Genomic DNA, 57,671 nt, shown 5'->3' on the forward strand with positions numbered 1-57,671 from the left:
CAAAGACAAAAGCCTTGTATCATATGAAACTTTAGAGTGGTCCGAAAATCAACAGTTAAGGTTAAATAATGCAGTAATAAAGAAGTTACAGTCAGAGAAAAGAAGTTTTGAAGATGAGGTTAAGAACTATTTTATAAATAAACTGATTGATGTAACGGTTGGTGCGAAGCTAAATGAAAAGATTGACGAGATATTAAAAAAATCTCCGGCAGGTGTGAGAATAGCCTATGAAGCTGCTACCATGGTTGTGGATATATCAAAACTTTATAATGAGATAGAGGCCCATAACAAGGGATTATCATTAAAGCAGGAAGAATTGAAAATAGGCTTTGCACTAGAAGCTCTTGGGATACGTTCCAGTATGATAGTTTCGAATTCTGGCGAAGTAACCATTACAAAGGCAGATATGAATCCGGTGGAGACTAGAGCTAGGATTGCTTGGGCGAAGAAGATATTTAAAAAGTATAATACAAATAAAAAGTTGACATTTAATTTTACCACCTATTTGAATATTTATTATTATGGTATAGGTGATTATAACAGAGGGTGGAATAAATTATCTGATAAAGAACAAAATGAAATAAGAGAGAAGTTTAGAGATAGTGAAGATATAGATAATTTTAATGAGTTGTTTGGAGGTGAAGAATAGTGATAAAAAGAAAAGGAATTATGGGTTTTATAGTAGTACTGTTAATAATAGGGATTGGTATAGGGATTGGCTTATCAATTAAACCAGAAAAAGAACCACCTTTAGAGCCGGTAGATAAAAAGCGAACAGAAATAGAGCCGTATCAAAACATAGTAGCAGTAGGTGCGTTACATATATTAGGGGTTAAGCCTGATGGGACTGTATACAGCTGGGGAGAAAATGAAGATGGTCAGTGCAATACTCAAAACTGGACTGACATAGTAGCGGTTAGTGCAAGTTGGCATGTTTCAGCAGGTTTAAAATCAGATGGAACTGTGGTAGCAACAGGTCTTAACGATTTAGGTCAGTGTGAAACAAGTGATTGGAGAGATATAATAGAAATTTCAGCAAGTGACACCCATATAATGGGTTTGAAGTCAGATGGAACTGTAGTAGCAACAGGGCGTGTTGACCCCGAAGAAGGAGGGGGAGAAGAAACTATTCAAACAAGAAATGAAATGGTAAAGGTCTGGAAAGATATAAAACATGTGGTAGCTTCAAAAAGTGTTGCAATTGGAATTAAGAAGGAGGGTACTACTATTTGGTCAGATTATGCTGCAGGTATGCCATATAAAAATAAGTTAGAAACAGGGGTCTATGAAGGCTGGAATGATATAATAGAATTAAAAAGAGTAACTATGTATTGGATGGGATTAACTGCAGATGGAATAGTAAAATTACCAGATAAAATTGGAAATAAAACCGCAGAAGAATGGAAAAATATTGTAGATATTGCTGCTGGAGAAGAACATTATGCAGGTTTAAAGTCCAATGGAACAGTTGTTGCTGCAGGATCAAATGAAGATAAACAGTGTGATGTAGAAAAATGGAAAAATATTTTAGCGATTTATGCAGGAGGATATACTACCATAGGATTAAAAGAAGACGGGACTCTAATTTTTTCTGGTGATTCTACAAAGACCATAACCGAAAATCCAGAACCGGGTCAGGTAGATCCAAGAGAATGGGATTTATTTTAATACAGATCTTTACAAGCTAAAAGCCACATAAAAAAGCTGTTGCCATGATAAAAATCATTTTGCAACAGCTTTTTTTTAAAGGTTTTCTTTCAAAAAAGACTCAAGTGATTCTGCAGCTTTTTCTTCATCGGCTCCATCACAAGTGATTGTTATAGTTTCACCGGTTTTTACACCTAAGCTCATAACTGCTAAGATTCTCTTTGCATCTGCTTCTTTATCTGCTTTTGCAATTGTAATTTTACAGGCAAAGGCAGCAGCAGCTTTTACAAATGTTCCGGCGGGTCTTGCATGGATTCCTTCTGGATCAGTAATTGTATAATCAAAGCTCCTCATTTTTTACACTCCTTTATATTTATTTAAGTATATTATATTATTAGTATACATTGACTAATTATAAAAGAGGATTTGCGTAGTGTCAACAAAATATGGCATTTATATCATAAAAATTTAATGTAACCATATAAAATAGGAATATTGTTAATATATGATAAGGTTTAATAAAAAGAGAAATAAAATGTTAAATAATGACTATAATAAAGAAAAAGGATTCTAAATATTATAATTTATTTTGATAAACTTAATAAAAAACAAAGACTTTTATGCTATAATAATCCTAAAATGTATAATTTACTAAAGAGAGGATATGGTATCATGGCGTATACAGAAGAGTTTTATTTCCCTTCAAGAGATGGGAGAACGAAGATACATGCCAAAAAATGGATTCCAGAGTCTGGTGAAATCAAAGCGGTACTTCAGATAGCACATGGTATGGTAGAACATATTGGACGATATGATGAATTTGCATCTTATTTAGCAGATAAGGGTTTTTTGGTAGTTGGAAATGACCATTTAGGGCATGGAGATTCCATCATTATTGAAAAAGACAGAGGTTTTTTTTGCGAAAATGATGGGACTACCGTTCTGGTTAGGGACATGCATAGGCTTAAGAAGGTGATTCAAGAACAATATCCAGAGAAGCCTTATTTCCTTTTAGGACATAGTATGGGTTCATTTTTTACCAGAAAATATTTAATAATGTATGGAAAAGGTATTCAGGGAGCTATTATAATGGGTACTGGTAATGAAACAGAATTACTTTTAAAATTAAGTAAGATGCTAACGAAACTTATTGCTTTTTTCAGAGGCTGGCATTACAGAAGTAAATTGGTAAATAAATTAGCGGTTGGAAATTTTGGAAAAAAATTTAAAATAGAGAAAGATCCAACAAAAAGCTGGTTTTCCAGAGATGAAGTTAATATAAAAGAATATAAAAAGGATCCTAAAAATAAATTTATTTTTACTGTGAACGCATATTATAATATGTTTGACACAATTCAGTATATAAATCAAAAGTCCAACCTGAAAAAAATGCCGAAAGATTTACCAGTCTTTTTTGTATCAGGGCAGGATGATCCTGTTGGTAAATATGGTAAGGCCGTTATGGAAGTTTATGAGCAGTTCAGAATGCTTGGTATGACAGATATCATGTGGAAATTGTATAAAGATGACAGACACGAAATTCTTAATGAATTAGATAAGGAGCAAGTTTTCAAAGATATAGAATCTTGGCTGAATGTAAAAATTGCAGAAATAAACAAGTAACTAATTAATGGAGGAAGAAATGAAGATGAAAAGATTTTTAGCAACTATAGTTTCAGTAGTTATGTTATTGATGTGTGGTACGACAGCATTTGCAGACGCACCTGATGTTACCATAAAGAAAGATGACAAGCCATACTTGGCATTAGGAAAGGATCTGACGGAAGAACAAAAGGATAAAGTGTTGAGCCTGATGGGGTTGACAGACACTGATTTAAAAAATTATGATGTAGTTTATGTAACAAATAAAGAAGAATATGATTACCTTGGATCTTATCTGGATTCTAGTGTAATTGGAGATAAAGCGTTATCTTCAGTTCTGGTAGTTCAGAGAGAAGCTGGAAATGGGATCAAGGTAACAACGAAAAATATTTCTTATTGTACAACAGGTATGTATCGAAATGCATTGATTACAGCCGGAATTACAGATGCAGATATTATTGTAGCAGGACCTTTTAAATTGTCAGGAACTGCAGCACTTGTAGGAGCTACGAAAGCCTATGAAGAAATGACAGGTGAAAATATTAGTAAATCTAATGTTGATGCGGCAACGAATGAATTGGTAGTTACCGGTGAATTGGCAGAGACAGTTGGTGATAATGAAAAAGCAGAAGAATTAATAGCATATGTGAAACAAGCAGTAGCAGCGAATAAAGATATATCTAAAGATGAAATATTAGAAGCGATCGATGAAGGGAGTAAGACTCTAGATATCGAATTAACAGAAGATGATAAAGCTCAAATCGTAAGTTTAATGGACAAAATTAATCAGTTGGATATCGATGTAGATGCTTTAAAGGAACAGGCCAAATCTTTATATGATAAGTTAGGCGATTTAAATCTTGATACAGATAAGCTGAAAGAATCTATGGGAGGAACACTTTCAAAAGTTTTTACAGCTATTGTAGAATTTATAAAAGGTTTGTTCGATTAAACAGATATTGGAATATTATGATTACATCTAGAAAAAATTAGGATTGCGAGATATAATGAGACAAAGCAGTTGTCTGCTAGTCTCATTATTTTAATTTTTATGAGATAATCCCCTGATGAATTACTATACGTATACCTCAAGGAAAGAGACAGAGATCAGATAAAGAGAGGATAATTTTATGGATAAAGTTAGAATTCTTGTTGTAGATGACGATTTTGAAATTAGAGAAATTGTTAAAGTACTTTTGGAAAGTGAAGGATATGAGATTATAGAAGCTGCTGATGGTAAAGAAGTGATAGAAGTCATTGATGATTCTATTTCTCTCATTATTTTAGATGTTATGATGCCAGGCATGAACGGTTATGATGTATGTTCAAAAATTCGAAGGAAATCAACAGTACCCATTTTATTTCTTACTGCCAAAACAAAGGATTCTGATTTAGAAACAGGATTTTTGTCAGGTGGAGATGACTATTTAGCAAAACCGTTTTCTTTTATTGAATTGGTTGCCAGAGTGAAAGGTCTGCTTCGCAGATATTATATTTATAAGGGAAAAGAACGGTCTTTGAATAATCAGGAAATCAGGATTGGAGATCTATTAATTCATGAAGGGGCATCCGGCGTTACGAAAGGTCAGGAAGAGATTACTTTAACTAATATAGAATTCGGTATTTTGATGTTTCTTGTTAGAAATAAAAATAAAGTCGTTACTACACAAGAAATATATGAAGCTGTTTGGAAAGAGCAGTATTTTTCATTTTCCAATAATACAGTAATGGTACATATTCGTAAACTAAGAGAAAAAATTGAAGATAACCCACATGAACCGATATATATAAAAACTGTTTGGGGAAAGGGGTATCGAATTGGGTAAGTTCAGAAGTATTTGGAAAACGAAATTAGGACTTAAGTTAATCGGCTGCTTAGTACTTTCATTTGGTATATCAGTTGCTTTTTATTTGGTTGCTGATAATGTCGGAGAATACTATATAAGCCATTATCTTGATACTCCAGGTCATGAAAAGAAAAAAACAGATAAACTAATGATTAGATTCCAAAAGTTTGTTAGTGATAATAAGTTGACTATATATGATACCGATTTAATTTATGATTGGATTGATAAACAAAAGAATATTGATATTTATTGTTCGGGAGAGACTGAAGTAATTGAAAAGATGTATCAACAGCAAGAGGCATACGAAGGAAGTATTGTTTCAGGAACGTTATTTGATTATGGATTAAATTCTTATAAGATTGTGTTTGCTGATGCAACAGTATATTGTTATCCAATATGTTATGATAATGCTCACTATTATAAAATTAAATTTGGAGTGGTCTTAGCATTAACATTAATCTGCTTTTTAAGCTGGTTTCTTATGTTTATTAGAAGAAGGATTTTTTATATCAGTCAGCTTGCAAATGATATGAAAATTCTAGAAAGTGGAAATCTAAAATTTCAAATTTCCCTGCCTGGTAATGACGAGTTAGCTTATTTAGCTAAAAGTATCGATGAAATGCGGTTATCGGTGATACAGAAAATGGAAAATGAGTCAAAGGCTATTCAGGCTAATCATGAATTAATAACAGCTATGTCTCATGATCTTAGGACGCCGCTTACAAAACAAATCGGTTATCTGGATATTGTAGAATATGGTAAGTATAATGGTGAGAAACAATTGAAAGATTATATACATAGAGCAAGAAATAATGCGTATCAGATCAAGGAAATCTCGGATTGCCTTTTTCGATACTTTTTAGCATTTGATATGCAAAAAGGGGAACAGGAACCTGAAGTATTAAAAGGAGAAGATTCTATCAATCAGATTTTGACGGAACAGATTTATTATTTAGATAGTCAGGGGTATCAAGTGAAAACAGAATTGTTTTCACAGGGATATCAAATTTATATCAATGCGCAAGTATTATACAGAATTTTTGACAATATGTTTTCAAATATAAAAAAATATGCAGAAAAACAAAATCCGGTTCATGTTGACTGTGAACTTAAGGATGGGTTTGCCATTGTAGCAATTAAAAATACGATACGAAGGCATCAAAAGAAAGTGGAAAGTACAAAGATTGGCCATAAAATAACAGAAAAGTTATTAGAAGAAGCAGGAGGAAGTCTAATAATTGAAAAAACGCATGTCCACTATCTGGTAAAAATAATGATTCCAATTTATGAAATGAGAGCCGGCTATTAGGAGCCGGTTTTTTTTAAGGAAAAGTTAAGAATCAAAATTAACTATTATTAATACTTGTCTGTTAAGATATTTTAGGCCGAAACTTTTTGCAGGGAATTCCAAGTTGGTGTATAATGAAAGCGAGGTGATGAAAATGCAAAACATATTAGTTTGTGATGATGATAAGGAAATTGTAGATGCGATAGAAATTTATTTACAGCAGGAAGGATTTAACATTTTAAAAGCTTATGATGGAATTCAAGCTCTTGAAATGCTCAAAAGTAATGAGGTTCATTTATTGGTGATTGATGTAATGATGCCAAAATTAGATGGTATTCGTGCAACTCTTAAGATTCGAGAAGAGAGTAGTATTCCGATTATTATTTTATCGGCGAAATCAGAAGATTCCGATAAAATTTTAGGCTTAAATATTGGTGCAGATGATTATGTGACGAAACCTTTTAATCCGCTAGAATTAGTAGCAAGAGTAAAGTCTCAGTTACGTCGCTATACCCAGCTGGGAAACGTTATATCAGAAGAAAGCCAGACATTCCAAGTCGGAGGTCTGTTTATTAATGATGATCTGAAAGAAGTGACGGTAGATGGAGAACCCGTTAGAATGACACCGATAGAATATAACATTTTACTTTTATTAGTAAAGAATCAGGGTAAAGTTTTCTCAATTGACCAGATTTATGAGAACATATGGAATGAAGATGCCATTGGAGCAGATAATACAGTAGCAGTACATATAAGACATATTAGAGAGAAAATTGAAATTAATCCAAGAGAACCGAGATATTTAAAGGTAGTTTGGGGGGTAGGTTATAAAATTGAGAAAGGCTAGGTGAAAACTAGTGGAAAATAAAAGGTATGCCGGTGGATGGAAGATCATTGTACTTATTCTCCAGCAGATTTTTATTATTACATTTATTATAAGTGGCTGTGTGGTTTCTTTGGCATTTCAACAAAATTATTTCTCTCAAGATATTTATGAGACTGAGTTTGTTAATACTCAGTTTTTTAGAGACGAATTGAATAATACCATGGGCGACTTGTTTAATTATCTACAGGGCCGCAGTAATTTTGAGACAGCTGGAGTATATGATGGAAAGAAAACGATTAACATTAAAGATTATTATGAGGATAATTCGAAACTTACCAGAAAGAATACCGGTTCTTTAAATTATTATTTAGCAGATCTTTTAGAATGGGCCAAAAAAGGAATCAAAGAAGAAGCACAGGCAATGGATCCTTCAGAAAACCTGTATTCTATTATTGAGGAAGAATTTCTACCGGAAGATGGAATGAGTTTAAAGGAACGATATCTGGATGTAGAAGATTATACTGGATATTTGGAAGCGGTAGGGTATTTAGAAGGCACTTTAGACAGGATTTTAAAAGATGTTACATCTTACAAAAAAAGTGCTGGAGAATTTCAAGAAGGAAGTACGAACTTATCATATATTCTTGTAAATGAAGAAACGGGAATGCAATACGATAATATGGATTCTACGCTAAAGACATTAAACATTGATATGGTAAACAATAAAAACGTAGATTCTGTTAAGGATAAAATGAAGAAATTAGGTGTTTTTTTGTTTTATGATGCACATACGCTGGTTTTTGATAGTAATATTGATAAAACATCCTCTTCGTTTTATGATTATATTGAAAGGTATTCATTTCTGGAGGGAAGCAATTATAAGATTTTAATTGGAATAGATAAAAACTTCCCGATTAAAGATAATTTTGTAACAGTAAAAAGTGGTTATGAAAAATTGCAGCCATGGTTTATGCTGGGAGTCATTTTAGGAATCGCAAGTGTAGTAGGCTGTTTTCTATGCTTCGTTTATTTAACTTGTGCAGCAGGTAGAGTTTCCAGGGATTTAGATATCCATTTAAATTGGTTCGATCATATTAAGACCGAGATAGCGGGGCTGATAATAACAATACCATTGTTAATACTTTCCGGTATCATATTTTCATTAACAGAGTTAGAATATAGATTTGAATACTTGATTACTTTTGGAGTTTTAATTTATATTTTTCACTGTCTGTTTATGTGTGGATATTTAAGCTTAGTAAGGCGTTTTAAAGCAAAAACGGTTTGGAAGAATTCTATATTTTATATGATATGTTATAATATTGTTTTGGTTTTTCGAAATCGAAAAGTGACCACAAAGGTATTTTTTACATATGGATTGATTTGTTTTATCGCTTTAATATTAGCTGGAATCGGTTTTGGTAACGGAGATGGGACTTATATATTTCTACTATTAATTGAATTAATTACCGTAGGGATTTTCTTATTAAGAGAAACGGTTCAAAGAAAGAAAATAATGGAAGGCGTTGGTCAAATATCTAACGGTGACTTAAATTATAAACTTTTGGAGGATGAATTCCGAGGTGATAACAAAGAACTTGCAAGAGCAATTAATAATATAGGAGATGGACTTAAGAATGCAGTCGATGCGAGTGTGAAAAATGAACGTTTGAAGACAGACTTGATTACAAATGTCTCGCATGACATTAAAACTCCCCTTACATCTATCATCAATTATGTAGATTTACTAAAGAGAGAAAATATTACGGATGAAAAAATATTAAATTATATTAGTATTTTAGATTCCAAATCACAAAGATTAAAGCATTTAACAGAAGATTTGGTAGAAGCTTCAAAGATTAGCTCTGGAAATATTACTTTAGTTATGGAAAGAATTAATTTTAAAGAGTTAATTATACAGACAAGTGGAGAATTCAGCCAAAAGTTCGATTCGAGACAATTGATATTGGTACAAAGTTTACCGGATAAGTCAGTAATTATAAATGCAGATGGACGCAGGATTTGGAGAGTTATTGAGAATTTATATAATAATGTTGCCAAATATGCTATGGAAAATACAAGAGTGTATGCCGATCTTGAAGTTATCAAAGGGAAACAAGCCAGGTTTTCAATTAAAAACATTTCAGAGCAGCCTTTAAATATTCAGGCAGAAGAATTAACAGAAAGATTTATTCGTGGAGATGTATCAAGAAGTACGGAAGGCAGTGGTCTGGGCTTGTCAATTGCAAAAAATCTGACGGAATTGCAGCAGGGAATTTTCGAAATATATTTAGACGGTGATTTGTTTAAAGTAACGATTGCGTTTCCGGTTGTTGAATAATTTGTAATAATTACAAATTTGACAGGTATTAATTTGTAAAAACTAATATAGAAAAGAAACAGATAAATTGATATAATTCGGGTTAAATCAATTTAGATGGCAAGGAGGTCATTCCTGGAGAATGACCTTCTTGCTATTTTTTTACTTTTAAAGGAGCTCCATAAGTAAAGCCTAAAGTGTTCTATAAGAAAGTGCGCACAAAATGAAGAACATATTAATTTGATTTTTTGTTATTTAATAATTGAGGAGGAAGATGGAAGGAGAAATTCTATGACATTTAAAAACAATAAAAAGTTTTATTCAGTATGGATACTACTAATATTGGTGTTAGCTTTCTTAAATGGTTGCGGAAAAAAGGAAAAACAGACAGAGCATGAGATTAAAAGCGTTAAAGATCTGGCTGGTGCAGTTATTGGTGTTCAGTTAGGGACTACTGGTGATATTTATGCTTCCGATTATGAGAAAGAGGGTGCTGTCATTGAAAGATTTACAAAAGGAGCAGATGCGGCACAAGCTCTAAAACAAGGAAAAGTGGATTGTATTATTATTGATCAACAACCTGCAAAAGCAATTACAGATAAAAACAGTGAGTTATCTATTTTAGACGAGGAATTTAAAAAAGAAGAATATGCTATCTGTATATCGAAAGATAAAAGTAAGTTAAAAAATCAGATAAATGAAGTCATTGCTCAGCTGAAAAAGGATAAGACATTAAATAATATCATTAATAATTATATAGGGGATTCTACCATAGGAAAATTTCCCTATCAATCACCTAAAGATGTAGAGCGTAATAATGGAACTTTAACAATTGCTACAAACGCTGCATTTGAACCATATGAATATATGGAGGATGGTGAAATTGTAGGGATAGATATCGACATTGCACAAGCGATAGCTGACAGACTAGGAATGAATCTGATTGTACAGAATATGGAGTATGATTCAATCATTGGAGCGGTACAAAGTGGAAAAGCAGATGTTGGTGTAGCAGGGATGTCGATAACTGAGGACCGCTTGCGTAGTATAGATTTTACAGAACCATATACAACAGCAACGCAAGTTATTATTGTATGTAAAAGTGGAAATTTAGTAGAAACCAGTATTTTGGATAGTATAAAGCTAAATTTTCTGAAGGATAACCGATGGAAGTATTTGACTGATGGCTTGCTTATGACCTTGCAGATAAGTTTCTTTGCTGTAATTATCGGTATCGTACTTGGCTTTATCATTGCAGTGATAAGAACTGCTTGTGATATGACAGGAAAAGGGAAAATCCTGAATTTTGTTTGTAAAACCTACTTAACGATAATTCGAGGGACACCCGCTATGGTACAGCTTTTAATAATATATTATGTTATTTTTTCATCCGTAGATGTAAATAAGCTTTTTACGGCATCAATTGCTTTCGGTCTTAATTCATCTGCCTATATTGCTGAAATTGTACGTTCGGGTATTATGTCTGTTGATAAAGGTCAGTTTGAAGCTGGTAGGAGTATCGGATTTAACTATATACAGACTATGTGGAATTTTATTTTGCCACAGGCATTTAAGAATATTCTTCCGGCATTAGGAAATGAGTTTATTGTTTTATTAAAGGAAACGGCAATTTCCGGCTATATAGGAATTATGGATCTGACCCGTGGCGGGGATTTTATAAGGAGCCGTACATATGATGCATTTTTACCATTAATTGCAGTTGCAATTATATATCTAATTATCGTGATGTTTTTGACACATATAGTTTCTTGTATTGAAAGGAGGCTTCGAATCGATGTTTAATTCAGAAAATGTTTTGATTCAGGTTGATAATCTACAGAAAAATTTTAAAAATATAAAAGTTTTGAATGGTATCACTACGCAAATAAAAAAGGGAGAAGTCCTAGTAATTTTAGGACCTTCGGGATGTGGAAAGTCAACGTTTTTACGCTGTTTAAATCTGTTAGAGGAACCGACTGTTGGCAGTATATTTTTCAATGGTGATGAAATAACCGATATCAATACCGATATCAATAAACATCGTCAAAAAATGATGATGGTATTTCAACACTTTAATTTGTTTCCTCATTTGACCATATTAGAGAACTTAATTGCAGGTCCGGTAAAACTTTTAAAAAAGAGTAAAGAGGAAGCAAAAGCAAAAGGAATCGAATTGTTAAAAAGAGTCGGATTGGAGGATAAAGCTATGGCCTATCCGAATCAACTTTCAGGAGGGCAAAAACAACGAGTTGCAATTTGCCGTGCTCTGGCTATGGAGCCGGAAGTCATATTATTTGATGAACCTACTTCAGCACTAGATCCTGAAATGGTAGGAGAAGTTTTAGAAGTGATGAAATCCCTTGCGAATGAAGGGATGACTATGATATGTGTGACCCATGAAATGGGTTTTGCCAGAATGATAGCTAATCGAATTATATTTTTATATGAAGGAGTCGTTGCAGAGGAAGGAACACCTGAGGAAGTATTCGACCGTCCTAAAAATGAAAATTTGAAGGCATTTTTATCGAAAACGTTGAACCCTATTTTGTGTAGGACATAAAATTATTCTAGTTATACTCATAATTCGTATCATGAATTGCCTTAATCATAAAAGTTGAAACGACCTCAAACTCGAAATCATTTTTACATCCAAGAATAGACTTAATTTTTTGAATCCGATAACGTATTGTATTTGGATGCTGGAAAAGTATTTTTGCAGTCGTATCAATCTGATGATTTTGAGAGACATATTGTTCAAGCGTTTGAATGAGACATTTTCCATGTTTGTTGTCATAATTTTTTAGTTTTTTATATTTCAGCTGCAGGTAATGAAAAGCATATCGATTTTCTTTGAGCGGAAGAATGATATTATATATTCCAATATCGCCATACTTATCATAGTTTACATTATCTTTAGAAGAGGCATGAATCGTATACAAACTTTGGCGTATTGAAATATCAGCCTTGTTTATAGGAAGAACCTGTTCTGTTACTCCTATATTGAACTGTTCGCGAACCAGAGATAAATCACGAATGATCCAGTGCCAATTGTTGAGTACCGTATCACTATCCATTGGTTCTTTATAGTGATAAAGAAAGAGTAAGCCATTTTTATACTTCATACAGAAAAATTGATTGGTATTTTGAAGCTGGGATTTGCGGTAGAGTAAATTGTTAAAGTCACGTCCAAAAGTGATAGAATCTATTGTGTCTTTGTATTCTAAATACATAGATGTTATATAACTATTAAATTCCATATTAACGTCCTTTATAAAGGATGTTATGGCTTCCGGAGCAGGATTTTCTTTTAACAGTTGATCTAGATTCTTCTCATAATAATCAAACTGCCTGGTAGAGCGTATGTAATCACTTATATTTAAGATAAGGTCCTCCATATAGATAGAGTGAAACAAAAAGATAGGAACCTTTTTATTGTCGGCAAGTGCAATGATTTCTTTCGGTAATTCCGTATAATATACACTTTTTACTGCAATGGCACAAACACCTATATCCATAAGGCGAGAAAATGAGGATTGAATCAAATTGGGATTGTCTTTGGCATAAAAAAGCGAAGTGAGTACAAAATCACCTTCATGAAAACCAGAATAATTATGTTCAAATTCCTCGTATTCTAATATAACTACATTGGAAATATTACGATTTAACCCGGATTCACCTGCAATAATAGTGAATTTTGAAAAGAAATCAAATTGAAAAAGTGATGCTACATTAAACATAAAAAGACCTCCTAAATAATGTTATATTATATAAGATAAGGTTTTTAAATTCAACAAAAAGTTAGTTTATTCATAATTAATTAATATTGTAAAAGTTACAAAGAGGACGGGGGTAAATTTGTTTCAGGTGCTATAGTAAAGACAAAGATTTATCTGCTATTATATTTTTATTAAGGCGAAGGTGCTTTTCATAGAAGACTATGAAAGGTGCTTTTTTAGTTTATATCATACAGGAAGAAGGAGGAAGTTATGTATCAGGAAATGTTACAGTTGACAAAAGAGTTAGTTGGGATTCCCAGCGTAAATACAACTCCCGGTGAAAAAAAGATTGGACAATTTATTGAAAACTATATTCGGGATATTCCTTATTTTAAAGAACACTCTGAACAGGTAATTGTTCAACCTTTGAAAGAAGATCCGCTGGAAAGGAGAAATGTATTTGCGTTACTAATTGGGGAAAAGGAAAAGAAAGCAGATACGATTTTTTTTCATGGCCACACAGATACGGTTGGTATAGAAGATTATGCTTCGTTAGAAGCGTATGCATGTGATGTTGATGAACTTATGGAAAAACTCAAAGAGATTAAGCTGCCAATAGATGTTAAAGAAGATTTAGAATCGGGAGATTATATATTTGGAAGAGGGGCCTTAGATATGAAAAGCGGAGATGCGGTATTTCTCACCTTACTGAAAGAATTTAGCCAAAAAGTAAATGAGTTATCCGGTAATATATTGGTCTCTTTTAACCCAGTTGAGGAAAACCTTCATACCGGTATTTTAGAGGGAATACTTATTTTACATGAATTAAAAGAGAAATATGGATTAGTATATAAGCTTGCAATTAATAACGATTATATATGTCCATTGTATCCTGGGGACACCAAAAAATACGTTTATACAGGCGCGGTAGGAAAACTACTCCCATGTTTTTATATTCAAGGAAAAGAGACTCATGTGGGACAGTGTTTTGAAGGGTTTGATGCGGCAGCAGTTGCGGCAAAATTAGTAGAGAAGATTAATCTCAATACCGACTTTTGTGATGAGTTTAAAGGTGAATATACCCTACCTCCGGCAGTGCTGAAGATGAAAGATTTAAAAGAGTGGTATAATGTGCAGACCCCTAATGATGCGTTTGTTTATTTTAATTATTTTGTACATAATGCATCTATGGAATGCACAATCGATAAATTAAAAACCGCTGCCGCAGAAGTATTTGATGAAGTTCTGCAAATGTTACATAACAGATATAAAGATTACTGCAGATTGACAGGTCAAAAATATGAAAAACAGGATTATCAAACAGAGGTATTGACTTATCAGGAGTTACTAAGTCTGGTACAAAAGAATATGGGCTCTGAAGAATTAGAGAAGATTTTAAAAACTATGGCAGAAAAAGCCTTAAAAGATGGAATGGACAAAAGAGAAATTCCGATACCTTTGGTTCGCTTTCTTTTAAATCAGGCTAAGATAATGAATCCCGTAATTGTTCTTTTTTTTGCAGCACCTTTTTGTCCACATAATACGTTGCAAGATAAAGAGGAGGAAATAGTCTCTGCTTTAAGAAATATCACAAAGAGGGTTGGCGAAAAATTCGAGGAATCTTATCAATTACAACGGTTTTTTCCAAGTCTTACAGATAGCAGTTACCTTAAGATTGATGATGATGAAGAAGCAATTGAATTACTATGCAGGAACTTTCCTGAACAAAAGTTATTATACCCATTGCCGTTTCATGAGATCAAATCGTTAAATATACCGGCTGTAAACTTTGGGGGCTATGGAAAGGATGCGCATAAGTGGTCAGAAAGAGTAAATATATCTTATACATTTCAAGTTCTTCCAGAACTGATAAAAGAAACTGTTGACTTTTATTTATCATAACAAGGAGATTTAAAAATGTTTGTTAGAAACGGAACGGCAAGGTTAAAAAGGGTTTTATTATCAAAACCGGAATACTTAAAACCTGCGCCAATTAATGAAATAGCGAAAAAATGGAAAAGCAGCGTATTAGACAGTGAGAAAATGTTAAGAGAACATGAGGCATTAGTTAATGCCTACAAACAGGCAGGGGTAGAGATAGAATTTTTAGAAGCAGATCCCAAACGTCCAAATTCTGTATTTGCAAGAGACTTTGGAGGATGTGTGAAAGAAGGTTATATTTTAGGAAGATTTAAGCTTCCGATAAGAGAACTGGAACAGATTGATTATAAAAATAAGATGAAAATGCTTGAAATACCAATGATTGCGCAAGTAAAGGAAGGTTGTTTTGAAGGGGGAGACTTTGCGTTTCTGAATGAAAAAACAATTGCTATTGGAATGGCTGACAGAAGCAATGAGAGAGGAGTAGAAGAGATACAGAAACAGTTGTTACCTTATGGATATGATGTAATTCCAGTACCATTAAAGTCGGAGTATCTGCATTTGGACATGTGCTTTAATTTGGTTGATGACCATTTGGCTGTTGCATATAAAGAAGGCTTACCGGAATACTTTCAGAAGTATTTGAGGAAAATGGATATTAAGTTAGTCTGCGTTCCAGAAGAAACAATATTTTATCATAGTTGTAACCTGCAAAGTCTAGGCTGCCACAGAGTATTATCGTTAAAACATAATGAAGTCGTGAATGAAGCATTATCCAAAGAGGGAATGGAAGTGATTCCGCTGGATATTACTGAAATTTTGAAAGCAGGAGGCGGGCCTCACTGTATGACTTTTCCATTATGGCGAGAATAGAGGAGGTGATTTTATGAGTAGTTATTTTTTGTGTGACGAATATAATGAAATGGAGCCATATGTTCCAGGTGAGCAGCCTAATGATAGGGAATATATAAAACTAAATGCGAATGAATCTTCGTTCAAACCATCTGCAAAAGTACTTGAAGCAATATCAAATCAAGAAATTAATGGAATGAGTCATTATTCGGATCCTCATTGCATGGTATTAAGAGAAGCAATTGCAAAGGTATACAAGGTCAATACGGATCAGGTCTTTGTTGGGAACGGAGCAGATGAAGTCTTAGGTTTTCTGTTTTTGAGCTTTTTTAAGCCAGGAATGAAAGTATGTTTTCCTGATATTACCTACGATTTTTACAGAACATATGCAAAAACATATCGATTAGATATGCTTCAGATTCCATTAAAGGAAGACTTCACCATAGATGTTGATGATTATATTAAATCTGATCGGGATGTTATCCTTGCAAATCCTAATAACCCTACAGGAATAAGACTTTCAGTTGAAGAGATCGAACGTATCGTGGCAGCAAATAAGAAACGAATGGTAATTGTTGATGAGGCATATGTAGATTATGGTAATGAATCATGTGTATGTTTAGTTGATAAATATCCAAATCTTGTGGTTGTTCAGACTTTTTCTAAGTCCCGGAATATGGCTGGAGCAAGAATTGGTTATGCGATATCATCTAAGGATATTATTGAAGATTTGAATAATATTAAATTTACTTTTAATCCTTATAATTTAAGTTCCCTGGCATTGGCGGCGGGAACTGCAGCTATCCAGGATACCGATTATCTTATCAAATGTATTCAGGAAGTTATTAAAAATAGGGAATATTTAGAAAAAGAATTGATTGAACTGGGATTTCAGTCAATTAATACACATACAAATTTTGTATTTGTTACGCATCCATACATTTATGCTGGTTTGTTAGAAAAGGAATTAAAAAAAAGAGGAATATTAGTAAGACATTATTCTCAAGAACGAATTGATAATTATTTAAGAATTACAATTGGTACAAAAGAAGAAATGGTGAAAGTAGTGAATGCGTTAACTGAAATTTTAAAATTTTTTAAAAAATCTTAGAGGAGAGAAAAATGAGAAAAATTGTAATTAGTGATACCCCGGAAGTAATGGAGAATGATTATAAAGTAATGTACCAAGCTATTTTAAATATTATACCGGATGCGGAAATTAAGTTGTATCCATATGAAGATGAAGAAGGATTAGTAAATGCACTAGAAAATGCAGAAGGTCTTCTTACTACCTTCCTTCCTATTAACCGAAAATTATTACATCAGACAAAGAGTCTGAAATGTGTATCGATTAGTGCGGCAGGTTATCAAAATGTAAATTTAGAAGATGCAAAGGAATTTGGAGTCGCAATTTGTCATATTGCTGAATATTGTACGGATGAGGTAGCAGAACACACTTTGGCCTTTATGCTGGGATTAAACCGAAATCTGAAGTATTACGGCAATCGAATTGAGAAGGATCATATATGGAGATATCATGAAATTGATGGAGGCAGACCATTAAAAGAGCAAACGCTTGCAATTTTTGGATTTGGTAAGATTGGGCAGGCGGTGGCAGTTCGAGCTAAAGCTTTTGGCATGAAAGTAATCGCCGTGGATCCATATTTATCAAAAGAAATTGCACAAAATCTTGATGTAATGTTAGTTGATAAAGAGCAGGCATTAAGAGAAGCTGATATTATTTCAAATCATATGAATCTGACAGAAGAGAACTATCATTATTTCAATTTAGAAGCATTTGAAAAAATGAGAAAACATCCGTTTTTTATTAATGTAGGACGGGGAGGAAGTGTGAACGAAGCCGATTTGATAGAAGCTTTAGACAGAGAACTGATTAAAGGAGCAGGATTAGATGTATTGGAAGAGGAAGAACCGGTTCTAAAAGGACACCCAATCTTAAATCGGGATAATGTACTAATAACACCACATAGTGCATTTTACTCCGACACATCCTTCGAAAAACATCGAAGAATCAGTGGTGAAAACTTAGCTTATTATTTAACTGGCAACAAGGAAAAAGTATTTGAACTAGTTTAGTAGCTTATGAATTAAGAGAAAGAATTGAGGAAGATCACATGAAAAGAATAGTTCTGAGTGGAAAGGCAATTGTAATAGGTCCGGATTCCCTAAAATACTTAAGACAGGTGGAGTGCAGGCACGCATTTATTGTAACAGGCGGAAGTTCCATGGAAAAATCCGGTGTTATCAGAAGGGTTAAAAGATATCTTAAAGAATCTAATAGTAAAGTAACGGTATACTCGGGAATCAAAAAAAATCCGACCATTGATGAAGTAATGGAAGGGGTTGAATGTATGAAAAGAGAAACCCCGGATCTTGTATTGGCTATTGGCGGCGGTTCAGCAATGGATGCTGCCAAGGCAATGCTTTTATTTTATGAGTTTCCTGAATTAAATTTTGATAATGTTTTGTCACGGATACAAAAAGGATTAATTCCTAAAAATCGGAAAACAGAATTAATCTGTGTGGCTACAACCTCTGGAACTGCTTCAGAAGTAACAAGAGGTACCGTGATAACAGATGCCAAAAAGGAGTTAAAGGTTCCAATCATGACAGATTGTTTAAGACCTGATATAGCAATTTTAGATCCGGTGCTTACAATGACTATGCCGTTTCATATCGCTGCGGAGACCGGAATGGACGCATTAACACATGCAATAGAGGCATATACCAATCACAATTTAGATGATTTTAATGAGGGGTTGTGCCGGGCAGCGATTGAAGGATTGATGCAATGGCTGCCGATATCTTGTACGGATGCAACACTGGAAAGCAGAGAAAAGGTACATAATTATCAGGCTATGGCTGGAATAGGTTTTGCTAATGTTGGACTTGGCATGGTGCATGGAATCGCACATTCTTACGGTGCTATATTTAATCTGGGACATGGTTTAGCGAATGCCATTATATTACCGTATGTTTTAGAATATAACAGAAGAAATAATTTAGTTGCAGAGAAATTAGAAAACTTGTCTTACCATTGTAAATGTAATGATATTGTAGATAGTATAAGAAAGATGCGAGAAGAGCTTCAGATTCCAAACTGTTTTTATGATGCGGGATTATCGGAAGAAGAGTATCTATCAAAATTTGATAAACTTGTAGAACATTCCATGTTGGGAGCCACGAAAGTAAATCCTGTAGAAGTGGACATAGAGGTAATGAAAGAAATGGTCGCACTTACCTATTACGGTAAGCCAGTAAATGATAAGGGAGTGGTTTGATGAAATCTATGTATGAGAGGGCAACAAAAGTAATGCCTCCTGTTGCGAACAGGGCTACAACGCTTGGAGTCATTAATTCTGAAGATTATTACTTATATACAGAGGATGGCAGAAAGATATTGGATTTTGCCAGTGGTGTAGCAGTTAACAATTTGGGGAATAAGAATAAAAAAGTAGTGGAAGCAGTGAAAGAGCAGCTCAACACGATGATTCATGTTGGACATAATGTTGTATATTATGAATCTTATGTAGCTTTGGCAGAAAAGCTTGTTGAATTAACGGGCGGAGATACCATGGTATATTTCAGTAATTCCGGAGCAGAAGTGAATGAAGGTGCGTTGAAGTTAGCTAAATACATAACAGGGCGTCCAGGAATTATTTCCTTTAAAAATTCTTTTCATGGAAGGACAATAGGCTGTTGTTCCATAACAGGTTCCAGTTCCGCCTATCGGAAATATTATGAACCATTGATGCCGGGCGTTTATTGGGCAGATTATGCGAACTGCTATCGATGTCCATTTGGAAAAGAGAAATGTCATTGTAATATGGAATGTTTAAAACAGTTTGATAGTATCTTCCATAAATTAATTGATCCGGCTTGTATTGCTGCAATGATCGTGGAACCGGTACAGGGAGAAGGGGGATATATTGTACCACCAAAAGAGTTTTTGCAAGGGTTAAGAAGGATTTGCGATAAACATGGTATACTTTTAATTTATGATGAAATCCAGACGGGTATTGGCAGGACAGGAGAACTGTTTGCTTATCAGACGTTTGATGTAAAGCCAGACATTCTTACCTCTGCGAAAGCATTAAGCGGGGGAATTCCATTAGCAGCTTTAATTGCAAAGAAAGAATTTATGAGGAAGTGGCCTGCCGGTGCGCATGGTGGAACCTTTGGCGGAAATCCGCTTGCCTGTGCAGCAGCGTTGAAGACATTAGAAATTATTGAAGAAGAAAATCTATTAGATAATTGTAAGACTATGGGAAAATATCTCATGGAAAGCTTATATTCTTTACAAGAAAAGTACACAGATATCATTGGGGAAGTACGGGGAATCGGCTTGATGTGTGGGATTGAATTTGTAGATGAACAAGGAAATCCCGATGGAGAACTAGCAAGTTATATAAAAAAGAAGGCATTAGAAGAAGGTCTTCTGCTACTGACCTGTGGAAGTGATCATAATGTAGTCCGTTTTATAGCACCATTAACAGTGACAGAGAAAGAAATTGATCAGGCGGTGTTGATTATTGATAAGGTTATAGCTGAAAAATAATGAAAGACGATAGTTTTACTTAGTCTTGACATACGAACAAATATTATGATAATGTGTGTAGAAATACATAAAAAATCATAAATAAGAACGGACAAGCAATCATATTTATTGTTTTTAATGTACCTTAAATAATCATATTTAAATTTTGTCATAGTGACATTGAATTGAAAGGAAGGAATAAATATGAAACTTAAAGCAGCGTTTATGTTTATAGCTCCAGAAGCTAATCCCAAGAACCACAAAACAGTAGTAGATACCCCAAACGTATCATTAACTGTAGTAGGCGTTGATAATTATCAAGAAGCTGAAAAAGTAGCAATTGAATTAGCTGAGGAAGGCATTACCGCAATAGAACTTTGTGCTGGATTCGGAATAGAAGGTACTGCAATAGTAAATAGAGCAGTAAAAGGGAAGGCAGTCATAGGTGCTGTTAGATTTGATAATCATCCAGGTTTCAACTATAAAAGTGGAGATGAATTATTCTAATACCTTATTAAAACTTATTAAGTTCTTAGTAATTTATAAAAGAGTGTTACTCATAACTAATTTTTAGTTATGGGGCGATGCTCTTTTTCTTTATAAAAAATCATTTTTCCGCTGAGTCTTATGAAATCATAATGTACTGTTCTTTTTCGCCTTTACTTGCAATATAGCGGATGTGCAAGTATAATATAAAATTGATAATGAAAAAAACTAAGGAGGCCAATCAATGAAATTATACCAAAGCGGTGCATATTTAATCAATGGTACCGAAATAATTCCAGATAGTCAAGATACACGGGCAGTTTTGCAAAGTAAGACAGGCAGTGCGCCAGCCCAAGAAGAGGCAGCTAAGAATACAATTGCTTATCGTATTTTAGAGGACCATAATACTTCCGGTAATATGGAGAAACTAAAAATTAAATTTGATAAATTAACTTCACATGACATTACTTTTGTAGGAATCATACAAACAGCAAGAGCTTCCGGTTTGGAAAAATTCCCTGTTCCGTATGTTCTGACTAATTGTCATAATAGTTTGTGTGCAGTAGGCGGAACGATTAATGAGGATGATCATATGTATGGTCTGACTTGTGCAAAAAAATATGGCGGTGTCTATGTGCCTCCGCATCAAGCAGTCATTCACCAATATGCAAGGGAAATGCTTGCCGGTGGTGGAAAAATGATTTTGGGCTCGGATAGTCATACCCGATATGGAGCCCTTGGAACCATGGCGATGGGTGAAGGTGGTCCCGAGTTAGTGAAACAGATATTATCTCAGACATATGATATTAATATGCCGAAGGTGGTAGGCGTTTATTTGACGGGAACACCAATGAAAGGTGTAGGGCCACAAGACGTTGCTCTTGCTATAATTGGAGAAGTTTTTGCAAATGGTTATGTAAATAATAAAGTTATGGAATTTGTTGGCCCTGGTGTTGCGAATTTAAGTGTTGATTTCCGTATCGGAGTTGACGTTATGACGACAGAGACCACATGTCTTTCCTCAATCTGGAAAACAGATGAAAAAGTGAAAGAATTTTATGAGATTCATGGAAGAGTAGAGGAATACGAAGAATTGAATCCTGGACAAGTTGCATATTATGATGGAATGATTGAGATTGATTTAAGCGAAATCAAACCAATGATTGCAATGCCATTCCATCCAAGTAATACGTATACGATTGAGGAACTTAATGCTAATCTGTTAGATATTTTGGATGAATGTGAAAAACGTGCTCTTACAAGTCTTGGAGATTCCGTAGAATTCTCATTAAAAGATAAAGTGAAGAATGGAAAACTATATGTAGATCAAGGTATTATTGCAGGATGTGCAGGTGGTGGATTTGAAAATATAGCGGCAGCAGCAGATATATTGAGAGGCGCAAGTATTGGACCCGACGAATTTACATTAAGTGTATATCCGGCAAGTACGCCAATCTACATGGAGTTAGTACGGGATGGAGCGATTGCTGATTTGATGGCAACCGGTTCCGTTGTAAAGACTGCTTTCTGTGGACCATGTTTTGGTGCAGGTGATACTCCTTCCAATAATGCGTTCAGTATCCGTCATACGACAAGGAACTTTCCAAATCGTGAAGGATCTAAGTTACAAAATGGACAGATTTCTTCTGTTGCACTGATGGATGCACGTTCAATTGCTGCAACAGCTGCGAATAAAGGATATTTGACAGCAGCAACTGACATAGATGTTGAATATACGAACCCGAAATATTTCTTTGATAAAACAATATATCAAAACCGTATTTATGACAGCAAAGGGGCAGCAGATGCTTCTGTTGATATTAAGTTTGGTCCGAACATTAAAGACTGGCCGGAAATGTCTCCTCTAGGAGATAATATGGTATTAAAAGTAGTTTCCGAAATTCATGATCCTGTTACCACGACAGATGAATTGATTCCTTCTGGTGAAACATCTTCTTATCGTTCCAATCCACTTGGTCTTGCTGAGTTTACATTATCTCGTAGAGATCCGGCTTATGTAGGACGTGCCAAAGAAGTGCAATTAGCTGAAAAGGCTAGAGTTGCAGGAGAAAATCCAGGAGAAGCTTTTGAAGAAATTGTTCCTGTGATTGAAAAAATTAAAAAGCATAATTCAGAGATTACAAGTGAAAATATGTGTATAGGAAGTACCATTTTTGCTGTAAAACCAGGAGATGGTTCTGCGCGTGAACAGGCTGCATCTTGCCAAAAAGTACTTGGCGGCTGGGCAAACATCGCAAATGAATATGCAACAAAACGTTACCGTTCCAATCTAATCAACTGGGGTATGCTTCCATTTCTTATTGAAAAGGGAGAACTACCATTTAAGAATTCGGATTATATTTTTATTCCTGGAATAAGAAAAGCTGTTGAAAAGAAAGAGTCCGAACTAAAAGCTTATGTTGTAGGAGATACAATGAAAGAATTTACATTGAAGCTGGGTGAATTGACGGATGACGAAAGAGAAATTATATTAAGAGGATGCTTGATTAATTTTAATAAAAAATAAAGGATGGGAGTGCTGTGTAATGACTTAATGTCATGAAGCAGCACTTTTATATTCTATATTAAAAAGCAAAGTTAAGTTAGAAGACTTAAATATTTTGAAAAAATAAAAAATATATTCAAAAAAGACAGTTTAAAACAATAACAGAAATAAATAGTCGAAATTATAAATAAAATGACGGAAATAGAATTGACAATTAAAAGGATATCTGTTATATTATATTTGTAATTACAAAACATAAATTCCAAAAAAGGTACCGGGAATGGAAATAAGAGGTGAGTCCATTGGAAATGCAAGATTCTAGTATCATCAATATGAACGTGGTAGGGCATATGGATTTCCTGAAAATAAAGTTATTGAAAGCATATCCGTTTTAGAGTGAAAAATGATAAAGATAATCGAAGGATTAAGAATACGGATTTTTGAGTGTAAAAGATGTCATCATATTGAATAATACCACATGATTTTTATGAAGAGAAGGAGTAGATTGTAGTCAGGAAATGTTTACAAGGATAACTTCGATTAATTCAATAAAGTTAATAAAATTAAATATAAAAACTGCTGCAAAAGGTTTGCGGCAGTTTTTTAGGCTCAATTTCAATACATTCATTTAAGTTAAGACGGTTGTTGATTTAAGAATACAGAAAAAGTTCCGCTATGTATCATTAGTCAAACACACGAAAATCACCATTTTCCGGAATCCAAATAAATTCTTGATATCCTTCATTTAAAACCGCTTTCTTTAAGTCTTCCCGAGTCAGTCGACAGTGATTCCAGGCCTCCATGTGAATTGCACAAAAGATAGAATTAGTCATAAGCTTACATATTTTCATTATATCGTTTGTGCTCAGGGTGATGGCTCTACCGAGCGAAAATTTGGCTTCTCCACAATATCCAACAATAACTTTTGGTTGATGTAATGTAATAATTTCGGAAATACAAGGGAAAAAGACAGTATCACCAGTAATATATACCGCAGGTTCATTTGCAGATTTTAAAATAAAACCAGAAGAAGGTCCCATTGTGGCACCGATAGCTCCATGTCCGTGCTTGGCTTTCGTTCGAATAAATTCAATTCCTTCAAAGGAAAAAGTCTCTTTGATTTCATGTATCTTCGTAAAATTATGGGATCTTAATTTTTTTACATCTTCTGTTTGACAAAGCATGGGCTTATCTTTTGGTAAGGCCAAGATTGCGGCTTCATCAAAATGATCCCGGTGGGTGTGGGTGAGAAGTATCATATCACAATCTGTTAAACTTTCCAAAGATAGAGGAAGTGGAACTAAGGGATTTAGTGTATGATTTGGCACATTTTTAATGGGCGCGAGTGTGTTCGCTTGACTGAACATAGGATCGACCAGAATTTTTTTGCCGTTATAATATATCAAATGGGTTGCATGTCGTATTAATTGAATCTTCATTAGTTTGTTCCTCCTTGATGATTGTCGTAAGTTTTTGTTTGTGCTATATTTATTTTAACAAAAAATTCACTTGATAGGTTCAAGATATTAGGAAGTAGAACTTGATTTATGAAAGGATTTGCAAAGTTATGCTTGATTCAACAGATTTTAAAATATTAGAAATACTGCAAAAGTATGGACGTATGCAATGGAAGGAAGTTGGTAAATACGTTCATATGAGTGGCCAGGCTGTAAAAAATCGTATTCAATCAATGGAAAATTTAGGGATTATAGAGGGATATACAGTAAAAGTAAATCTAGAAAAAATGGGAAATAAGATGGAAGCTTTTGTTATGGTTTTCATGAAATCGACGGATCATATTGGCTTCAGAAGATTTCTTAAAGCAAATGCATCTGTTTTAGAGGCTTGCCGTATTAGTGGTGAAGGATGCTATATACTTAAAGTACAAGTAGAGAGTTATCAGCATTTGAACCAATTTTTAGATGAATTATTGATTTGGGCAAATTATAAAGTTAATATTACAATTGAAAGAGTTATATAGGAAATGCAGCAGAATTAAAAGAAAATCTATTGATACTTCGGTACATCAATAGGTTCTTTTTTTGAGTCTAATTAAATAAGATAGTTTTTGACAAGTATTTTTCAATATGTTAAACTTATTACGTAATTATATCTAAAATTGGGGGTATTTTACCCTTAAAATAAATCGTAAATAAAAATGAAAAGGAAACATAAACTTTAGAGGTGAGATAAGTGGATAAATACGAATTCCGGATAAAACTTGAGCAGATTCAAAAATTGAAAGAAAATGAAGATTACCAAGCCGCTGCAGCGATTGCAGATACCGTTGACTGGAGAAAAGCAAAAAGCGTTTCTGAACTTTGTAATATTAGTGATATTTATGAAAAAGTTGGAAAATATGAAGAAAGTAAAGATATACTGATGTTAGCTTATGACCGTTCTCCTTTAGGAAGAATGATTGTTTACCGGTTAGCTGAAAATGCGATTCATTTAGGAAATTTTGAAGAAGCAAAAGAGTATTATGAAGATTTTATAGAAGTGGCACCAAGAGACTCCATGAAATATGTTTTGAGATATAAGATTGCGAAAGGAACCAGAAAATCTTTATCAGAGCTGATTGTTATTCTGGAAAGACTTCGCGATATGGAATATTCTGATGAATGGGCTTATGAGCTGGCTTATTTATATCATAAGGCAGGAATGGTACAGGCATGTGTTCAGGAATGTAATGACATTATTTTATGGTTCGGTGAAGGTAAATATGTTCAGAAAGCTATGGAGTTGAAAATGATTTATGAACCTCTGACACCGGAACAAATGGATAAGTTTGAAAACAAAAAGAGTGTAGAAAACTTATATGAAATGAATAAAAAAGCCGGAAATATTTTATCTGAGAAGAATGGAAAAAACCTCCGAAGTATGTCTCCTGAACGTTTTAATACAATGAATCTTCAGGCAGAATTAGCCAAAGAGATGAAACAGATTATGCATGCGACGGAAGCAGGGGCAGTATCAAGCTCTATGAATCATATTAAAAAACTAGTAAATGGAAGTAATATTCCAGAGCTTCAGAAGACACAGGAAATTTGGAAACAGCGGGAAGAGAAAGAAGCACAGGAAATGAAAAAACATGAGGATAAGCTTAATAGAAATGACTATAAAGGAAAACCAACTGATAGGACTCAGAGAGACTATAAAGAAAACGTAAACAGATTAGGAGATAATAATGTTAAGAATTCTTTTAATACTGATTTCCGTGAAATGCTTGCTGAAGATACAGATGGGCAGATTAGTCTTTATGTACCGGAAGAACCTATGGTTGAAAAGCAGATAACAGGTCAGATGAGTATTGAGGATATTCTGGCTGAGTGGGAAAAGACCAAAAAAGCTGCGGAAGAAGCGATTGCTATTGCAGAGCAAAGACGTTTGGAAGAGGCCAAAAGTAAAGCCTTGCAGCAGGCAGAGGATATTATGGGTTGTTTGACTGATTACATTCCTCAGATACCTGAAGAACCTCTTGAAGAGGAGACTGAAAAAGAGATTGTTGATGAAGAGAATGAAGTGCTGAAAGAAGAATTAGCAGCTGAAGAGTCAATATCGGATGATTTGGAATCGGAAGTTGAAGCTTTGTTAACAGTAGACGAAGAACCATTTCAGGAAGAAGTTGATGATCAATTAACTGAGAAGTTACCTTTAAATGAATTACAGGCAATCATATCTGAATCAGAACAAGAAATCGAAGAGGAAAATAAGGAACCGGAAGAAGAAAAATCAGACCAAGAAGAGTTGATCACAAATCAACAGGAAGATGTTCCTCAGGATATGGAAGAAAATAAAAAAATAGAGTCACTATTCTCACCAAAGAAAAATGATGACAGTAACTCAAAGAATAATGATAAAGAAGAATACAAAAAGAGAAAGAAACACAAGAAATCTTCAAAGAAAGTTAATAAGACTGACAATATGGCAGGTTCACGAGAAAGACAAAATGAGTTGACGGAAGAGCAGAGAAAAATTTTCACTTATTTTGCACATGTTCGTGAAATGGAAGAACAAATATGTGATGTGTTATATCATGTGCATATTTTCAGAGCTCAAGATACAACATCTAATAGTGGAAATATTTTGATATCCGGAGAGTCGGGTATGGGAAAAACTACATTAGCTACAGATATTGTGAAGGCGATTCAAAAGGACAAAAATGAAAATACCGGTAAAGTCGGGAAAGTGAAAGGTACAGTTTTAAATAAAAAAGATATAGAAGCTACTTTCAGAAAGATGGCAGGCGGTTATTTAATTATTGAAAAAGCAGGTGATTTAGAAGCAGATACATTAATGAAAATGTCAGCTGCTATGGAAAAGGATACAGATAATTTATTAGTAATCATGGAAGATGATGAAGCTTCATTGAAAAAATTGCTCGAATTAAATAATAAATTCACCCAAAAATTTACTGAAAGGATACAGATTCCTATTTTAAACAATGATGAGCTTGTTGCATTCGGAAGAGCATATGCAAATGAATTAGCATATGATTTGGATGAAATGGGAACATTAGCACTCTACAATCGGATTGGAAGTGTTGAGAAGCTGGATGTTGCAACTACTTTAATAGAAGTAAAAGAGATTATCGATGAGGCAATTTCTAATTCAGAAAAAGGCCGTATGAAGAAATTGGCAGATATTTTACTCTCCAGAAGATATAATGAAGAGGATTACGTAATTTTACGGGAAAAAGATTTTGGTGATTTCTAAAATAAAATAGCAAAGGTGGTGTTACTTATGGCAAAAACATCAGATTTAGAAGTGTCAGAAGTAAAAAGAGCCAGAAAGACAAAAAGTACCCCTCAGGTAAAAACAGAAGAATTAGGTGGTTTTTCTGAATTGGATATGTATTTGTTCGGACAAGGAACACATTATGATATCTATAAGAAACTGGGGGCACATCCGATAAAGGAAGGAGATGTGCCGGGAGTACGATTTGCTGTATGGGCACCAAATGCAAAGAGAGTAAGTGTAATAGGTGATTTTAATAATTGGGATTTTCATAAGAATCCTATGAAGCGCCTTGAACCCATGGGAATTTACGAGTTATTCATTCCTAATGTTTCCGAAGGGGCTATGTATAAATACCAGATAGAAACAAAAGATGGTGAACTGTTATACAAAACTGATCCATATGGGAATTCAGCCGAGTTAAGACCGGGAAATGCTTCCGTTGTTGCCGATATTGAGGGATTTAAGTGGACGGATACTATATGGATGAAAAAAAGGGCACAAAATGGACTTGATCATCAGCCAATCGCAATATATGAAGTACATCCTGGTTCATGGAAACGTCATTTAGGACGGTGCGGAGATGATAGTTTATATAATTATCGTGAGTTTGCTCATTCATTGACGGAGTATGTGCACGAAATGGGCTATACTCATGTTGAATTAATGGGAATTTTGGAATATCCGTATGACGGATCATGGGGGTATCAGGTGACCGGCTACTATGCACCGACTTCGCGATATGGTTCACCTCAGGATTTTATGTATTTAGTAAATTATCTGCATAGAAATAAAATAGGAATTATTTTAGATTGGGTACCAGCACATTTTCCGAAGGATTCTCATGGATTGGCAGAGTTTGATGGCACAAGTTTATATGAATATGAAGATCCAAAAAAAGGGGAACATCCTGATTGGGGAACTAAGATTTTTGATTATGGAAAAAATGAGGTCAGAAACTTTTTGATTGGCAGTGCTCTTTTATGGATAGAGCATTATCATATTGATGGGTTGAGAGTAGATGCAGTTGCATCTATGTTATATTTAGATTATGGAAAACAAGATGGACAATGGATTGCAAATAAATATGGTGGAAATCAAAACCTGGAAGCGATAGACTTTTTCAAGCATATTAATACTTTGATAACCGGAAGAAATAATGGTGTCATGATGATAGCAGAAGAATCTACTGCATGGCCTAAGGTTACGGGCAGGGCCGAAGAGGAAGGTTTGCATTTTACATATAAGTGGAATATGGGATGGATGCATGACTTCTTAGATTATATGAAATTAGATCCTTATTTTAGAAAGGATAATCATCATAAAATGACTTTTGCCATGAGCTACAATTATAGTGAAAAGTATATTTTGGTCTTATCACATGACGAAGTGGTACATTTAAAATGTTCTATGTTGAATAAGATGCCTGGTGAAGAAGATGAAAAGTTTGCAAATCTGAAAGTAGCATATGCTTTCATGATAGCGCATCCGGGAAAAAAATTATTATTTATGGGTCAGGACTTTGCGCAGCTTCGTGAATGGAATGAAGATAGAGAACTTGATTGGTTTCTACTAGCAAATAGTGAGCACCAACAGTTACAAGGATTCATGAGAAGTCTATTAAAGTTATATAAGAAATATCCTGCAATGTATGAATTGGACCATGAGCCCAGTGGGTTTGAATGGATCAATGCAAATGACAGTTATAGAAGCATTTTTAGCTTTATCCGAAAGTCATCTACAGGCAGGAATAATTTATTATTTGTATTTAATTTTACGCCGGTAGCAAGAAACGATTATCGGGTAGGGGTGCCAAAACTTAAAAATTACAAATTGATTTTAGATAATACTTCACAAGATATAAATGTTGAATCGGCTAAGATTTATAAATCGGTGAAACAAGAATGTGACGGTAGAGAATATTCAATTGGATACGAACTGCCGGCATATGGTATAGGTGTATTTCTATTTTAAAATAAGGGCTGTTTACTATTTAGTAAGCAGCTTATTTTTTGTTGTTAAGAAATCTGTGAAATCTGTCGAAATAGATATCAAATACTTTAATATCTAAATTATAAAAGTAAGTGAACGGAGAGGATTCAATGAAAATAGATTACCAGAATGCCAACGATGTGATAATTCAAAATAATGGGAATGAATTATGGAAAAATGTTAGTAGTACGATACAAAAATCAGAACAGAATACGATAAAAGAAAATGAGAGTTATCAAATTTTGCATAGTGAAGAGGATAGAGGTATTTTTGAGGCTATTGATTCTAAAACTGAGATACAGGAGTATGCTCAATTAGATGAGATTCAACAGATAAAAAAGCAAGTTGAGACGATCACGAATACGACAAGTGTAAAAGATTGTGAAAAGATGAATGAGGAAGGGAAATCCTTATATGATACAGAAATAGAGGAGATTGTAACCGTAGTTGATAAAATAAAAATAGCAATGGCGCAATCAAAAGATTATCAAAACTATGGAGATGAGTTAAATGCTCAAACGATAGAAGGAGTGATCGGTAATAGTGCAATCGCAAATAGCCTGGCTTCAAAGTTCGAAGAAAGTGATATCCCTGCAACACAGGAAAACATAAAGGATTCACAGGAGACAATTAATCAGGCTGAAAAATTAGAACCCTTAACATCTGCTAATATTCAATATATGATGCGTAATCAATTGAAACCTACAGTTGGTAATCTGTATAAAGCTAAATATTCCGGTAGTGTAGAATATCAAAATCCTCAAGCAGATAAAATAAACTGGAAGGATCTTCAGGGGTCAATGGAAGAAGTTATTCAAGAGGCGGGATTTGAAGTTAATCAAGAAAATATAGAAGATGCCAAATGGATGATCGAGAGCGGGATTCCATTAACAAAAGAGTCTTACGAACAGTTAAAAGAATTAGAGAATATTAAACTGCCAATTCCTGCAGAAAATATAATGGATGGTATTGTAAGCGCAATAGAGGATGGGAAAAGGCCGCAAGATGCTAACGTTGCTAAAACATTAGGAATACTAGAGCAAGGGAAGCAGATTCTTGATATAGTAAATAACGTTACAACGAATCAAATAAGTGAATTAATAGAACAAAATAGTCCGCTAACATTGGAAGCGTTCGGACGGATTCAAAATCAAAAAGAAGGGCAGGATATAAATGGAGTACAAAATACCTCAAATCAAGATGAGCCTGCACTACTTACTGCTGCAAGACAATTAGAGGAAATACGATTAAAAATGACATTAGATTCAGTGGTTCAGATGTCTCGACAAGGGATTCAAGTAGAGACGCAAGAATTGGAGCAGTTAGTGGAACATTTAAGAACAATAGAAAGACAAGCCTATGAGAATGTATTTACACGTCATCAGGTAGAACCTACAGAAGAAAATCTGCAGCTCTATCAACAAACCACGAATGCAGTAGAGTTTATTAAAGAAGTGCCGTCTTTTGTGTTGGGAAGAGATATTCCTTTTACTGTAAAGCATATTAGCGAAAAAGGCAGCGATATAAAGGCAGTTTTGCAAAAAGCAAATGAAACTTATGAGACCTTAATGACTGCACCTAGAGCAGATATGGGAGATTCTATACAGAAAGCATTTCAGAATGTAGATGAAATTTTAAAAGATTTAGGGTTAGATATTACTCAGAATAACTGTAGGGCTGTAAAGATTTTAGGTTATAACCATATGGATATTACGGAAGAATCTATAATGCAGATAAAAGAAAAAGACATTCAGGCTCAAAAATTAATGAAAAATCTAACGCCTACTGTAACGTTACAACTGATTCGAAAAGGAATCAATCCTCTAGAAACTGATATTGCGGAATTAAATAAAATTGTAGATGAGATTAAAAAAGAATCAGGGATAGGACAAGAAGAAAAGTTTAGTTCTTATCTGCATAAATTGGAACAAAACAATGAGATTACCCCAGAAGAAAGAAGTTCCTATATAGGAATATATCGCTTACTGAATCAGGTAGAAAAGACGGATGGAGCCGCAGTAGGAGCATTGTTGAATCAAGGGGCTGAAATCACGTTGAAGAATTTGATGATGAGTGTAAGAACATTGAAAAGCCAAGGAATAAATGTTGAAATAAATGATCAGTTTGGCAATCTGGAACAATTGAACGTAGAAGGAACGAATATAATAAATCAAATTGAAACGGCTTATTATTCACAGTTAGTAGAAAATACTTTAGAGGTCATTACACCGGAAAAACTAAAAACTGTTGTAAATGAACAGGGTAGTTTCGAGGTAGTAGAAGATATGCCTTTTGAAATTTTTTCTCAAGAAATTCAAAAAGTTCAAGAAGAAAAAGAAATAAAACAAAGCTTTTATAAAGCGCAGTTGGAGGAGTTTTCCCAAATCAAAAGCATGGAAGATGATGTAATTAAAATGCTTAATGATTATGATATTCCGGTAACAATGGATCATTTACTTGCCGCTGAGTCTGTACTTAAGGGAAAAGGAAAAGCGTATAAAAAGTTATTTGAAGAAGCAAAAAAAGAGAATGACTTATCTGATGTAATATTAGAAACGTTCAAACGATTTGCGGAAGATTTATCGACACCAGAGGATATGGCAAAAGCACAAAACGATTTAGCCGAGACAGCTGAGAATGTAATGAAGGGAATGCTTGCGGAGGCAGAAGTGACAAGTGTTGATATTCGGGAAATGAAACTCGCATGTCAAGAAATTCAAATAGGGACAAATCTAGTAAAAGACGAGCAATATGCTATTCCAATATTGGTTGGAGACGATGTATCTGTTATGAATTTAAAAATTGTACGTGGGGAAGAAGAAAAAGGAACGATATCCATTTCTATGGAACTTGATAAAATAGGAAAAATTGCAGTCAAGTTACTAGTGTCACAAAAAAGTATAACAGGCCATATCGCATCACAGCAAGAAGAAATCCTAAATCATTTTAAAAACTTTGAAACGAACCTATCCAAAGAAATAGAAGGAGAACCTGAGATAGAGATAAATTATGTATCAAGCGGTATCATTAAATCGAATTCTTATCAAAAGCCGGTTCTTCAAAGAGATGGAAAAGAAGAAAATGAGCTTCAAACAGTTAAACTATATCAAGTAGCTAAAGCCTTTGTAACAAATATCCAAAAGATGTTTTCAGAAATTAGTTAATAAAATTAAAAAAAATACCGATATACATAGCAGATGAAAGTGAGGTAATGAAATGAAAATTAATCACAACATGTCAGCAATTATTGCAAATAGAGAATTATTGAAAACAGAAGATAAATTAACACAGTCATTAGAAAGACTTTCTTCAGGTCTCAAAATAAATCATGCCAAGGATAATCCTGCCGGAATGGCTATCGCAAATAAAATGGACGCGCAAATTAACGGACTCAGTAAAGCTTCCACCAATGCGCAAGATGGAATCTCAGTCATTGAAACAGCTGAGGGTGCACTGTCTGAGGTGACTTCAATTATCCAAAGGATGCGGGAATTAGCGGTCCAGGCGGCTAATGGAACCAATACAACGGAAGATATGGAAGCCATTCAAAAAGAAGTGGATAATTTGTCCAAAGAAATTGACCGAATTTCCAAAGATACCGAATTTAATAAAAAAACATTGCTGGATGGCAGTTTAGATCAAAAAGCTTATATTGCACAAACAGAAGCTAAAGTTACCTATTTTAGTAATAGTGTAAGTGCACAAGAATATGGCTTGACGATTGTAAGTGATGCCAGACAGGCTGTTTATGTCGGAGATAATTCAGATGCAGGTCAAGGTAATATTTTGGCAGCTCAGGAGGGTAATATCTACATAAATGGTGTGACGGTAAGTATAGAAGAAGGAGATAACTCCGCTGTAGTTTATGAAAAAATCAGAAGTGCAGCCGAACAGGCTGATGTTACTTTGATTTCTGTTTCTGCAATTCCGGGAACGATTTATGGAACAGATTCAGATTATGCGGGATATACACCGGAAAGTTTTACATATGGAAATAGATTGGTATTTGTTTCAGAAGATTATGGTTCCAAAGCAAGTGTTCAGATTAGTTGTGATAATGCAGCATTAGCAAGTGCGCTTGGATTGCAGACCACACAAACTGAGGTAAGAGGGATTGATGTAGATGCAGAATTTACTTTGGATGCAGGAGAATATATCGGATATGAAAATACAGCAGTTATTACTTCTGATGGAATGAATGTAACAGTAACAGACAGAAATGGGTTTGAAATGAATGTTAAAGTAAAACCTGGTATGGCACAGACTGTATTTGTTGATATGGCCGGAACAACGCCTGGTTCTGTGACACCGGGAACTTCAGAAGATCTAATAATTGATGTAAAAGATATTGGAAGTATGACTTTACAAATTGGTGCAAATGAAGGCCAGATTATGGAAGTAAGAATACCGGATATGTCCCTTGAAGGATTAGAACTTAATAATTTAAATTATAGCAGTGATGCAGGTCTTGAAAAGGCAATTACTGCACTTGATAAAGCATTAAGTAAAGTATCTTCTGTAAGATCACAATTAGGAGCTTATCAGAATCGTTTAGACCATGCAATAGCTAGTTTGGATACATCAGAACTGAATATGACATCAGCTCTATCACGTATTGAAGATGTAGATATGGCAGAAGAAATGTCAAATTATACGCAATATAATGTTTTGTCACAGGCGGCAACTTCTGTGCTTGCCCAAGCGAATGATAAACCACAACAAGTTTTACAATTACTGCAATAGTTGGGAGATTCGCATATGAAGAAAGAAAAAATTCAAGAATATACTTTGCGTATTTCACAAAGTAACCGAACTCAGTTAGTTGTAGTTATCTATGATATATTATTGACTTATTTATCAGAGGCGGAAGATGCAGATGCCAAAGAAGATAAAAATGAATTCCGTTACGCAGTAAGAAAAGCACAGCCATTTGTTACGGAGTTGATGAGTGCATTAAATTTTCAATACGAGATTTCCTATGAGCTGATGCGATTATATCTTTATGTGAATCGTTCTCTTGCATTAAGTTTAATAAAAAACGACAGCAGTGAATTAAAAGGACCAAAGATTGTAATTAAAAATTTAAGAAAGGCATTTGAAGAAATTAGCAGAAAAGATTCCTCCCAGCCGTTAATGAAAAATACTCAACAGATATACGCAGGACTGACTTATGGTAAAGGCTGTTTAAAAGAATTTTCTAATATGCAGGGAGAAAATCGGGGATTTCTAGCTTAATTCCTTCGCGCAGCGTAATAAAAATTTATAACGCTTTTGAACAGCGTTAACTTCATAAATTGAAGAATCAATTAAATCTGGATCAATTACATTTTGAAATTTAGCATAGGCCGAATCCAATTCGCACTTGGTTTCGGCTAATTCTTTTAGAATTATATTCAGTTGCGTTGTTCTTGGGTCTTTTTTGCGCATAAAATCCATAGAATTCTTCCTTCTTTCTTGATCTTTTTAATAGTATAAGCAGGATAATTAACTACTATACCCAAAATTAGAATAAAATGGATATTATTTTAAAATATTTATAGGATAGCAGTAAATTGGGTATAAAATAATGTTTTAAAGATATAGAATAAAAAAATAAAATTTGGGGATAGACAAATCAATAATTCTGTTTTATAATCTTAACTACAACATAGAGCCGGCGAATTATGTTGAAAATCTATTATATTTTTATTTATCTAACTGCAATTTCTTGCAGAAAAATCCCAAAGAAAATTCTCCAGTAAAGGAGGTGATAATTTGAAAAAGGGCATTTTTGCCATTTGCGATTCAGAAATCGATTACGTTTATCGGTTAGTGGATTATTTAGAATCACAAATTTCCCAAAGATTTCAACTACATACTTTTAGTAGTGTTAATAAATTAGTTGACTATTGTAATAATAATTCATTAGAGATTTTGTTAGTATCTAACCAATTATTAGATAGTTGGATTCAGCAGATCAATATAAAAAACCTTATTATAATGTCTGAAGGTACAATAAAAGCAGAATACCAGAATTATTTAACAATTTATAAATATCAATCAGCGCAAGAAATGTTTCGACAAATAATGTTATATTATGCCCAAAATGAAAAAGAAGATAAGTCAAATAGTGAACTGAAATATAAGGAAAATTATAATTTTATTGGATTTTATTCTCCATGGAATGAAGAACTTCAGACTTTGTTGGCAATGAGTTATGGTGAATTATCTGGAATGGAAAAAAGTACATTATATTTAAATTTAAAAGGATATCATGGATTTTCCCAAATAATGCAAAGATCTTTCCAACGTGATATTAGCGATTTATTTTATTATTTCAAAATCAAAGAAGAAAAATTTACTAATTATTTTGATAGTATAATTTGTAAAACAAGTAATTTAGAATACATTCCACCTGTAGAAAACCCAATGGATCTGAAAGAAATCACATTAACAGAGTGGTTAGATATGTTAAACAAAATAAGTCTTATGACGAAGTATGAAACAATTATTCTAGATATTTCAGACGAAATAGATGAAAGTTTGAAGTTGCTGGAAATATGTAATAAAATTTATGTTCCTATTAAAGAGAGTAATTATAAGGGAGGAAAAATGGAGCAATTTGACAAAGTATTAAATGCAATAGATAAGCAAAAAATTCAAATGAAAATAGAAAAGGTGAGTATATTAAAAAGCTCAATAGAAGAAGCAGCTTTTAAAATATTTAGTAATAAAAAGGAGGTAGAATAAAATTAGCTTAGCCCAAATTTTGAAAAGCAAAGTTGTGAGCCAGCTAGACATAACAAAGGAACTTACAGATCAAGAAATACAAGAGAAAATAGATAATTTAATTATTCAACAGGGAAAAGAAACTTATCTTTCTCTGGGAGAAAAAGAAAGCTTAAGCCGAGAAGTTTTTAACTCTCTTAGAAGGCTTGATATTTTGCAGGAATTAATCGAAGATCCAGGAATTTCTGAAATAATGGTAAATGGTACAGAGAACATTTTTATAGAAAAGCGGGGTGAGATATTTCAATGGCATAAGAAGTTTGATTCCTACAAAAAATTAGAAGATATGATTCAACAAGTGGTATCAAAATCTAATAGGAGAATAAATGATGCGAATCCAATTGCTGATGCCAGATTACAAAATGGAGAAAGAGTAAATATTGTTCTTTACCCCATAGCTTTAAACGGTCCTATAATAACCATACGAAAATTTCCCAAAAAAGTAATTACGATGAAAGAATTGATTCACGTACATACTCTTACACAAGAAGTGGCAGAATTTCTTAAATATCTAGTGGTGCAAGGATATAACATTTTTATTAGTGGAGGAACAAGTTCCGGCAAAACCACTTTCCTTAATGCACTGTCTGAATTTATCCCATTAAATGAACGAATTATTACAATTGAAGATTCTGCAGAACTGCAGATTGTTAATCATCCGAATTTAGTTCGTCTGGAAGCCAGAACAGCTAGCATAGAAGGTAATTATGAGATTACTATTAGGGATTTGATTCGCACGAGTTTAAGAATGCGGCCGGATCGCTTAATCGTTGGTGAAGTAAGGGGTGGAGAAGCGCTTGATATGCTTCAAGCCATGAATACCGGACATGACGGTTCTTTATCTACGGGACACAGTAATAGTACAAAGGATATGATAAGCAGATTAGAGACTATGGTTCTAATGGGTACGGAGATTCCTTTGGAAGCCGTCAAAAGACAGATTTCTGCAGGAATTGATATTATTCTTCATTTAGAACGTATGAAGGATGGGAGCAGGAAGGTTGTAGAAATTTCGGAGATAGGAGAAGTAAGGGAAGGAGAAGTTCAATTGTTTCAACTCTTTACAAGAGAAAATAAGAAAGCTGAATTAAGACGATGCAAAGATTTGAAAAGAAAGAGATAGAGAACAAATGAAGAAAATTGATTATTTAAATTACAAATTTTCTAAAAGAGAATGGATTTTTTATATACTGCAGGCACTTTCAATAATTATTACCATATGTTACTTGTTTTATTCGTCAATTTTAATTTACCCGCTTTTTCTTCCGTTTATATTTTGGTTTCTTAAAGAGAAAAAGCGGACTCTGGTAAAAAAAAGAAAACAAGTTTTCTGTCTGCAGTTCAGAGATGGAATTTATGCTGTGTCGGGAGCGTTATGTGTTGGATACTCAATTGAAAATGCATGGAAAGAAGCATATGAAGATATGATAAAACTTTATGGTGCTGAGGAGATGGTTACTTACGAATTTAGATTAATAAATCATCAAATAAATATGAATATACCGATTGAAGATATAATTGATGATTTGGGGAAGCGTACTCAACTTGAGGATATCATTAGTTTTTCAGATATTTTTCACGTTTCTAAAAAAACAGGAGGTGATATGGTTCAGATTATCAAATCCACAGCTGAAGTAATTGCTGATAAAGCAGAAATCGAAAAAGATATTCAAACAATATTAGCTGGAAAACAATTAGAATTCAAAGCTATGTTTGGCATTCCATTTATAATCATACTTTTTATAAAATTAACTACTCATGATTACTTTGCACCTGTGTATGGGAATGTTTTAGGAATCGTAGTTATGACAGTTTGTCTAGGTTTATATGCGGCTGCAATCTGGATAGGAAAAAAATTAGTCGAGATAGAGGTGTGAAAATGTTTATTCATATTTTTATATTTATAGTTTTTTTAATAGGAATCCTTTGTGGTTTAAAACGAAATTATAAAGGAGGTCTGTTTTGTAAAATTGCATGGATAATTATGGAGGTACTTAACAAATGTGGTTGTATGAAGGCTGTAGGGAGAAGGGTTAAAAAAAGTTTACAATTACTTTTTCCTGACATAGATTCAGATTATAAACTTAAAGAGTTTTATTTTGAAAGCTTAAAAATGGTTTTAATCATTTTATTTATAGGTAATTTTGTAGGTTTGTTTGTTCAACTTACTGGTAATGAGAGCTCGGTTACAAATGGGTATTTAATTAGAAATTCATATGGAAAAGGAGAAAGAACAGAAAATCTAATTGCAGATATTGAGGGAGAGAAAGATGAAAAAAAAGTAGACGTAACAGTTTCAGAAAGGCAGTTTTCCAAGGATGAAGTAGAAAAAATATTTCAACTTGCAAAGAAAGAGGTGGAGCATAAATTCTTAAATAAAAATAAGAGTGTAGATCGAGTAGTTGAAAAAGTAGATTTAGTCAAAAAAGCTTATAAAGGACTAGTTGACGTTGAATGGGAAATAACGCCATTTGGGTTAATAGATTATACTGGCAGGATAGTAAAAAAAGATATATCTAAGAAAGGAGAATTAGGTAAAGTAACAGCTCATCTACAATATTTTGAAAATGAATATTTCTATACATTCTATATTAAAATCTTTCCCGCTGTTAACTCTCAACTTAGCATATTGGAAAAATTAGAAATGCAGATAAAAGAAAAAAATAAAGAAACCATAACTAATCCCAAAATTAAGCTGCCTTTGTCAATTAATAATCGTGCAATTACTTGGAAAAGAAGAAAAAAATATATAAATATATGGATTATTATTTTATCCACTGTAATTTCTATAGGAATTATTTTAAAAAGAATCCGAGATTTAAAAGACATGGTAAAAGAAAGAGAAAAACAGATGCTTATTGATTACTCTAGAGTGGTAACTAAATTATTATTATTATTGGAAGCTGGAGCACCGGTATCACAGGCTTGGACAAGAATAGTCTTTGATTATAAAAAACAAAAAGAGGGAGGAATTATTAAGTATAGATATATTTATGAGGAAATGCTGATTACTTATTATGAAATAAGAGACGGCTATACGGAGATAGAAGCGCTTGAAAGATTTGGACGTAGGTGTAGAGTTCAAAAATATTTAAAATTAAGTGGAATTTTAGTACAGAATATACGTCAGGGGACCAAAGAAATAAAAAGGCTGTTGCAAAACGAAATGAATCAAGCGTTAGAAGAACGTAAGAGCATGGCTCGGAAGCTGGGTGAAGAAGCAGGTACGAAATTATTATTACCGATGATGATGCTGCTAATAGTAGTACTAATTATAGTTGCAGTACCGGCTTTTTGGGCTCTGTAAGAGATAGGAGGATTTTGATGAAGTTATTAAAAAAGTTAAAAGAAGAGGATGGAGTAGGGGCTATTGAAGTGATTTTAATATTAGTAGTACTGATCAGTTTGGTTATTATATTTAAAAGTAATATTCAAGCCTTAATGGGGTCGATATTTGAAAAGATTCAAAGCCAGAGTGGAACGATTTAAGCTTAATAATTTGAAGGGTAGCATTACTGTATTTTTAACATTTACTTTATTTTGTTTATGCAGCCTTATATGTCTGACGATTGAATCTGCCAGGCTATATGGATTAAAGGTGCAGGCGATAAACTCCTTAGATTTAGGTTTATATTCCGTTTTTGGAGAGTATAATAAAGAAATTCTGGAAAATTATGATTTGTTTTACATAGATAGTGCCTATGGTGAAGAATACAGGAAGGAGAAGTTAGAAAGAAGATTAAAAGAGTATATGGACTTTAATTTAAACCCGATGAAGGAGTCGAATGAAAAAGCATTTTTAGATTTGTGGCAAATTAGGATAGGGAATTGCAACATTACAAAACGGATTTGTGCAACAGATCAAAATGGAATTAGTTTTCGGAACCAGGCAATAGAATATATAGGTAGAAAGTTTAAGTTAGAGGATAAAATGAAAATACTTGATAATATTAAGAAGTCAAAAGAATTAAGTTTTCCGGATTTAAGAAATAAACTTGAGCAAATTATTAGATTAATTAGAAACGGAGCAGAGAACGACCCTCTGCTCCCGGCTGCTCAATTAATTGGAAATAAGGTACTATCTATCGTAAAAAATCAAGAATTTTCTACAAAAATAATTGATTTAAATAAAACATTATCGAATAGAAATCTAAATATATTCAATAAAGAACAAAGGGGCAATGAGACGGGAGAGGATGAAGAAACAATATGGCAGGGTTACCTGCTAGAAAAGTTTAAATCATATTTAGACCAGGAAAAAAGTAATTCTAAAAGAATATCAAATTCGGCACTAGATTATGAGTTAGAGTATATCTTATTTGGTCAAAGTAGTGATATCAAAAATCTAGAATTAGTAATTGAGCAGATATTTCAAATTCGGTTAGAGAAAAATTTAACCTATCTAAAAAACAGTACTGAAAAAATGAATGAAATGGATAATTTTATTGCAAATTTGGCAATAGAATCATTGAATCTTTTTCCAGAGAACATGACAAAAGAATCAATAATTCTTTTGTGGTCATATGGTGAAAGTTTAAATGACATATATCAGTTAATACAGGGAAATAAAGTTGTTTTTGATAAGACGGATAATACTTGGAGAATGGATTTAAATGATTTGTTAAATTTACCAGTAAGCATTAAAAAGGAAGAGACATCCGATGAAATTGGTTTCAGTTATAGGGATTATCTTCAAATCTTACTTTATTTAAATCGCTCCACTAACCAAAATATTAGAAGCTTAGATCTAATTGAAGAAAACATAAGAATGAATTCTGATAATAAAAGCATTCAAATCAATAATTTTGTTGAAGCTGTATATGTAAATTGCGAATTTCAGGGAGAACATATATTTCTGCAAATGCCTTTTCAAAAAATGCTATTTAAAAAGGACTACTATTTTAAAAAGGAGAGAGGTTATACTTATTGAAATTAAGGAGGTTTATGAGGGTGTCTCACATTAAATTAATGAAAAAAATAAAACAAAAATCTCTCTGTAAATCTGATTCAAAAATTAAATCGAAATATATTGATATGTTAAGTGAGGCATCCTCATGGATATCTTTTAGAAGAATAGCAGGGAGTTTTTCTGTTGAAGCGGCATTGGTATTACCTCTATTTTTATGGTTTGTAATAACACTATTTTATTTTTTCATATTTATTAATATTCAAGGTGATATTACTTTGGGAATGTCAAAAGTTTGCAAGGAACTGGGACAGTATCAATTCTGTCAGGAAGAATACTCGAATTATTTCACAGAAAATTACGTTAAAGAATCAATATTATGTGAAATAAAGAAGAGTAAATTCAATAATAGTTGTATTAAAGATGGACTAAGTGGTATTAATTGTAAATTAGATAATATAAACAAAAATAGAATTGATATTTTATTAAAATACAATTTTCACGTACCAGTACCTCTATTTGATCTGGCGAAATGGCCGGTTGTTCAAAGGAGTTATGTTCATAGTTGGACAGGCTTTGATAAGAATGAAACGAATAAAAATCAAGAGGAAACGGTATATATTACCGAAGATGGAAGTGCATATCATAAATATCGTTCTTGTGCTTATTTGGATTTAAATATACGGAGTGTTGAAATGAAAGATATCAGTAAAATAAGGAATAAGAGTGGAAGGAAATATCTACCGTGTGAAAAGTGTGTAAAAAGTAAGCAGTGTAAAATTGTATATATAACTGATTGGGGAGATAAATATCATACCTCTTTAAATTGTAGTGGATTGAAAAGGACCGTGTATGCAGTACCGATTTCTCAAGTAGGAAATCGGCATAAATGCCCTAAATGTTGGAAATAGAAAGAAGGTGGTAGTGATTATAACAAAAGGAATTCTAATAATATTACTTGTTATATGTTCAATTGAAGATATAAGAAAAAAAGTAGTTCATCTTCCAACAGTATTCTGTTTTAGTATTGTAGGTTTATTACTACAATATTATCAAAGAAATGAAAATATTTGGTCAATACTTGGAGGAATGGGAATAGGGGTGTTTGTATTATTTTTAAGTTATATAACTAAAGGAGGGGTAGGAAATGGTGATGGTATTTTATTAATAACTACAGGAATCTATTTAGGTTTAAAGAATAATCTACTTCTGTTTATAATAGCTGTCTTTGGAGTATCTGTTTGGGCGTTTCTTTTAGTGATAATTAAAAAAATATCATATAGAAATGAAATTCCTTTTATACCTTTTATGCTGTCTGCTTATATGGGAATGTTGTTTATATGAAAATTAAAGCAAGTTTTACTGTTGAGGCGAGTATGCTAATGCCAATAATAATGGTAATTATCATGTCGCTGATCTCTTACAATTTTTACTTACATAATTATTCCATTGAAAGGTCTAAAATGCTTATGTTAGAAATTATGAACGAGGAAAGTGAAAAACAATTAGACGTCAAACAGTTTATTCGCCAAAAAAGATATTGAAATAAAAAATTAAGGGAGGTTAATTGTGGAATTAGAGTTGGAGTATAAAAATGACTTATCTGAATGTAGTTTTACTTTAAATGAAAAAAATTATATTAATAACCCATACAAATTAATTATGTTAGAAAAGAATCAAATTCCTGGATTACTACCAGTTAGAATTTTATTAGTAGATCAATATACGCAGTTTCGTTACAATGTTAAAAACAAAAATACATTAGCAAGTGAATTAAAAAAACATAAGGTTTCATACGATATGTTAGAAAAACTTCGGAAAGGTTTATTAAATATAGCGCAATGCTTATCAGAATATTTGTTGGATATAGGGGATTTAATAATAAATATTGACTTTATTTATATTGAATACGAAACAAAAAATGTTTTTTTCTGCTATTTTCCGGGTAATAAGGTAGATTCTACTATAGAAATTAGAAACTTAATGGAGTTAATTATCAAAGAGATAGATCATACAGATGAAAAAGCAATGTTCTTAGGTTATCAAATGTATGACTTGGTAACGAAAACAAACTTTATTTTACAGGATTTGTTAATGCTTATTCCGTCAGATAAGAATCAAGATCATTTAAAGCCGAAAAGTGAATCAAAAGTGAAAAAAGAAGAGGTAGAATATTTAAATAATTATAAAAGAAATATAAAATTCATTGTAAAATTTATTGTTACTAGTATAATTGTTTTTGTAAGCATTTTGTTTTATTTAGTTATCAGGGGAGTACCCAATATTTTGTAAGGAAGTTAAACTATGAATATACTGCAATTAAAATCGATACTAGTAAACAATGGATATGAATATGTAGAAGAAATCAAACCTAAAGAGATAAGTGTTTTTTACCAAGGACTAATGGATAAAGAGTTAGTAATATTAGTGTTAAACCTTGATATGGATACGAATTTGTTAGGAGAGAATTTTACGAAGCTTCAAAAAAATATAAAAAGTATTTTTCAAACAGAAAAAGAAATTCAACTATTTTCGGTTATATTTACAAGTGAAGTTAAAAGGGTACATGATAATTTATGCGATTGTGAGAACTATTGGATTTATGATACCCAGAATAAAAAAACAATTATATATGAAAATCAGCCTGCCAACTTTTATGGTCTATATGAATTACTAGAAAATGATCATAATATGGAAAATATTTATGGAGCAGAAAAAAGAGATAGGAAAAAATATAAGAAGCCTATTGTTACTATAGGACTAATCGTGTTAAATATTATATTCTTTACTCTATTGGAATTATTAGGCTGCACAGAAGATTCAAGCTTTATGGCACATTATGGAGCATTGTTTGTGCCTTATGTGTTAGAAGGAAATCAATATTTTCGTTTCATTACATCTATGTTTATGCACTTTGGTATAAATCATTTGTTTAATAATATGATAATGCTTTTCTGCCTTGGAGAGATTTTAGAGAAACAAATTGGCAAAGTCTCATTTCTTACTGTATATTTGTTATCCGGTATAGGTGCAAACATAATCTCCTTTTGGTATTATTTAAAAGGAGATGAACTGGTGGTATCCGCAGGAGCCTCTGGAGCTATTTTTGGTATATTAGGTTCACTTTTGGTTGTAGTTGTTATGAATAAGGGCAAGTTAGAGTCTATAACTACATTGAGATTAATATTTATGATATGTTTAAGCCTTTATTTGGGCTATAGAGATATTAATACAAATAACGCTGCACATATTGGTGGACTGTTATTTGGAATTATATTAGGAATTATTCTGAGTATGATTATAGTTTTTAAGAGGAAAAAGAAATAGTACTTGCTCATTTTCTTGGGATATACTAAAATTAATTAGAATAATTATCAGAGAGGTATGAAAATGAATATAAACATTTATTATGGTGGCAGAGGTTTATTAGATGATCCAACATTATATGTTTTAAACAAAATACAAGAAGTCTTAGAAGAGTTACGTGTGACGGTCAAAAGATATAATTTGTTCGAGCAAAAGCATGAGATTGCAACGCTTCCCCAAACTCTAAAAGAGGCAGATGGAATCGTACTGGCTACTACTATTGAATGGTACGGTATTGGAGGATATATGCAGCAATTTCTTGATGCATGCTGGTTGTATGGTGATAAAGAAAAAATAGCCACATTGTACATGCAGCCCATTGTAATGTCCACTACTTACGGAGAGAGAGAAGGTAGATTAACGTTATCAAATGCATGGGAAATGCTTGGTGGAATGCCATGCGAAGGTCTATGTGGTTATGTTGATGATCTAGTACATTTCGAATTAAATAAAGATTATACTGATATTATAGAAAAGAAAGCTGAGAATCTATATCGTTCCATATCACAAAAAGTTAAATGGCTGCCAACTAGTAATCAAGCTGTGAAGAAAACTGTTTTGCGTACCCAGCCGATAGAACTGACTCCCCAAGAAAGTGAACAGCTATCTAAATATGTCTCTGATGATGATTATGTTAAAAAACAAAAAGAAGATATAGAAGAACTAGCACATTTATTTAAAGGATTGATGAAACAAGAAAAAGTGGATACAGAAATGGAGTATATCATGAGTTTAGAAAAACACTTTGTTCCACAAGAGGATTTTAAGGCAAGTTATTTGTTTATGATAGAAGAGAAAAAGAAACCATTAATAATAGAAGTCAATGATGGTGACTTAAATTGTTATTATGGTCATGAAGAAGAAGTAGATGTTATTACAAAATTAAAAGCAGATGTTTTAGAAAATATTCTTACCGGAAGAATGACATTTCAAAGGGCATTTATGACAGGGGAAATGACTGCAAAGGGAAATTTTAAAACATTAAGAATGTTAGATAAGATTTTTGTGTTCAATGAGTTATAACTAATATATCAAACACTTGAATTTATGGGAAGTAAAATGGTAAAACTAGTTCCGGCATCTTTTCGGGTAGAAAAGGTAATAGAACCACGATGTTGAGTTATAATTTTATGTGCATGAGAAAGTCCAATGCCTGTTCCGTTCTTTTTGGTAGTGACAAATAACTCAAAGATTTTATCCTCGTAAGCACTTGGAATTCCACAACCATTATCAATAACTTCTATCTTTGCATATTCATTTTCTAAAGATAAAATTATAGATACCTTCCCTTCTTTATCTAAAGCTTCAATTGCGTTATTGATTAGTGATATTAATACCTGACGAATTTTTAATGAATCACAAGTAACTGTTGGGTAATTTTGGTTCATGCATCTATATGAAATAGTATATGACTTTTTTGATAGAATTACCTGATAAGAAGCCACGAGCTTAGATATAAGTAAATCAAGATTAACTTGACTATAATCTAAAGTTGTAAATTTTGCATGTGTTGTAACCTCAACTAATAAATCATTAAGGGATTTTATATCTTCTTGAATTAAATCCCAATATTTAAAATCCTTAACTTGTGGATGTTTCGTTTCGATTAATTGTAGTGAACTTTTTAATAGTGTTAAAGGTGTACGTAATTCGTGTGAGATTGATGATAGAACATAAGTATGATAATTCATTAATTTTTCGACAGAATTTCGAAATTCAATATTTTCTTTCATCAAATTTTCAATTTTGGCAAAATCCGTATGATCTAGCAAAATAGTTCCTCCTTTCTAGATTAATTGGATCGATTTAGGGAATATAATCTAAATGTAACCCTTCATAAGTGTAACATTTGTTATTTAAAATAGCAATTCAATTATTCCAACAAAATATGACAAATAGTTTAGGAATAGAAAATATAATGGAAAGAGGTAGAAGTTTAATGAAAGATTGTAATTGTATTTTTTGTAAAATTGCCAATGGTGAGATTCCGACTAAGGCATTATACGAGGATGAAAAATTTATAGTAATTTTAGATCGTGGTCCCGCTTCGCGAGGACATGCATTGTTATTACCGAAAAATCATTATACAAGTTTATATGAGCTTCCTGATGATATAGCATCTCAAGCATTGGTACTTGCAAAAAAAATGGCAATCAAAATGACACGAGTATTAAAATGTGATGGATTTAATATACTACAGAATAATGGAGCAGTTGCCGGTCAATCTGTATTTCATTTTCATATGCATTTAATTCCTAGATATCTAGGTGATGAACATTTGAAAATCGGTTGGAATCCAGGAGAAATCAGTGAAGAAGAGATAGATGATTTGGTTCGATTAATTAAAGAGTAAGTATTGTAAAAGAGTTAGAAAGTAGTAATTTACTTCCTTCTGACTCTTTTACTAATTTGGATCTGTTCTAATTTTCTTTTGTAATATTATTGATTAACTGTAATATTGTTTCTATAGAGTTCATTTGACTACTGGCTTCCATGGCGGCAATATATTTTTGCCGATTTTTATATACATCTTTAATTGCATCTAGTAATTTAAGATTGCTAAGGGACTCTTCTTGCATTACATAACTAAAGCCTTGACTTTCAAAAGAATTTGCATTTAATATTTGATCTCCTCGACTAGCGTTTGCGGATAGAGGAATTAAAATATTCGGTTTATGAAGGGCTAAAAGTTCATAAATAGCATTAGCACCGGCACGTGAGATAACTAAATCTGCTAAAGCAAATAAGTCATTTAATTCTTTTCTTACATACTCAAACTGAATATAGCCTTCGTAATGGTCAAAGCTTGGTTCTAATTTGCCTTTTCCGCAAAGGTGAATTACTTGATATTCTTTTAACAGTTCGGGTAAAACTCCTCTTATAGTTTCATTGATAATAGCAGCACCTGAACTACCACCTATTACTAATAAGGTTGGTTTATTTGATGTGAATTGGCAAAACTCTAGTGCTCTAAGTTTGTTACCCGAAAGTAGTTCTTTTCTAATCGGAGAACCTGTTAGTACCGCTTTTTCTTTGGGTAAATAATCTAAGGTTTCCGGAAAGTTACAGCAGACTTTTGTTGCGCTGGGAATACAAATCTTATTTGCCAAACCTGGTGTTAAATCAGATTCATGTATAATAATTGGAATCTTTGCTCTTTTAGCTGCTAATACAACGGGAACGGCAACAAATCCACCTTTAGAAAAAATAACATTTGGTTTCAATGATTTCATGAGTTTCAGTGCTTGAGCATAACCTCTCAATACTTTAAATGGATCAATTAAATTTTTTACATCAAAGTATCTTCTTAATTTTCCAGAAGAAATTCCATAATAGGGAATGTCAAATTCTTCAATTAGTTTTTTTTCGATACCATTGTAGGAACCAATATAGTGGATGTCAAACCCCATTTCGGTTAAACCTGGTATTAGCGCGATGTTCGGCGTCACATGTCCTGCGGTCCCGCCGCCAGTTAATATGATTCGTTTCATTTTTCAATAATCCTCCATACATATGTATAAAATCACTAGTAAAATATCTAAATTATTATATCTATACATATAAAGAGCTCAAGAATGCTCCTTTTGCTTTATTGATTATAACAAATAAGTTTGAATTATTCTAGGATAAATATTTTGAAATATAAAAAACTCTCTTAAAAAATATATTTTTTCTGTATTTTAAGAAAGGATAAGACAAAATTCTCATTAAAATGTTGAAAATAAGGGATTACTTTTATTGGATTTATCTTTTCAAAAGGCTTGTCCTTCGTTATAATACAAATAATTCTATTAAAAATATAAGGACAAGTTAGTTCATGTAAATGCAGAAAGGGGTATGAAAATGAAGTTGTTATTAAGTGAAGAGGTATTTTCACGTATTCTGATAGGGATTTTAGGACTTGGAATTGTGTGCAAAATATGGTGGACATTTTTATACTTAAGATTAGTAAAAGAAACAGATAATATGAACAAAACAAAAAGTACTCAACTGAGGGCGCTTATGCTACAGTTTGAAAAGAAATACCAGATAAAAAAGGGAATACAAAACATTGAACTTTTTGTAGACAAGCATGTAAATCAAATGAAAGTTTGTGGTTTTCATATGCAAAATGCAAATAGAATTTCCCTTAGTCTTGCAATGATTAGTTTGATATTTTCCTGTGTCTGTGGATGGTGGTCATATCGCGGAAATGGTCAAATTGTACAAGCATTACAGTATTTAATTGAAGGAGTCCTTATAGCTTTAATTTTGTGTGGGATACATTTTATATATGATTTTGATAATCAGCGTGAAAATATTATAGTGAATATACAAGAATATTTGGAAAATGTATTTATTAATAAGTTGGAAATTAATAATCGTCAAGTTGTTATGACAGAGAAGGACAAATCTGATTCAATAGAAACGGAGGAAACGGATAAAACGATTGAAAATTTAGAAGAAAGCATGTTATTTAAAGAATTATTAGAAGAAATCTTTCCTTGAATTAAAGGACCTAGAAGTATTTTTAAAATACAACTAGGTCTTTATACATAAAAAATCTCATTTTACTCACACTAAAACTTAATAAAGAAAGAGATTAAAATGAGAGGACAAGTAAAGAAATGGATGAAAAATAAACGCTTATCTTTTGTATATATTATATTAATACTGCTTGTAATATATGTTGCAATTGACCAATTTTTAAATGAAAATTATGAAAACGTATTTTTATGTGTTTTAACAATGCTATTGTTTTCGATACCTAGTTTTATAGAGAAAAAGATTAAAGTAATGTTACCAGGTGCCTTAGAAGTTCTTATACTTCTATTTATTTTTGCGGCCGAAATACTGGGTGAGATCAATTCTTATTATGCAATGTTTCCTCATTGGGACGATATGCTTCATACAATTAATGGTTTTTTAGCAGCTGCGATAGGATTTTCCTTAATTGATATCTTAAATCAAAATGAGAGATTTATGATTACATTGTCTCCATTTTTTGTTGCAGTATTTGCGTTTTGTTTTTCTATGACAATAGGAGTGTTGTGGGAGTTCTTTGAATATGGTATGGATCAGCTCTTTGGGTTGGATATGCAAAAAGACACCTTATTAACTAAGGTGCCTTATATAGATATAGGCTTAATTGATACGATGACAGATTTAATTGTTAATTTTATTGGTGCGGTTACATTTTCTGTTTTTGGTTACCTTTATGTCAAAAACAGAGGGAAAGGAAAATTTGTCAATAAATTTATCCCCAAATTTATTAATAGTAAAAAAGATTCTAAAAAAGACTAAGTTAAGTCAAAAATCTTCATCTATGACTTGAATTTCAAGATAATCAAAATCAATTTCCTCAATAAAATTGTCCTTTGTAAATCGTGTCTTAGAAATACGTTTAAATTCATTGATATTTGAATCCAGCCATAGAGGATTCTCTAGATCAAAAGCAAGACAAATCTCTGTCAATGATTTAAACACTTTATGAGTTCTGGTATCATCAGAATCGTTTGTGATTACGATATCTTTCAGCAAATGATTATTTTTAAAGAGTTTGGCCCAAATTCGAAACATGATATATCATTTCCTTTCTATTTATGGTTTTCATTTAATTAACGTTCACTAATTTCTATAGAATGTTCTCAAGAAAAATCTTTTGGTAGTATATCACGAATTTAGAGTTTTCACAATGAAGAGTTTATATGTTAATTTAGAATAAAAATGATTATAAGGGAAGTAAGTATATACTTAGTTTCCTTTTTAATTTATAGAATTAAATTTCCTTAAGTTTTCGTTCTTTATAAAATGTTAAGATGGTCGTAGAAATTGCAATATTGACTAATCAGTACTATATGGTAAAATATGCGAATAGTATAATTTTGCTAGGGAAAATTGTTTAAAATAAAAATTGGTTGTTCTGATATATGAGAAATATATAGTTTAGACAAGTTTGGAGGTTGAGTATGGACGGAGATGCACGGAGAGAAAAAATACTAGGATTACTAGAAAATAGCGAAGAACCTGTATCAGGGAAAGAGTTGGCGAGTAAAATGGGAGTTAGCCGACAGGTCATCGTACAGGACGTGGCTTTGCTTAGAGCAGTCAATAAAAATATATTAGCTACCAACAAAGGTTATATGATGTATGGCGTATCAACAGAACTTAAAACCGCAAAAAAATCATTTAAAGTATTGCATAAAACAGAAGAAATCCAAGACGAATTATATTGTATCGTTGATCTGGGAGGAAAAGTACTGGATGTTGTTGTAGAACATAAAATATACGGGCAGATAAACGTAGACTTTATGGTTGAGAACCGACAAGATGTAGATGATTTTATAGACAAAATGGTTAAGTACAATAGTAAGGCATTAAAAGAATTAACAGCTGGTGTTCATTTCCACACAGTTGAAGCAAAAGATGAAGAAACTTTAATGCAGATAGAAGAAAAACTAATAGAGAAGGGATATTTAATAAAGTAAAATATATCATTCTTTTGGTTAAAAAAACTAGAAAATATTAACATTATATAAAAATTTTGATAAAATTGCCCAAAAAATAGAATGATATGATATAATATAAAAGAATAAAAATGAATATTAAGTTTAAAGATTACTGAGTATTCGACTAGAAGGATGTGGGGCAATGCAGTTTCCAGTTAAGTTGTATGAGGATGTGGATAGTTGGAAAACTATTATATTTTTATATAATTCAGCTTTAAAAGAAGTAAATACAAAACTCGAAATATTAAATGATGAATTTCAACATGTACATCAATATAATCCGATCGAACATATAAAATCCAGAATAAAATCAGCGGAAAGTATTGTTAAAAAATTAAAACGTAACGGTCATGAATCTACAATTGAAAATATGGTCGAGTATGTTAATGATATTGCGGGGATACGTGTTACCTGTTCATTTACAGCAGATATATATCGTATTGCTGAAATGATAGGAAAGCAAAGTGATTTAAAAGTACTTTCTATAAAGGATTATATTAAATACCCGAAAGAAAGTGGCTATAAAAGCTATCATATGCTGGTAGCAGTTCCGATTTATTTGTCAGACAGCGTGGTAGATACAAAAGTTGAGATTCAAATACGAACAATTGCAATGGACTTTTGGGCGAGTCTGGAACATAAAATATATTACAAATTTGAAGGAAATGCACCTGATTACATAAGCCGTGATTTAAAAGAGTGTGCGGAAATTGTATCGATGTTAGATGCAAAGATGTTATCTCTAAATGAAGCAATAAAGAAAAGTAGTCAGGAACAAATTGTTAGTAATGAAGATAAAACAAATTTCTGGAATCAAGATTAATGTATAAGAAGGACTCGAAAGGTTCCTTCTTATTTAATGTAAAATAATGGAAAAAAGGCATAACGAGGAGTGCCTCGATATCATAGATACCGAGGCTATTATGAAAAAATATAAATATGTGTAAAAATCAACGATCAACACATATTCCGAATCAATTTTAAGTATAACAATGCTTTATGAATAAAATATGAACCACTAGTAAAATAACTGTGAAAATGCTAAAATATGGGTGAATGTTAGAAAAAACAGACAATTTTTGGTGGAAATTTAAACAGTTGTAAAAATCACCAGAAAGTGCTAAAATATAACCATTAGATTTGATTTTTTAAGCCATATTTTACTTTGAGGAGGAAATAATGAGCGTAAATGGTTTTAAAAAGCTACTTATGGCTAGGAATAGCCAATATTATAATGATAAGCAAAAGAAGGCGAGGGCAAAAAAATTGAACAGTGAAAATGTAAAAAATTATTCAACAGAGGTCGAAGAAATGAACCCATTACTTCAACAAATTGAGTTGCTGAAAGCAAAGGCAATGGAGTGGCAGGAAGAGATTAAGAATCAAGATGAAAATGTTAGATTAATCGAACAAATTGCACAATTGGAGGAAATTTCAAGACGTTTGGAGTCTCAGATTAGACAATTGGATTCAGCTGATGGCAGAATTGCTGAGCAGACTCATCAGATTGGTAAAAAAATCGCTTATCAGATGGGCCAAATCACAGATAGATTTGATGATTTGGAACGTGGTTTGAGTCGTGATCTAAATGAGAGCTTTGCAGAGATGCTTGAAAAAATTGATACAGAATCAGCTGATGAGATTAACCGTAGTACAAGTTTAGAAAGCGAAGAAAAACTTGAACAGGTGAAAGCAGAGCTGCTTAGCAAAATAGACAGAGCATTCTCAACTCAGACAATACCTGCGACAAGTGAAAAAATCGATCAATTAAAAGCAGATATTTTTGCAAGAATGGATCGAGAGCTTCTTAATAAAACTACACCAGTCACTGAACAAAAATTAGAAGAAGTGAAGGTAGAATTGTTCTCTAGAATCGATCGTATTTTGTTAGAAAGGGATAATACAGAATACGATAAGAAATTAGAAATACTTAAATTAGAAATTACAGAAAAAATTGACCGCGTTATAAGTGCAATTCAGGCTTCAGGAAATGATATTAAATTAGATGAAATGAAATTAGAAGTTCTACGGAAAATTGATTTGCTGGCAAGTCAAGAAGAATCCAAAGGAACCGATGAGAAACTGGAGGAACTTAAAACAGAAATTTTTGAGCATGTGCATAAAGAGTGTGTGAAACAATATCGAAATATTCAGCTGCTTTTTGATGAAGCGTCAAACGGAAAAGATAATAACGCAGAAACAGGAGAACTTCAAAAAGAAGTAAAATCTAGTGCTAAGTTGATAAGATATTCGTTTGGAATAGGTTTATTAAATTTTGTTATTTTATTGGCATATATTTTAATGCAAATCGGTATTATTCCGGGATTCGTACAATAATAAAATTAGAATGTATTTTTGTTGCAAAATGAGGGATATATAAGAGTATAATATAATGAGGTGAAAATATGGCTGAAGAATTAAACTTAAAAGAAGAATCAATGCAGGATTATGAAAAAGAAATTAATGACTCATTTAAAAAGGTAATAGAAGGAGATGTATTAAAAGGAGTTGTGATAAGTGTTACTGATACAGAAGTAACACTTGATCTGGGTTATTATACTGATGGTATCATAAAAGTAGAAGATTTTAGTGATGATCCGGATTTCGCTGTGAAAGAGCAAGTAACAACCGGTGATGTATTGGAAGCAACAGTGATTGCGGTTGATGATGGACAGGGACATATTTTGTTATCCAAAAAAGAAGCAAACAGAGTACTGGCATGGGATAAATTAAGAAGTCTTATGGAAGAAGAAGCCAAGATTACAGTAAAAATACAGGGTGTTGTGAAAGCTGGTGTAATAACTTATGTAGAAGGTATAAGAGCCTTTGTTCCTGCTTCTCAGCTATCTCTTGGATATGTAGAAGATTTAGAAGAATGGTTATTAAAAGAGATTGAGGTTAAAATTATTACCGTAGATGAAGGCAGACAAAAACTAATTTTATCAGCAAAAGAAATTTTAAAGGAAGAAGCTGAAAAAGAACGAAAGAATAAAATTTCAAATTTACAAGTAGGTCTTGTGGCAGAGGGAATCGTCGATACGATAAAACCTTATGGAGCATTTGTACAGTTAGAAAATGGACTGACAGGTTTATTACATGTTTCACAAATTTGTGCGAAAAGAATAAAAACACCTTGGGAAATTTTAAAAGAAGGCCAAAAAATTACGGTGAAAGTCACAGATATGAAAGATGGAAAACTTAGTCTTAGTATGAAAGCACTTCAAGATGTGACAGATAGTAATAGAAAAGAAGAAATTTATGAACTCGAAGAAACTGAAGAAATTGGGACTTGTTTAGGGGATTTATTTAAGAATATTAAACTGTAAAGAGATGCATAATAAAATTAGGGGTTATATACAAAGTGATAAATGTTTCATGAAGGAGGATACGATTGAAAAAGCAAATTTGGAAACCGGGTAACATGTTGTATCCTTTGCCATCTGTTATGGTTAGTTGTGCAGACAAATCGGGTAATAAGAATATATTGACAGTTGCATGGACGGGAACCATATGTACAAATCCTCCTATGCTTTATATTTCGGTCAGACCAGAAAGATATTCTTATCATATGATAAAACAGACAGAACAATTTGTGGTGAATCTTACTACGAAAAAGCTGGTTCGTGCTGCAGATTTCTGTGGTGTTAAATCTGGTAAGAATATAGATAAGTTTAAAGAAATGAAGCTTACAGCAGCATCTGCAGATAAGTTGGAATATGCTCCAATTATTGCAGAATCTCCTGTTAATATTGAATGTAAAGTAACGGAATTAAAAGAGCTTGGCTCTCATCATATGTTCATTGCTGAAGTTGTATCGGTACAAGTCAGCGAGGAATATATGAATAAAAATAATAAGTTTGAGTTGAATCAATCAGATTTAGTGGCTTATTCTCATGGAGAATATTTTGTATTAGAAAAAAGTCTAGGTAATTTTGGATACAGCATACGCAAAAATACAATAAAATCCAAAAAAGTCAGAAAGAAAGGATTAAGAAAGAAAAATTCATAACTGACTTCCACGAATAATGGAATTCTTACCGTAGCGTGTTCGAATTTCATCTAATGCTTTATCTAAATTTTTATTTTTTTGACTGTTACTATTTATTTCAAATAAATTCAACTGTGTTGGCTCAGATTCAGATACTAATTTTGAGGTCCGAATTCCTAACAGACGAATGGGAATACCGTCCCATAATTCGTTGAATAGAATACAGGATTTTTGATAAATATCTTGATTTGTGTTGACTGGAACAGTTAATTGCATTTGATGAGAGACTGAGATGAAAGTGTTATATTTAATTTCCACACTTATCATACAAGCTGATTGTTTTCTGTCACGAAGCCTTTTTCCTACCTTTTCTGCAAGGTTCAATAAAATGGGTTTTACTTCCTGATAGGTTTCAATGTCTTTAGGAAGTGTGGTAGAATTTCCAATTCCTTTTAACTCTGCACTTTGGGTATTTACAGGAGTTTCATCAATTCCATTGGCATATTCCCAAATTAGGCGGCCATGACTTTTTAAGTGGGAGGATAGCAGAGTCACATTGGATTCTGCAAGATCTCCTATCGTTTGAATTTCTAATTTTTGTAATGTTGTTAATGTTGATTTTCCGACCATATATAACTCTTTAACAGGAAGAGGCCAAAGCTTGGCAGGAATTTCTTCAGGATACAATGTGTGGACTAAATTAGGTTTTTTAAAATCAGATGCCATCTTGGCTAATAACTTATTTGTTGAAATTCCTATGTTTACTGTAAATCCTAATTTTTCAAATACAGTGTCTTTTATTATTTCTGCAGCATTTATAGCGGATGGATATTGATGAAGCAAGGAAGTAAAATCCATATAACACTCATCAATGCTGGCTTGTTCAATATCCGGATTAAAAGTATACAATAGCTGCATGAGCCGGGTACTGTAATCTTTATATAATTGATGATTAGGTGCTTCGATTATTAAATTGGGGCATTTTTTTATTGCATTTGAAATAGGTTCACCGGTTTCTATTTGATAAGCTTTTGCTGGTATTGATTTTGCTAATACAATACCATGACGATTCGCTTGATTACCGCCAATGATGGAGGGGATTTTTCTTAGATCAATGGAGTCTTCAGATTTTAGTTTTTCTATTGCGCTCCAACTTAAAAAAGCGGAATTAACATCAATGTGAAAAATGGTACGTTCCATAATTATTCTCCAATTATCTGCATTCGGGGATCGTTATAAAGGTTGAAAAACATATGTTTGTTTTATGCTGTGTAATTCATTATATATGAAATGAAACAATTTATCTAGTAAAAAATTAATTTACAAATGATAAGTTTATGTTATAATAGAGAATAGGTTATTTTGATTAATTCTAAAATTCGAGGTGTGTGATGGAACAGTATATTATAAAAGGTGGCAATCCGTTAAGTGGAGAAGTTGAAATAGGTGGTGCAAAAAATGCAGCGTTAGGGATTTTGGCAGCATCAATTATGACTGATGAAACTGTAATTATAGATAATTTGCCAGATGTAAGAGATATTAATGTTTTGCTTCAAGCTATAGAAGGAATTGGAGCAAAAGTTGAAAGAATTAACCAGCATTCTGTTAAAATAAATGGTTCACAGATTGGTGATTTAAATATTGAATATGAATATATTAAGAAAATTAGAGCGTCGTATTATTTATTGGGAGCACTTTTAGGGAAATACAATAGAGCAGAAGTAGCTTTGCCCGGCGGCTGCAATATTGGAAGCAGACCAATAGATCAGCATTTAAAAGGTTTTCGTGCATTAGGTGCACAGGTAGATATTGAACATGGAAAAATTGTTGCAGAAGCAAAAAAGCTAGTCGGCAACCATATATATTTAGATGTAGTAACAGTTGGAGCGACAATAAA

General features: G+C 32.8%; 52 protein-coding genes (1 of these 52 running past the window's edge). 44 read left to right on the forward strand and 8 right to left on the reverse strand.

Translation table 11 applies throughout. The features are described 5' to 3' along the window. A partial coding sequence (locus DWV06_RS18490) for a hypothetical protein (protein ID WP_162300535.1) occupies positions 1-649 on the forward strand: 649 nt, incomplete at its 5' end. After that, positions 649-1,668, forward strand: a complete 1,020-nt coding sequence (locus tag DWV06_RS00665) for an RCC1 domain-containing protein (protein ID WP_115480254.1) — start codon at positions 649-651, stop codon at positions 1,666-1,668. The genes DWV06_RS18490 and DWV06_RS00665, both read left to right, overlap by 1 nt. Before the next feature lie 75 nt (positions 1,669-1,743). Here the strand turns inward: DWV06_RS00665 and DWV06_RS00670 are convergent, their stop codons facing one another. Beyond that, positions 1,744-2,001 carry an HPr family phosphocarrier protein gene (locus DWV06_RS00670; RefSeq protein WP_115480255.1) on the reverse strand — a complete coding sequence of 86 codons (258 nt, stop codon included), beginning with the start codon at positions 1,999-2,001 and terminating at the stop codon, positions 1,744-1,746. Positions 2,002-2,319: 318 nt separating this feature from the next. Here DWV06_RS00670 and DWV06_RS00675 point away from each other — a divergent pair, with 318 nt between their 5' ends. The 8 genes from DWV06_RS00675 (at position 2,320) to DWV06_RS00710 (ending at position 12,090) form a co-directional block, all read left to right on the forward strand. Further along, positions 2,320-3,270 carry an alpha/beta fold hydrolase gene (locus DWV06_RS00675; protein ID WP_115480256.1) on the forward strand — a complete coding sequence of 317 codons (951 nt, stop codon included), beginning with the start codon at positions 2,320-2,322 and terminating at the stop codon, positions 3,268-3,270. 19 nt (positions 3,271-3,289) lie between these two features. Further along, positions 3,290-4,201 (forward strand): DUF1002 domain-containing protein, encoded by a 912-nt coding sequence (locus tag DWV06_RS00680; RefSeq protein ID WP_235828869.1) that lies wholly within the window; start codon positions 3,290-3,292, stop codon positions 4,199-4,201. A gap of 178 nt (positions 4,202-4,379) precedes the next feature. Next, on the forward strand, positions 4,380-5,075 hold the full coding sequence (locus DWV06_RS00685) for a response regulator transcription factor (protein ID WP_115480257.1): 696 nt from the start codon (positions 4,380-4,382) through the stop codon (positions 5,073-5,075). Then, the gene (locus tag DWV06_RS00690; RefSeq protein WP_115480258.1) at positions 5,068-6,405 is read left to right on the forward strand and encodes a sensor histidine kinase; all 1,338 of its coding nucleotides are present in this window, start codon (positions 5,068-5,070) and stop codon (positions 6,403-6,405) included. Before DWV06_RS00685 ends, DWV06_RS00690 begins: the two co-directional genes overlap by 8 nt. Before the next feature lie 133 nt (positions 6,406-6,538). Next, positions 6,539-7,231, forward strand: coding sequence for a response regulator transcription factor (locus tag DWV06_RS00695; RefSeq protein ID WP_115480259.1), 693 nt, complete (start codon positions 6,539-6,541; stop codon positions 7,229-7,231). Positions 7,232-7,241: 10 nt separating this feature from the next. Then, on the forward strand, positions 7,242-9,551 hold the full coding sequence (locus tag DWV06_RS00700) for a sensor histidine kinase (protein ID WP_115480260.1): 2,310 nt from the start codon (positions 7,242-7,244) through the stop codon (positions 9,549-9,551). Positions 9,552-9,821: 270 nt separating this feature from the next. Further along, the gene (locus DWV06_RS00705) at positions 9,822-11,333 is read left to right on the forward strand and encodes an ABC transporter permease subunit (RefSeq protein ID WP_115480261.1); all 1,512 of its coding nucleotides are present in this window, start codon (positions 9,822-9,824) and stop codon (positions 11,331-11,333) included. Further along, positions 11,326-12,090 (forward strand): amino acid ABC transporter ATP-binding protein, encoded by a 765-nt coding sequence (locus DWV06_RS00710; protein WP_115480262.1) that lies wholly within the window; start codon positions 11,326-11,328, stop codon positions 12,088-12,090. The genes DWV06_RS00705 and DWV06_RS00710 overlap by 8 nt, the downstream gene beginning before the upstream one ends. Positions 12,091-12,097: 7 nt before the next feature. Here the strand turns inward: DWV06_RS00710 and DWV06_RS00715 are convergent, their stop codons facing one another. Further along, positions 12,098-13,267 (reverse strand): PucR family transcriptional regulator, encoded by a 1,170-nt coding sequence (locus DWV06_RS00715; protein WP_115480263.1) that lies wholly within the window; start codon positions 13,265-13,267, stop codon positions 12,098-12,100. Between the two features lie 249 nt (positions 13,268-13,516). On the opposite strand from DWV06_RS00715, the gene DWV06_RS00720 reads away from it, so the two are divergent. From DWV06_RS00720 to DWV06_RS00755, 8 genes are all read left to right on the forward strand, one after another. Then, positions 13,517-15,148, forward strand: a complete 1,632-nt coding sequence (locus DWV06_RS00720) for a M20/M25/M40 family metallo-hydrolase (protein ID WP_115480264.1) — start codon at positions 13,517-13,519, stop codon at positions 15,146-15,148. A 15-nt stretch (positions 15,149-15,163) separates the two neighbouring features. Beyond that, positions 15,164-16,000 (forward strand): dimethylarginine dimethylaminohydrolase family protein, encoded by an 837-nt coding sequence (locus DWV06_RS00725; protein WP_115480265.1) that lies wholly within the window; start codon positions 15,164-15,166, stop codon positions 15,998-16,000. Between the two features lie 13 nt (positions 16,001-16,013). Continuing rightward, entirely contained in the window at positions 16,014-17,090 is a 1,077-nt protein-coding gene (hisC, locus tag DWV06_RS00730) for a histidinol-phosphate transaminase (RefSeq protein WP_115480266.1), read from the forward strand. 11 nt (positions 17,091-17,101) lie between these two features. Beyond that, a complete protein-coding gene (locus tag DWV06_RS00735; RefSeq protein ID WP_115480267.1) occupies positions 17,102-18,076 on the forward strand; it encodes a C-terminal binding protein in 975 nt (324 codons plus the stop codon). A gap of 38 nt (positions 18,077-18,114) precedes the next feature. After that, entirely contained in the window at positions 18,115-19,281 is a 1,167-nt protein-coding gene (locus DWV06_RS00740) for an iron-containing alcohol dehydrogenase (protein ID WP_115480268.1), read from the forward strand. After that, positions 19,281-20,558 carry an aspartate aminotransferase family protein gene (locus DWV06_RS00745; RefSeq protein WP_115480269.1) on the forward strand — a complete coding sequence of 426 codons (1,278 nt, stop codon included), beginning with the start codon at positions 19,281-19,283 and terminating at the stop codon, positions 20,556-20,558. The genes DWV06_RS00740 and DWV06_RS00745 overlap by 1 nt, the downstream gene beginning before the upstream one ends. Positions 20,559-20,741: 183 nt before the next feature. Beyond that, a complete protein-coding gene (locus tag DWV06_RS00750) occupies positions 20,742-21,044 on the forward strand; it encodes a DUF6506 family protein (RefSeq protein WP_115480270.1) in 303 nt (100 codons plus the stop codon). A 223-nt stretch (positions 21,045-21,267) separates the two neighbouring features. Beyond that, positions 21,268-23,550: a hydratase gene (locus tag DWV06_RS00755; protein ID WP_115480271.1), complete on the forward strand. Its 2,283-nt coding sequence runs from the start codon at positions 21,268-21,270 to the stop codon at positions 23,548-23,550. A 662-nt stretch (positions 23,551-24,212) separates the two neighbouring features. Here DWV06_RS00755 and DWV06_RS00760 read toward each other — a convergent pair. Continuing rightward, the gene (locus tag DWV06_RS00760; protein ID WP_115480272.1) at positions 24,213-24,968 is read right to left on the reverse strand and encodes an MBL fold metallo-hydrolase; all 756 of its coding nucleotides are present in this window, start codon (positions 24,966-24,968) and stop codon (positions 24,213-24,215) included. 128 nt (positions 24,969-25,096) lie between these two features. On the opposite strand from DWV06_RS00760, the gene DWV06_RS00765 reads away from it, so the two are divergent. The 6 genes from DWV06_RS00765 to DWV06_RS00790 all read left to right on the forward strand — a co-directional run bounded on the left by DWV06_RS00765 (position 25,097) and on the right by DWV06_RS00790 (position 35,493). Beyond that, a complete protein-coding gene (locus DWV06_RS00765; protein WP_115480359.1) occupies positions 25,097-25,510 on the forward strand; it encodes an Lrp/AsnC family transcriptional regulator in 414 nt (137 codons plus the stop codon). A 212-nt stretch (positions 25,511-25,722) separates the two neighbouring features. Then, entirely contained in the window at positions 25,723-28,245 is a 2,523-nt protein-coding gene (locus tag DWV06_RS00770; protein ID WP_115480273.1) for a P-loop NTPase family protein, read from the forward strand. Between the two features lie 135 nt (positions 28,246-28,380). Beyond that, positions 28,381-30,240: a 1,4-alpha-glucan branching protein GlgB gene (glgB, locus tag DWV06_RS00775; protein WP_235828876.1), complete on the forward strand. Its 1,860-nt coding sequence runs from the start codon at positions 28,381-28,383 to the stop codon at positions 30,238-30,240. A gap of 128 nt (positions 30,241-30,368) precedes the next feature. Next, positions 30,369-33,422, forward strand: a complete 3,054-nt coding sequence (locus tag DWV06_RS00780) for a DUF6240 domain-containing protein (RefSeq protein ID WP_115480275.1) — start codon at positions 30,369-30,371, stop codon at positions 33,420-33,422. 52 nt (positions 33,423-33,474) lie between these two features. Further along, complete coding sequence (locus tag DWV06_RS00785; protein WP_115480276.1) at positions 33,475-35,001, forward strand: flagellin N-terminal helical domain-containing protein; 1,527 nt, start codon at positions 33,475-33,477, stop codon at positions 34,999-35,001. Positions 35,002-35,016: 15 nt separating this feature from the next. Then, positions 35,017-35,493, forward strand: a complete 477-nt coding sequence (locus DWV06_RS00790; protein ID WP_115480277.1) for a flagellar export chaperone FliS — start codon at positions 35,017-35,019, stop codon at positions 35,491-35,493. On the opposite strand, the gene DWV06_RS00795 is transcribed toward DWV06_RS00790, so the two are convergent. Further along, positions 35,485-35,694, reverse strand: coding sequence for a YaaL family protein (locus tag DWV06_RS00795; protein ID WP_235828870.1), 210 nt, complete (start codon positions 35,692-35,694; stop codon positions 35,485-35,487). The two genes, DWV06_RS00790 and DWV06_RS00795, sit on opposite strands and share 9 nt — an antisense overlap. 318 nt (positions 35,695-36,012) lie before the next feature. Here DWV06_RS00795 and DWV06_RS00800 point away from each other — a divergent pair, with 318 nt between their 5' ends. From DWV06_RS00800 to DWV06_RS00855, 11 genes are all read left to right on the forward strand, one after another. Then, the gene (locus DWV06_RS00800; protein ID WP_115480278.1) at positions 36,013-36,987 is read left to right on the forward strand and encodes a P-loop NTPase family protein; all 975 of its coding nucleotides are present in this window, start codon (positions 36,013-36,015) and stop codon (positions 36,985-36,987) included. Positions 36,988-37,021: 34 nt separating this feature from the next. Next, positions 37,022-38,149 (forward strand): CpaF family protein, encoded by a 1,128-nt coding sequence (locus DWV06_RS00805; RefSeq protein ID WP_235828871.1) that lies wholly within the window; start codon positions 37,022-37,024, stop codon positions 38,147-38,149. Between the two features lie 7 nt (positions 38,150-38,156). Beyond that, positions 38,157-38,903 carry a type II secretion system F family protein gene (locus DWV06_RS00810; protein ID WP_115480280.1) on the forward strand — a complete coding sequence of 249 codons (747 nt, stop codon included), beginning with the start codon at positions 38,157-38,159 and terminating at the stop codon, positions 38,901-38,903. Positions 38,904-38,905: 2 nt separating this feature from the next. Further along, a complete protein-coding gene (locus DWV06_RS00815) occupies positions 38,906-40,333 on the forward strand; it encodes a type II secretion system F family protein (RefSeq protein ID WP_115480281.1) in 1,428 nt (475 codons plus the stop codon). 17 nt (positions 40,334-40,350) lie between these two features. After that, positions 40,351-40,515: a Flp1 family type IVb pilin gene (locus DWV06_RS00820; protein ID WP_115480282.1), complete on the forward strand. Its 165-nt coding sequence runs from the start codon at positions 40,351-40,353 to the stop codon at positions 40,513-40,515. Next, positions 40,481-41,956: a DUF5702 domain-containing protein gene (locus DWV06_RS00825; RefSeq protein ID WP_115480283.1), complete on the forward strand. Its 1,476-nt coding sequence runs from the start codon at positions 40,481-40,483 to the stop codon at positions 41,954-41,956. The genes DWV06_RS00820 and DWV06_RS00825 overlap by 35 nt, the downstream gene beginning before the upstream one ends. Positions 41,957-41,976: 20 nt before the next feature. Then, positions 41,977-42,843, forward strand: coding sequence for a TadE/TadG family type IV pilus assembly protein (locus tag DWV06_RS00830; RefSeq protein ID WP_115480284.1), 867 nt, complete (start codon positions 41,977-41,979; stop codon positions 42,841-42,843). 13 nt (positions 42,844-42,856) lie between these two features. Then, positions 42,857-43,276, forward strand: a complete 420-nt coding sequence (locus tag DWV06_RS00835) for a prepilin peptidase (RefSeq protein ID WP_162300536.1) — start codon at positions 42,857-42,859, stop codon at positions 43,274-43,276. Positions 43,277-43,501: 225 nt separating this feature from the next. Continuing rightward, on the forward strand, positions 43,502-44,224 hold the full coding sequence (locus DWV06_RS00845) for a DUF6382 domain-containing protein (protein ID WP_115480287.1): 723 nt from the start codon (positions 43,502-43,504) through the stop codon (positions 44,222-44,224). 12 nt (positions 44,225-44,236) lie between these two features. Next, a complete protein-coding gene (locus DWV06_RS18750; RefSeq protein ID WP_235828872.1) occupies positions 44,237-45,259 on the forward strand; it encodes a rhomboid family intramembrane serine protease in 1,023 nt (340 codons plus the stop codon). 63 nt (positions 45,260-45,322) lie between these two features. After that, complete coding sequence (locus DWV06_RS00855; RefSeq protein WP_115480288.1) at positions 45,323-46,321, forward strand: SCP2 sterol-binding domain-containing protein; 999 nt, start codon at positions 45,323-45,325, stop codon at positions 46,319-46,321. Between the two features lie 8 nt (positions 46,322-46,329). On the opposite strand, the gene DWV06_RS00860 is transcribed toward DWV06_RS00855, so the two are convergent. Then, positions 46,330-47,070 carry a sensor histidine kinase gene (locus DWV06_RS00860; RefSeq protein ID WP_115480289.1) on the reverse strand — a complete coding sequence of 247 codons (741 nt, stop codon included), beginning with the start codon at positions 47,068-47,070 and terminating at the stop codon, positions 46,330-46,332. Positions 47,071-47,237: 167 nt separating this feature from the next. On the opposite strand from DWV06_RS00860, the gene DWV06_RS00865 reads away from it, so the two are divergent. After that, positions 47,238-47,651 (forward strand): HIT family protein, encoded by a 414-nt coding sequence (locus tag DWV06_RS00865; RefSeq protein ID WP_115480290.1) that lies wholly within the window; start codon positions 47,238-47,240, stop codon positions 47,649-47,651. A 67-nt stretch (positions 47,652-47,718) separates the two neighbouring features. On the opposite strand, the gene DWV06_RS00870 is transcribed toward DWV06_RS00865, so the two are convergent. Further along, positions 47,719-48,789, reverse strand: coding sequence for an undecaprenyldiphospho-muramoylpentapeptide beta-N-acetylglucosaminyltransferase (locus DWV06_RS00870; RefSeq protein WP_115480291.1), 1,071 nt, complete (start codon positions 48,787-48,789; stop codon positions 47,719-47,721). A gap of 352 nt (positions 48,790-49,141) precedes the next feature. Here DWV06_RS00870 and DWV06_RS00875 point away from each other — a divergent pair, with 352 nt between their 5' ends. Both DWV06_RS00875 and DWV06_RS00880 read left to right on the forward strand, forming a co-directional pair. After that, positions 49,142-49,786: a hypothetical protein gene (locus DWV06_RS00875; RefSeq protein WP_115480292.1), complete on the forward strand. Its 645-nt coding sequence runs from the start codon at positions 49,142-49,144 to the stop codon at positions 49,784-49,786. A gap of 99 nt (positions 49,787-49,885) precedes the next feature. Then, positions 49,886-50,581: a hypothetical protein gene (locus DWV06_RS00880; RefSeq protein WP_235828873.1), complete on the forward strand. Its 696-nt coding sequence runs from the start codon at positions 49,886-49,888 to the stop codon at positions 50,579-50,581. Positions 50,582-50,587: 6 nt separating this feature from the next. On the opposite strand, the gene DWV06_RS00885 is transcribed toward DWV06_RS00880, so the two are convergent. Beyond that, on the reverse strand, positions 50,588-50,857 hold the full coding sequence (locus tag DWV06_RS00885) for a hypothetical protein (protein WP_115480294.1): 270 nt from the start codon (positions 50,855-50,857) through the stop codon (positions 50,588-50,590). Between the two features lie 389 nt (positions 50,858-51,246). Here DWV06_RS00885 and DWV06_RS00890 point away from each other — a divergent pair, with 389 nt between their 5' ends. The 5 genes from DWV06_RS00890 (at position 51,247) to DWV06_RS00910 (ending at position 55,795) form a co-directional block, all read left to right on the forward strand. Beyond that, positions 51,247-51,765: a transcription repressor NadR gene (locus tag DWV06_RS00890; protein ID WP_115480295.1), complete on the forward strand. Its 519-nt coding sequence runs from the start codon at positions 51,247-51,249 to the stop codon at positions 51,763-51,765. Between the two features lie 163 nt (positions 51,766-51,928). Continuing rightward, entirely contained in the window at positions 51,929-52,609 is a 681-nt protein-coding gene (locus DWV06_RS00895; RefSeq protein ID WP_115480296.1) for a GTP pyrophosphokinase, read from the forward strand. Positions 52,610-52,965: 356 nt separating this feature from the next. Beyond that, positions 52,966-54,123, forward strand: coding sequence for a hypothetical protein (locus DWV06_RS00900; RefSeq protein WP_115480297.1), 1,158 nt, complete (start codon positions 52,966-52,968; stop codon positions 54,121-54,123). A gap of 68 nt (positions 54,124-54,191) precedes the next feature. Next, complete coding sequence (locus tag DWV06_RS00905) at positions 54,192-55,112, forward strand: S1 RNA-binding domain-containing protein (RefSeq protein ID WP_115480298.1); 921 nt, start codon at positions 54,192-54,194, stop codon at positions 55,110-55,112. Positions 55,113-55,177: 65 nt separating this feature from the next. Further along, positions 55,178-55,795 carry a flavin reductase family protein gene (locus DWV06_RS00910; protein WP_115480299.1) on the forward strand — a complete coding sequence of 206 codons (618 nt, stop codon included), beginning with the start codon at positions 55,178-55,180 and terminating at the stop codon, positions 55,793-55,795. Here DWV06_RS00910 and DWV06_RS00915 read toward each other — a convergent pair. After that, the gene (locus DWV06_RS00915; RefSeq protein WP_115480300.1) at positions 55,790-56,974 is read right to left on the reverse strand and encodes a Y-family DNA polymerase; all 1,185 of its coding nucleotides are present in this window, start codon (positions 56,972-56,974) and stop codon (positions 55,790-55,792) included. The two genes, DWV06_RS00910 and DWV06_RS00915, sit on opposite strands and share 6 nt — an antisense overlap. 191 nt (positions 56,975-57,165) lie before the next feature. Between DWV06_RS00915 and DWV06_RS00920 the strand changes: the two genes are divergently transcribed. Next, positions 57,166-57,671: the beginning of a UDP-N-acetylglucosamine 1-carboxyvinyltransferase gene (locus DWV06_RS00920; protein WP_115480301.1), read on the forward strand. It continues 787 nt past the right edge of the window; the window shows 506 of its 1,293 coding nt (coding positions 1-506); its start codon is at positions 57,166-57,168; its stop codon lies off the right edge, out of view.

It is taken from the genome of Anaerosacchariphilus polymeriproducens (assembly GCF_003363435.1).
Lineage (GTDB): Bacteria > Bacillota > Clostridia > Lachnospirales > Lachnospiraceae > Anaerosacchariphilus > Anaerosacchariphilus polymeriproducens.

Excerpts from the sequence above, each read along its gene's own strand:
- DWV06_RS00890 (WP_115480295.1), top strand. The coding sequence starts at position 51,247 with ATGGACGGAGATGCACGGAGAGAAAAAATACTAGGATTACTAGAAAAT.
- DWV06_RS00740 (WP_115480268.1), top strand. The coding sequence starts at position 18,115 with ATGAAAAGAATAGTTCTGAGTGGAAAGGCAATTGTAATAGGTCCGGAT.
- DWV06_RS00670 (WP_115480255.1), bottom strand. The coding sequence starts at position 2,001 with ATGAGGAGCTTTGATTATACAATTACTGATCCAGAAGGAATCCATGCA.
- DWV06_RS00875 (WP_115480292.1), top strand. The coding sequence starts at position 49,142 with ATGAAGTTGTTATTAAGTGAAGAGGTATTTTCACGTATTCTGATAGGG.
- DWV06_RS00745 (WP_115480269.1), top strand. The coding sequence starts at position 19,281 with ATGAAATCTATGTATGAGAGGGCAACAAAAGTAATGCCTCCTGTTGCG.
- DWV06_RS00755 (WP_115480271.1), top strand. The coding sequence starts at position 21,268 with ATGAAATTATACCAAAGCGGTGCATATTTAATCAATGGTACCGAAATA.
- DWV06_RS00725 (WP_115480265.1), top strand. The coding sequence starts at position 15,164 with ATGTTTGTTAGAAACGGAACGGCAAGGTTAAAAAGGGTTTTATTATCA.
- DWV06_RS00880 (WP_235828873.1), top strand. The coding sequence starts at position 49,886 with ATGAGAGGACAAGTAAAGAAATGGATGAAAAATAAACGCTTATCTTTT.
- DWV06_RS00680 (WP_235828869.1), top strand. The coding sequence starts at position 3,290 with ATGAAGATGAAAAGATTTTTAGCAACTATAGTTTCAGTAGTTATGTTA.
- DWV06_RS00765 (WP_115480359.1), top strand. The coding sequence starts at position 25,097 with ATGCTTGATTCAACAGATTTTAAAATATTAGAAATACTGCAAAAGTAT.
- DWV06_RS00820 (WP_115480282.1), top strand. The coding sequence starts at position 40,351 with ATGAAGTTATTAAAAAAGTTAAAAGAAGAGGATGGAGTAGGGGCTATT.
- DWV06_RS00895 (WP_115480296.1), top strand. The coding sequence starts at position 51,929 with ATGCAGTTTCCAGTTAAGTTGTATGAGGATGTGGATAGTTGGAAAACT.
- DWV06_RS00685 (WP_115480257.1), top strand. The coding sequence starts at position 4,380 with ATGGATAAAGTTAGAATTCTTGTTGTAGATGACGATTTTGAAATTAGA.
- DWV06_RS00905 (WP_115480298.1), top strand. The coding sequence starts at position 54,192 with ATGGCTGAAGAATTAAACTTAAAAGAAGAATCAATGCAGGATTATGAA.
- DWV06_RS00900 (WP_115480297.1), top strand. The coding sequence starts at position 52,966 with ATGAGCGTAAATGGTTTTAAAAAGCTACTTATGGCTAGGAATAGCCAA.
- DWV06_RS00790 (WP_115480277.1), top strand. The coding sequence starts at position 35,017 with ATGAAGAAAGAAAAAATTCAAGAATATACTTTGCGTATTTCACAAAGT.
- hisC (WP_115480266.1), top strand. The coding sequence starts at position 16,014 with ATGAGTAGTTATTTTTTGTGTGACGAATATAATGAAATGGAGCCATAT.
- DWV06_RS18750 (WP_235828872.1), top strand. The coding sequence starts at position 44,237 with ATGAATATACTGCAATTAAAATCGATACTAGTAAACAATGGATATGAA.
- DWV06_RS00855 (WP_115480288.1), top strand. The coding sequence starts at position 45,323 with ATGAATATAAACATTTATTATGGTGGCAGAGGTTTATTAGATGATCCA.
- DWV06_RS00750 (WP_115480270.1), top strand. The coding sequence starts at position 20,742 with ATGAAACTTAAAGCAGCGTTTATGTTTATAGCTCCAGAAGCTAATCCC.
- DWV06_RS00715 (WP_115480263.1), bottom strand. The coding sequence starts at position 13,267 with ATGTTTAATGTAGCATCACTTTTTCAATTTGATTTCTTTTCAAAATTC.
- DWV06_RS00705 (WP_115480261.1), top strand. The coding sequence starts at position 9,822 with ATGACATTTAAAAACAATAAAAAGTTTTATTCAGTATGGATACTACTA.
- DWV06_RS00720 (WP_115480264.1), top strand. The coding sequence starts at position 13,517 with ATGTATCAGGAAATGTTACAGTTGACAAAAGAGTTAGTTGGGATTCCC.
- DWV06_RS00780 (WP_115480275.1), top strand. The coding sequence starts at position 30,369 with ATGAAAATAGATTACCAGAATGCCAACGATGTGATAATTCAAAATAAT.
- DWV06_RS00865 (WP_115480290.1), top strand. The coding sequence starts at position 47,238 with ATGAAAGATTGTAATTGTATTTTTTGTAAAATTGCCAATGGTGAGATT.
- DWV06_RS00785 (WP_115480276.1), top strand. The coding sequence starts at position 33,475 with ATGAAAATTAATCACAACATGTCAGCAATTATTGCAAATAGAGAATTA.
- DWV06_RS00695 (WP_115480259.1), top strand. The coding sequence starts at position 6,539 with ATGCAAAACATATTAGTTTGTGATGATGATAAGGAAATTGTAGATGCG.
- DWV06_RS00735 (WP_115480267.1), top strand. The coding sequence starts at position 17,102 with ATGAGAAAAATTGTAATTAGTGATACCCCGGAAGTAATGGAGAATGAT.
- DWV06_RS00870 (WP_115480291.1), bottom strand. The coding sequence starts at position 48,789 with ATGAAACGAATCATATTAACTGGCGGCGGGACCGCAGGACATGTGACG.
- DWV06_RS00815 (WP_115480281.1), top strand. The coding sequence starts at position 38,906 with ATGTTTATTCATATTTTTATATTTATAGTTTTTTTAATAGGAATCCTT.
- DWV06_RS00885 (WP_115480294.1), bottom strand. The coding sequence starts at position 50,857 with ATGTTTCGAATTTGGGCCAAACTCTTTAAAAATAATCATTTGCTGAAA.
- DWV06_RS00710 (WP_115480262.1), top strand. The coding sequence starts at position 11,326 with ATGTTTAATTCAGAAAATGTTTTGATTCAGGTTGATAATCTACAGAAA.
- DWV06_RS00760 (WP_115480272.1), bottom strand. The coding sequence starts at position 24,968 with ATGAAGATTCAATTAATACGACATGCAACCCATTTGATATATTATAAC.
- DWV06_RS00810 (WP_115480280.1), top strand. The coding sequence starts at position 38,157 with ATGAAGAAAATTGATTATTTAAATTACAAATTTTCTAAAAGAGAATGG.
- DWV06_RS00795 (WP_235828870.1), bottom strand. The coding sequence starts at position 35,694 with ATGGATTTTATGCGCAAAAAAGACCCAAGAACAACGCAACTGAATATA.
- DWV06_RS00675 (WP_115480256.1), top strand. The coding sequence starts at position 2,320 with ATGGCGTATACAGAAGAGTTTTATTTCCCTTCAAGAGATGGGAGAACG.
- glgB (WP_235828876.1), top strand. The coding sequence starts at position 28,381 with ATGTATTTGTTCGGACAAGGAACACATTATGATATCTATAAGAAACTG.
- DWV06_RS00915 (WP_115480300.1), bottom strand. The coding sequence starts at position 56,974 with ATGGAACGTACCATTTTTCACATTGATGTTAATTCCGCTTTTTTAAGT.